44 protein-coding genes and 1 riboswitch (1 of these 45 cut by a window edge) are annotated in these 57,671 nt (G+C 70.4%); of the genes, 19 read left to right on the top strand and 25 right to left on the bottom strand.

Annotation, left to right across the window (positions count from 1 at the left end; translation table 11 throughout):
* Together ACZ7LS_RS09590 and ACZ7LS_RS09585 are read right to left on the bottom strand one after the other, a co-directional pair.
* A protein-coding gene (locus ACZ7LS_RS09590; protein WP_382526283.1) for a cell division protein SepF crosses the window boundary here: on the bottom strand, positions 1–348 show its 5' portion. Its footprint begins 57 nt before the window's first position; 348 of the gene's 405 nt are visible here — the first part of the coding sequence; its start codon is at positions 346–348; the stop codon falls past the left edge of the window.
* Positions 349–692: 344 nt separating this feature from the next.
* Positions 693–2,786, bottom strand: coding sequence for an amylo-alpha-1,6-glucosidase (locus tag ACZ7LS_RS09585; protein WP_385134355.1), 2,094 nt, complete (start codon positions 2,784–2,786; stop codon positions 693–695).
* A 155-nt stretch (positions 2,787–2,941) separates the two neighbouring features.
* Here ACZ7LS_RS09585 and ACZ7LS_RS09580 point away from each other — a divergent pair, with 155 nt between their 5' ends.
* The 7 genes from ACZ7LS_RS09580 (at position 2,942) to ACZ7LS_RS09550 (ending at position 10,030) form a co-directional block, all read left to right on the top strand.
* Positions 2,942–3,988, top strand: a complete 1,047-nt coding sequence (locus ACZ7LS_RS09580) for a LacI family DNA-binding transcriptional regulator (RefSeq protein WP_382526277.1) — start codon at positions 2,942–2,944, stop codon at positions 3,986–3,988.
* Positions 3,989–4,094: 106 nt separating this feature from the next.
* Positions 4,095–5,342, top strand: a complete 1,248-nt coding sequence (locus ACZ7LS_RS09575; protein ID WP_385134358.1) for a sugar ABC transporter substrate-binding protein — start codon at positions 4,095–4,097, stop codon at positions 5,340–5,342.
* Between the two features lie 80 nt (positions 5,343–5,422).
* Positions 5,423–6,511 carry a carbohydrate ABC transporter permease gene (locus tag ACZ7LS_RS09570; protein ID WP_382526271.1) on the top strand — a complete coding sequence of 363 codons (1,089 nt, stop codon included), beginning with the start codon at positions 5,423–5,425 and terminating at the stop codon, positions 6,509–6,511.
* Complete coding sequence (locus ACZ7LS_RS09565; RefSeq protein ID WP_382526268.1) at positions 6,508–7,449, top strand: carbohydrate ABC transporter permease; 942 nt, start codon at positions 6,508–6,510, stop codon at positions 7,447–7,449. The genes ACZ7LS_RS09570 and ACZ7LS_RS09565 overlap by 4 nt, the downstream gene beginning before the upstream one ends.
* Before the next feature lie 208 nt (positions 7,450–7,657).
* On the top strand, positions 7,658–8,269 hold the full coding sequence (locus ACZ7LS_RS09560; protein ID WP_382666001.1) for a ferritin-like domain-containing protein: 612 nt from the start codon (positions 7,658–7,660) through the stop codon (positions 8,267–8,269).
* On the top strand, positions 8,266–8,979 hold the full coding sequence (locus tag ACZ7LS_RS09555) for a ferritin-like domain-containing protein (protein ID WP_385134362.1): 714 nt from the start codon (positions 8,266–8,268) through the stop codon (positions 8,977–8,979). The genes ACZ7LS_RS09560 and ACZ7LS_RS09555 overlap by 4 nt, the downstream gene beginning before the upstream one ends.
* 169 nt (positions 8,980–9,148) lie before the next feature.
* Positions 9,149–10,030 (top strand): endo alpha-1,4 polygalactosaminidase, encoded by an 882-nt coding sequence (locus tag ACZ7LS_RS09550; protein WP_382871732.1) that lies wholly within the window; start codon positions 9,149–9,151, stop codon positions 10,028–10,030.
* A gap of 38 nt (positions 10,031–10,068) precedes the next feature.
* Here ACZ7LS_RS09550 and ACZ7LS_RS09545 read toward each other — a convergent pair whose 3' ends face one another.
* From ACZ7LS_RS09545 to ACZ7LS_RS09530, 4 genes are all read right to left on the bottom strand, one after another.
* Positions 10,069–11,205, bottom strand: a complete 1,137-nt coding sequence (locus ACZ7LS_RS09545; protein WP_382666005.1) for a DUF5954 family protein — start codon at positions 11,203–11,205, stop codon at positions 10,069–10,071.
* A gap of 135 nt (positions 11,206–11,340) precedes the next feature.
* Positions 11,341–11,781 carry a hypothetical protein gene (locus tag ACZ7LS_RS09540; protein ID WP_382526253.1) on the bottom strand — a complete coding sequence of 147 codons (441 nt, stop codon included), beginning with the start codon at positions 11,779–11,781 and terminating at the stop codon, positions 11,341–11,343.
* A 137-nt stretch (positions 11,782–11,918) separates the two neighbouring features.
* On the bottom strand, positions 11,919–12,611 hold the full coding sequence (locus ACZ7LS_RS09535) for an HAD family hydrolase (RefSeq protein WP_382526250.1): 693 nt from the start codon (positions 12,609–12,611) through the stop codon (positions 11,919–11,921).
* A gap of 227 nt (positions 12,612–12,838) precedes the next feature.
* Complete coding sequence (locus ACZ7LS_RS09530) at positions 12,839–13,759, bottom strand: ScbA/BarX family gamma-butyrolactone biosynthesis protein (protein ID WP_382526247.1); 921 nt, start codon at positions 13,757–13,759, stop codon at positions 12,839–12,841.
* A gap of 197 nt (positions 13,760–13,956) precedes the next feature.
* Between ACZ7LS_RS09530 and ACZ7LS_RS09525 the strand changes: the two genes are divergently transcribed.
* Positions 13,957–14,592, top strand: coding sequence for a ScbR family autoregulator-binding transcription factor (locus ACZ7LS_RS09525; protein WP_382526244.1), 636 nt, complete (start codon positions 13,957–13,959; stop codon positions 14,590–14,592).
* A 129-nt stretch (positions 14,593–14,721) separates the two neighbouring features.
* Here the strand turns inward: ACZ7LS_RS09525 and ACZ7LS_RS09520 are convergent, their stop codons facing one another.
* Positions 14,722–15,396, bottom strand: coding sequence for a hypothetical protein (locus tag ACZ7LS_RS09520; protein ID WP_385134368.1), 675 nt, complete (start codon positions 15,394–15,396; stop codon positions 14,722–14,724).
* A gap of 229 nt (positions 15,397–15,625) precedes the next feature.
* On the opposite strand from ACZ7LS_RS09520, the gene ACZ7LS_RS09515 reads away from it, so the two are divergent.
* Positions 15,626–16,426, top strand: a complete 801-nt coding sequence (locus ACZ7LS_RS09515; protein WP_382666012.1) for an SAM-dependent methyltransferase — start codon at positions 15,626–15,628, stop codon at positions 16,424–16,426.
* Between the two features lie 321 nt (positions 16,427–16,747).
* Complete coding sequence (locus ACZ7LS_RS09510; protein WP_385134381.1) at positions 16,748–18,127, top strand: amino acid permease; 1,380 nt, start codon at positions 16,748–16,750, stop codon at positions 18,125–18,127.
* A gap of 37 nt (positions 18,128–18,164) precedes the next feature.
* Here the strand turns inward: ACZ7LS_RS09510 and ACZ7LS_RS09505 are convergent, their stop codons facing one another.
* The 5 genes from ACZ7LS_RS09505 to ACZ7LS_RS09485 form a co-directional block, all read right to left on the bottom strand.
* Positions 18,165–18,965, bottom strand: a complete 801-nt coding sequence (locus tag ACZ7LS_RS09505) for a transglycosylase SLT domain-containing protein (protein ID WP_382871745.1) — start codon at positions 18,963–18,965, stop codon at positions 18,165–18,167.
* A 4-nt stretch (positions 18,966–18,969) separates the two neighbouring features.
* Positions 18,970–19,124, bottom strand: a riboswitch (cyclic di-AMP (ydaO/yuaA leader).
* Positions 19,125–19,860: 736 nt separating this feature from the next.
* Positions 19,861–20,478: a hypothetical protein gene (locus tag ACZ7LS_RS09500; protein ID WP_385136872.1), complete on the bottom strand. Its 618-nt coding sequence runs from the start codon at positions 20,476–20,478 to the stop codon at positions 19,861–19,863.
* 3 nt (positions 20,479–20,481) lie between these two features.
* On the bottom strand, positions 20,482–21,636 hold the full coding sequence (locus ACZ7LS_RS09495; RefSeq protein ID WP_385136870.1) for a hypothetical protein: 1,155 nt from the start codon (positions 21,634–21,636) through the stop codon (positions 20,482–20,484).
* 61 nt (positions 21,637–21,697) lie between these two features.
* On the bottom strand, positions 21,698–22,138 hold the full coding sequence (locus ACZ7LS_RS09490) for a hypothetical protein (protein ID WP_382666017.1): 441 nt from the start codon (positions 22,136–22,138) through the stop codon (positions 21,698–21,700).
* Complete coding sequence (locus ACZ7LS_RS09485; RefSeq protein ID WP_385136868.1) at positions 22,135–23,820, bottom strand: hypothetical protein; 1,686 nt, start codon at positions 23,818–23,820, stop codon at positions 22,135–22,137. Before ACZ7LS_RS09485 ends, ACZ7LS_RS09490 begins: the two co-directional genes overlap by 4 nt.
* 247 nt (positions 23,821–24,067) lie before the next feature.
* Between ACZ7LS_RS09485 and ACZ7LS_RS09480 the strand changes: the two genes are divergently transcribed.
* Positions 24,068–25,279, top strand: a complete 1,212-nt coding sequence (locus ACZ7LS_RS09480; RefSeq protein WP_385136866.1) for a sensor histidine kinase — start codon at positions 24,068–24,070, stop codon at positions 25,277–25,279.
* Positions 25,280–25,296: 17 nt separating this feature from the next.
* On the top strand, positions 25,297–25,956 hold the full coding sequence (locus tag ACZ7LS_RS09475; RefSeq protein ID WP_385341560.1) for a response regulator: 660 nt from the start codon (positions 25,297–25,299) through the stop codon (positions 25,954–25,956).
* Positions 25,957–26,043: 87 nt separating this feature from the next.
* On the opposite strand, the gene ACZ7LS_RS09470 is transcribed toward ACZ7LS_RS09475, so the two are convergent.
* Genes ACZ7LS_RS09470 through ACZ7LS_RS09455 form a run of 4 tightly spaced genes read right to left on the bottom strand, consistent with a single transcriptional unit; the run spans position 26,044 to position 30,255 of the window.
* The gene (locus tag ACZ7LS_RS09470) at positions 26,044–26,955 is read right to left on the bottom strand and encodes an NAD-dependent epimerase/dehydratase family protein (RefSeq protein WP_385136863.1); all 912 of its coding nucleotides are present in this window, start codon (positions 26,953–26,955) and stop codon (positions 26,044–26,046) included.
* Complete coding sequence (locus ACZ7LS_RS09465) at positions 26,952–27,860, bottom strand: carbohydrate ABC transporter permease (RefSeq protein ID WP_382874530.1); 909 nt, start codon at positions 27,858–27,860, stop codon at positions 26,952–26,954. Before ACZ7LS_RS09465 ends, ACZ7LS_RS09470 begins: the two co-directional genes overlap by 4 nt.
* Entirely contained in the window at positions 27,857–28,876 is a 1,020-nt protein-coding gene (locus ACZ7LS_RS09460) for a carbohydrate ABC transporter permease (protein ID WP_385136861.1), read from the bottom strand. The genes ACZ7LS_RS09465 and ACZ7LS_RS09460 overlap by 4 nt, the downstream gene beginning before the upstream one ends.
* Positions 28,873–30,255: an ABC transporter substrate-binding protein gene (locus ACZ7LS_RS09455; RefSeq protein WP_385136859.1), complete on the bottom strand. Its 1,383-nt coding sequence runs from the start codon at positions 30,253–30,255 to the stop codon at positions 28,873–28,875. Before ACZ7LS_RS09455 ends, ACZ7LS_RS09460 begins: the two co-directional genes overlap by 4 nt.
* 134 nt (positions 30,256–30,389) lie before the next feature.
* Here ACZ7LS_RS09455 and ACZ7LS_RS09450 point away from each other — a divergent pair, with 134 nt between their 5' ends.
* A complete protein-coding gene (locus ACZ7LS_RS09450) occupies positions 30,390–31,751 on the top strand; it encodes an enolase C-terminal domain-like protein (protein ID WP_382666029.1) in 1,362 nt (453 codons plus the stop codon).
* A 117-nt stretch (positions 31,752–31,868) separates the two neighbouring features.
* Here the strand turns inward: ACZ7LS_RS09450 and ACZ7LS_RS09445 are convergent, their stop codons facing one another.
* A complete protein-coding gene (locus tag ACZ7LS_RS09445; protein ID WP_382523689.1) occupies positions 31,869–33,080 on the bottom strand; it encodes an ROK family transcriptional regulator in 1,212 nt (403 codons plus the stop codon).
* Between the two features lie 124 nt (positions 33,081–33,204).
* Positions 33,205–34,794 (bottom strand): GH39 family glycosyl hydrolase, encoded by a 1,590-nt coding sequence (locus ACZ7LS_RS09440; RefSeq protein WP_382523688.1) that lies wholly within the window; start codon positions 34,792–34,794, stop codon positions 33,205–33,207.
* Positions 34,795–34,955: 161 nt separating this feature from the next.
* Between ACZ7LS_RS09440 and ACZ7LS_RS09435 the strand changes: the two genes are divergently transcribed.
* The 3 genes from ACZ7LS_RS09435 (at position 34,956) to ACZ7LS_RS09425 (ending at position 38,586) form a co-directional block, all read left to right on the top strand.
* Positions 34,956–35,462, top strand: coding sequence for an SRPBCC domain-containing protein (locus ACZ7LS_RS09435; RefSeq protein WP_382523685.1), 507 nt, complete (start codon positions 34,956–34,958; stop codon positions 35,460–35,462).
* A 322-nt stretch (positions 35,463–35,784) separates the two neighbouring features.
* Positions 35,785–37,245, top strand: coding sequence for a benzaldehyde dehydrogenase (locus ACZ7LS_RS09430; protein ID WP_385136856.1), 1,461 nt, complete (start codon positions 35,785–35,787; stop codon positions 37,243–37,245).
* 66 nt (positions 37,246–37,311) lie between these two features.
* On the top strand, positions 37,312–38,586 hold the full coding sequence (locus ACZ7LS_RS09425) for an MFS transporter (RefSeq protein ID WP_385136854.1): 1,275 nt from the start codon (positions 37,312–37,314) through the stop codon (positions 38,584–38,586).
* Between the two features lie 29 nt (positions 38,587–38,615).
* Here the strand turns inward: ACZ7LS_RS09425 and ACZ7LS_RS09420 are convergent, their stop codons facing one another.
* The 6 genes from ACZ7LS_RS09420 to ACZ7LS_RS09395 form a co-directional block, all read right to left on the bottom strand.
* A complete protein-coding gene (locus tag ACZ7LS_RS09420) occupies positions 38,616–40,259 on the bottom strand; it encodes an AMP-binding protein (protein WP_385136853.1) in 1,644 nt (547 codons plus the stop codon).
* Positions 40,256–42,217, bottom strand: a complete 1,962-nt coding sequence (locus ACZ7LS_RS09415; RefSeq protein WP_385136851.1) for a S9 family peptidase — start codon at positions 42,215–42,217, stop codon at positions 40,256–40,258. The genes ACZ7LS_RS09420 and ACZ7LS_RS09415 overlap by 4 nt, the downstream gene beginning before the upstream one ends.
* Before the next feature lie 838 nt (positions 42,218–43,055).
* Entirely contained in the window at positions 43,056–45,818 is a 2,763-nt protein-coding gene (locus tag ACZ7LS_RS09410; RefSeq protein WP_385136850.1) for a pPIWI_RE module domain-containing protein, read from the bottom strand.
* 32 nt (positions 45,819–45,850) lie between these two features.
* Positions 45,851–49,363, bottom strand: coding sequence for a pPIWI_RE_Z domain-containing protein (locus tag ACZ7LS_RS09405; RefSeq protein WP_382874626.1), 3,513 nt, complete (start codon positions 49,361–49,363; stop codon positions 45,851–45,853).
* Positions 49,356–50,441, bottom strand: a complete 1,086-nt coding sequence (locus tag ACZ7LS_RS09400; RefSeq protein WP_385136848.1) for a pPIWI_RE_Y domain-containing protein — start codon at positions 50,439–50,441, stop codon at positions 49,356–49,358. The genes ACZ7LS_RS09405 and ACZ7LS_RS09400 overlap by 8 nt, the downstream gene beginning before the upstream one ends.
* Before the next feature lie 56 nt (positions 50,442–50,497).
* Entirely contained in the window at positions 50,498–52,063 is a 1,566-nt protein-coding gene (locus ACZ7LS_RS09395; protein WP_385136847.1) for a PD-(D/E)XK nuclease family protein, read from the bottom strand.
* Between the two features lie 38 nt (positions 52,064–52,101).
* On the opposite strand from ACZ7LS_RS09395, the gene ACZ7LS_RS09390 reads away from it, so the two are divergent.
* A complete protein-coding gene (locus ACZ7LS_RS09390) occupies positions 52,102–53,004 on the top strand; it encodes a serine/threonine protein kinase (protein WP_382970587.1) in 903 nt (300 codons plus the stop codon).
* Positions 53,005–53,034: 30 nt separating this feature from the next.
* Here the strand turns inward: ACZ7LS_RS09390 and ACZ7LS_RS09385 are convergent, their stop codons facing one another.
* Positions 53,035–55,773, bottom strand: coding sequence for a tetratricopeptide repeat protein (locus tag ACZ7LS_RS09385; RefSeq protein ID WP_385136845.1), 2,739 nt, complete (start codon positions 55,771–55,773; stop codon positions 53,035–53,037).
* 736 nt (positions 55,774–56,509) lie between these two features.
* Here ACZ7LS_RS09385 and ACZ7LS_RS09380 point away from each other — a divergent pair.
* Positions 56,510–57,253, top strand: a complete 744-nt coding sequence (locus ACZ7LS_RS09380) for a hypothetical protein (RefSeq protein ID WP_385136843.1) — start codon at positions 56,510–56,512, stop codon at positions 57,251–57,253.
* 35 nt (positions 57,254–57,288) lie between these two features.
* On the top strand, positions 57,289–57,525 hold the full coding sequence (locus ACZ7LS_RS09375) for a helix-turn-helix domain-containing protein (protein WP_385136841.1): 237 nt from the start codon (positions 57,289–57,291) through the stop codon (positions 57,523–57,525).
* Positions 57,526–57,671: the final 146 nt, after the last annotated feature.

Below are 57,671 nucleotides of genomic sequence, written 5' to 3'. Positions count from 1 at the left end.
CAGCAGGAAGACGTTCTTGTCGACCCGGTGCATCCCGCTGCCGAGCCCGAAGACGACTCCGCTGCTGAAGTCCAGGATGCGTTTGGCCACATCGGGCTCCGCACCGGTCAGATCCAGCAGTACCGGAATCCGCGCGATCAGATGGTCGGCGACCTCCCGCGCGTCCCCGAACACCTGCACCCGCAGCACGATGAAACGCCGGTTCTCCGCCGTGACGTCCTCGGGGACGGTGCGGTGATCGACCCGTGAGGGCCATTCGTCGCGGCCACGCAGCGGAACGACCTGGGCCAGGCCCTCCCACTGCTCATCGGTGGCGTCGTATCCGCCGTACCTGCCGTAGCGGCTCATCGGACCACCCCGCCCGTGCACTGTGTCTGCATCCGGCCATCCTCCCGCGCCTCACCCGTTCGGCCCAACAGCGACACGGCCGGACAGCGACACGGTCCGACAGCGACACGGTCCGGAAGGACCGGCTTCGCCGCCCGTGACCGGAAACCGCCGCCGAAGTACCGCCGGAACGCCGCCGAGCACCCCCGAACCGCCGCCGGAGCGCCGCCGAGCACCCTCGAACCGTCGCCCACGTATCGCCGGAACACCGAAAGAGCGCCGCCGGAGCCGCCGACGGGACCCCGCCCCCACGACGGCGAGTCCGCCTCACCGGGGTCCCATCCTCACACCGCGCACCCAGTGCATCAACGGGGCGTCACGGACTCCCTCTTCACCTCCAGGCCCGCCGGCGCCTCGATGTGCGCCGTACCGTCGGCCGCCACCGAGATGTCCAGGCGCCCGCCCGCGACATCGAGACCCTCGACCTTCAGCGGCCGGTAGGCCTCGGCGAACGCGGGCGCGACGGTCAGGGTGCCGCCGGGGACATCGGCCGAGAGCCCCAGCGCGGACTGGAGGACCATGACGGACGAGGCGGCCGCCCACGCCTGCGGCCGGCAGGACGCCGGGTAGGGCGAGGGCACCGAGTCGGTCGCCGAGCCATGACCGGCGAACAGCTCGGGCAGCCGCGCGTCGAAGCCCGCGGAAGCGGTCAGCAGCCCCGCGGCGAGCCCCGCCGCGGCGTCCGGGAACCCGGCCCTGGTCAGCCCGTGCACCGCGATCGCGGTGTCGTGCGGCCAGATGGAACCGATGTGGTAGCCGTACGGGTTGAAGCCCACGGAGTCGCTGCTCAGGGTGCGCAGCCCATGGCCCGAGTCGAGGTCGGGCGCGCTGAGCCGGGCGGCCAGCAGGGCGCTCTCCTCGTGGTTGAGCAGGCCCGTGCCCAGCAGATGACCGAAGCCCGAGGTGACCGAGTCCACCGGCCGCTTGTCCCGGTCGAGGGCGACGGCCGGGTAGGCACCGCGCTCGTCCTCCACCCAGAAGTGGCTGCGGAACCGGTCGGACAGCCGCTCGGCCCACTCCTCCCACTGGTCGGCGCCGGGCCGGCCGAAGGCGCGCAGCAGCGCGGCGCCGCCGCGGGCCGCCTCGTAGGCGTACGCCTGGACCTCGCACAGCGCGATCGGAGAGGTGGCGAGGCGTCCGTCGCGGTGCCGGATGGAGTCGCCGGAGTCCTTCCAGCCCTGGTTGGCCAGACCGCGTCCGGTGTGGTCGATGTACTTCAGGAAGCCGTCGCCGTCGGCGTCGCCGTGGTCACGCATCCAGGCGAGGGCGGCCTCGGCGTGCGGCAGCAGCTGTTCGACCTGCTCGGGGGCGAGTCCCCAGCGCCAGGAGTCGTGCAGCAGCGTGATCCACAGCGGGGTGGCGTCCACTGTCCCGTAGTAGGACGGCGGCAGCGAGAAGCCCTCGTCGAACTCCTGGCTCCCGCGGCGCACTTCGTGCAGGATCTTGCCGGGCTGCTCCTCCGTGTCCTGGTCCGTCCTGACGCCCTGGCGGCGCGCGAGCGTACGCAGCGTACCGGCGGCGAGTCCGGTGCCCAGCGGCAGCAGCATCCGGGCCGCCCACAGGGAGTCGCGGCCGAAGAGCGTGAGGAACCAGGGGGCGCCGGCGGCCAGGAACTGGTCGGCAGGCGCCTCCGGGTCGGTGAGGCGCAGCCGGTCGAGGTCGGCGGCCGACTGGCTGAGCCAGTGGTCGAAGCGCCGGTCGGCGCTGCGCAGCACCGGGGTGCGCCAGGGGACGCTGTCCGCCGCGGGGGCGGGGAACTGGTCGCCGTCCTCGTGAGCAGCGTCACACCGCAGAACGGCCGTCCAGGCCGCGCCGGGCGCCAGCTCGATGTCGTACTCCAGCCGTCCGGACGCCGGGTCGACGGCGGTGGGCGCCGGGGTGGAGGCGAGGCGTACGGCGAACGCCTCCTTGGACCAGTCGAGTCCGTCGGCGCTGCCGGTCGCGGGAACCGGGTTCTGCGCGTGCCCGGTCTTGACGCGCTCCATCGCGGCGAGGTCGGTGGCGGCGGTGACGATCAGCCGGAGGCGGACGTTCTGCCCTCCCGCGTTGGAGACTTCGAGGGTCTCCTCCAGCCGCCCGGGGGTGACGCGCCGCCTGCGGTGCAGGGTGACCGCCGGGTCCGGGGTCTCCTCGCCGAGGCCGCGCAGTACTCCGCGGAAGGCCGCCCGGTCCGCACCGTCGAAGGCTCCGCGCACCGGCGCGATCGCGATCCCGTCGGCCTCGACCGTCAGCCGGGCCAGCGCTCTGCTGTCGCCGTGGTAGAAGCCTTCGGCGCCGCCGCCGATCTGCCCGTCCGCGTGGGAGATCACGAAGCTGGGCGCGTACAGCGTCACACAGGCGTCGTGCAGGAACGGCTGGAGGCCCTCGGCCGAGGGGACAGCCGCTGCGACGGAGTTCATAGTGTCGTGGGTCTTGACAGTGGTGGACAACAGAGCAGAACCTCTCAGTCATTGGAGCGTTCCAAGAACCCTAACGACGACTTCAGCTCGTTGACAATGGCATTTGAACGCTCCAATCAACTCGTCGTTTCGCACAAACCGTTCCGGAGACCGTCATGCCCCGCTCCCCCAACGCGCCCTCGCCCAAGGCCGGTCCAGTGACCCTGGCCATGGTCGCGCGGCGCGCCGGGGTCTCGCCGCAGACGGTGTCAAATGCCCTGAATTCGCCCGAACTCTTGCGCTCCGAGACGCTGGAGCGGGTCCAGCGCACCATCGACGAGATGGGGTACCGCCCGCACCGCGCGGCGCAGACGCTGCGTACCCGCTCCAGCAAGCTCATCGGCTACGGCATACGTCCCGCGCCGGGGAACTCGGCACCGGTGATGGACCGCTTCCTGCACGCGCTCTCCCAGGCCGCCGACGAGGCGGGCTACCGGATCCTGCTGTTCGCCTCGCCGCCCGGCAACGCCAGTCTGGACGGGCACGAGGAGCTGATCGATCTGCACAGCGTCGACGGGTTCGTGCTCAGCGGCACCGACCGCGGCGACCCCCGTCAGACCTGGCTGGCCAAGCGCGGCATACCGTTCGTGGGCTTCGGACGGATGTGGTCGGGCCGGCAGATAGGCGACTGGGCGGATGTCGACGGCGCCTCGGGCACGGACGCCGCGGTCGAACATCTGGTGGCCCTGGGGCATCGCAGGATCGCGTTCCTCGGCTGGCCACGCGGCTCCGGAGTCGGTGACGACCGGGCCGAGGGCTGGCAGCGCGCCATGCGCCGGCACGGTCTGCCGGTACGGGGCCGGCGCGCGCAGAGCCTCGACGACACCTCCTCGGCGCGGGCCGCCGTGGCACCGCTGCTCGACTCGGGTGCGACGGCCGTGATCGCCGCCAGTGACATGCTCGCGATGGGCTGCTACCAGGCGCTGCGCGAACGGAACGCCGCGCCGGGCAAGGACGTCGCCGTCATCGGCTTCGACGACTCCCCCACCGCGGCCCTGCTCTCCCCCGGTCTGTCCACCGTCGCCCAGCCGCTGGAAGCCGCGGGCCACGAGTGCGTACGTCTGCTGCTCGCCCGGATCGCGGAGCCCGGTGCCCCGCCCGAGCGTGTCCTGCTCGAACCGTCCCTTGTCGTCCGCGACAGCACGCCCGCCCCGGGAAGCTGACCGCGCCGCCACCGCCCGGGGCGAAGAACGCTCCCGGGCCCATCCCCGCACAGCACGCCCTTCCCGGGCTACTGAGCCGCACGTTCCATCTCTTCTGGAGGAATTCATGGTCACCCGCACGGCCGCCGCCGCCGCACTCGTCACCTGCGCGGCGCTCCTGGCCGCCACCGGCTGCTCGTCCAACTTCGACAGTGGCAAGGACCAGGCACAGGACAAGGCCGAGAAGCAGAAGCTGACCGTCCTGATCGCCACCTCGGGTGACGCCGAGACCCAGGCGGTGAAGGCCGCGGCCGCCTCGTACGCGAAGAAGTCCGGCAACACGGTGACCGTCGAGGTCGCCAAGGACATGAACCAGCAGCTGGCGCAGGCCTTCGCCGGGCACAAGCCGCCGGACGTCTTCTACGTCAACTCCGACCAGTTCGCGAACTACGCCAAGGGCGGCTCGCTCTACGCGTACGGCGACCAGATATCGGACGCCTCCGACTTCTCCCAGCAGCTGCTCTCGTCCTTCTCGTACGAGGGCAAGCAGGTCTGTCTGCCCAAGGACACCTCCACCCTCGGTCTCGCCATCAACTCCGACCTGTGGAAGAAGGCCGGGCTGACGGAGAAGGACTACCCGAAGACCTGGAAGGAGCTTCGGAGCGTCGCGGACAAGCTCACCGCCAATGGCGTCACCGGCCTGGTGACCAGCGACGAGTACCAGCGCCTCGGGGTCTTCATGAAGCAGGCCGGCGGCTGGCTCACCGACGCGGACCAGAAGAAGATGACGGCCGACGCCCCGGAGAACGCCGAGGGTCTCGCCTTCGTCCAGTCGATGCTGAAGTCGGGCTCGATGAAGTTCGCCAAGCAGGTGGACACCAGCTGGGGCGGCGAGGCGCTCGGCAAGGGCAAGGCCGCGATGACCATCGAGGGCAACTGGCTCGACGGCGGTATGAAGCTCGACTACCCGGACGTGAAGTACGCCGTCGCCCCGCTGCCCGCGGGTCCGAAGGGCGAGGGCACGCTCGCCTTCAGCACCTGCTGGGGCATCGCCGCCGACAGCACCCACCAGGCCGCGAGCGTCGACCTCGTCAAGCACCTGAGCTCGGCCGACCAGCAGCTCGCCTTCGCCGACGCGTTCGGTGTCATGCCGTCGCGGACGAGCGCGCTCACCACGTACGCCGAGAAGACGCCGCAGGCCAAGGCATGGGTGGACGGCAGCGCGTACGCGCAGGGCCCGGTCACGATCGCCGGCTTCGACAAGGTGCTGAGCCAGTTCAACACCGACCTCCAGTCGCTGCGCACCGCCGACCCGAAGAAGATCCTCGCCGACCTCCAGCGCAACGGCGAACAGGCGATCGCGAAGGGCAACTGAGCCCCATGCCCCTCCGTACTGTGCGCGCGGACCGCGCACACCGATCGACCGGCACGCCGGGCGAACCTGACACGCCCGGCGTGACCGGTACGACCGCGACGGCCCGTGCCCGCGCCCCGCGCGCGGGCCGTCGCGGGGACCAGCGCCGGGAAGGCACCTGGGGCTGGCTGTTCGTCAGCCCCATGGTGCTGGTCCTCGGGCTCTTCCTGGTCCTGCCCATCCTCATGGCGCTGTGGGTGAGCCTGCTGAACTGGGACGGGCAGTCCAACCCGTTCAGCGGTGAGGCCGACTTCGTGGGCCTGGACAACTACCGGACGCTGTTCACGCAGGACGGTCTCGACCGCACCCTCTTCGCGACCGCCCTGCGCAACAACGCCTATTACGTCCTGCTGACCGTGCCCCTGCAGACCGGGCTGGCGCTGGGCCTGGCCCTGATCGTCAACCAGAAGCTGCTGCGGGCGCGCGGCGCGCTGCGTACGACCTTCTTCTTCCCGTCGGTCACCAGCTCCATCGCCGTCTCCACGGTCTTCCTCTTCCTCTTCCAGGGCAGCGGGGCCGTCAACTCCCTGCTGTCGTGGATCGGGGTGAAGGGACCGAACTGGTTCGCGGACCCGCGCGGGGTGCTCTCCCTGATCCTGGGCGGCCTCGGGATCGTCGATCCCGAACGGCCCGCCGGGATGCTGGCGGACCACTCCTTCATGGGGCTCTCGTGGTTCGAGTGGCTGTCCGGCCCCTCGATCGCGATGTGCACGATCATCCTGCTGGCCGTCTGGACGACCTCGGGCACCTTCATGCTGATCTTCCTCGCGGCGCTCCAGGACATCCCCCGGGAGCTGGAGGAGTCGGCCGCCCTGGAAGGGGTCAACCGCCGTCAGCTGCTGCGGTACGTGACGCTTCCCGCGCTGCGTCCCGTGCTGTTCCTGGTGCTCACCCTGGGGCTGATCTCCACCTGGCAGGTCTTCGACCAGGTGTATGTGATGGGCCAGGGCGCCCCGGGCAACACGACGCTCACACCCGCGTTCCTGTCGTACTCCGCGGGCTTCGACAACGCGGACTTCGGGCAGGGCTCGGCGATCGCGTTCGTGCTGCTCGCCCTGATCCTCTGTCTGACCGCGTTCCAGCGCTGGGCCCTGCGGGAGCGCGGCGCACGTAAGGGGAGGAAGCGATGAGCGCCGGTGGTACGGCCGTACGCGACCGGGTCGAGCGGGCCCGGCTCCGGCGCGCCGCCCGCGACCCGGCCCGCCCGCCGGTGCTGGGACGGTTCCCGGTCCCGCTGCGGGTGCTGGGGTACGCCCTGGTGGTGGGGGTGGCGCTGCTCTATCTGCTGCCGTTCCTGCTCCAGTTGGTGACCGGTTTCAAGACGGACCCGGACGCGGCGGCGCATCCGCTCTCCCTGCTGCCGGCCACTCCGACGACGGCGGCCTATCAGCGGCTGTTCGGGCTGAGCGAGTCGGCGGACGGTGTGCCGTTCCTGCGCTGGCTCTCCAACTCGGCGCTGGTCGCGGTGATCGTGACCGCGGGCCGGGTGCTGTTCGACTCGATGGCCGGGTACGCGCTGGCGCGGCTGCGCTTCCGGGGCCGCTCGGTGCTGTTCGGCTTCGTGCTCGCCGTGATGGCGGTGCCCGGAGTGGCTCTGCTCATCCCGAAGTTCCTGGTGCTCAACACCTTCGGGATCTTCGACACGTACACCGGCATGATCCTGCCGCTGCTGGTGGACGCGGCGGGCATCTTCATCATGAAGCAGTTCTTCGAATCGGTGCCGCGCGAGGTCGAGGAGGCCGCGCGGGTCGACGGTGCGGGGGTGTTCCGGATCTTCTGGTCCGTCGTCCTGCCGATGGCCAGGCCCGCGCTGATCACGCTGACGATCCTGTCGTTCCAGGGATCGTGGAACGAGTTCACGCACTTCCTGGTCGCCACCCAGTCCGGCCAGTACGAGACGCTCACCACGGGTCTGGCCCGCTTCGTCTCGGGCGGTCTCGGCGGGGGCACGCAGTATCCGCTGAAGCTGGCGGCGGCGCTGCTCTCCACCCTGCCGGTGGCCGCGCTGTTCTTCTGCTTCCAGCGCTACTTCGTCAACGGCGCCAATTCGGGCGCGGTCAAGGAGTAGCGGTACGCGGGAACACGGCCGGAGCCGGGCTCCGGCACCGCCCCGTCGCCGGGTAGGGCGACGGGGCGGTCGCGTACTGCGCCGAAGAGGTGAAACAACCCCGGACTGTCGGCGATGTCCCACAATTCGGCGGCGCCCGCGTCGCGAATGTGTCGGTGACAGAGCGCGTACCCGCGGTGGTGCGGGCGCCGAGGAAAGAGGGGGCGTGATGGGCGCGGAGCACATCGACACCCGGCCGCTGGAACCCGCGGCGCGGGACGACATCATGGCGCTGCAGACGGCGGCGTCGCTGGAGAACCTCGCGGTGAGCGTCTACCGGACCGCCGCCGCGCTGCCGTTCGTCAAGGACGGCGACGCGACGCTCCAGGAGTTCATCGCCACCACCACCCAGCACCACGAGGAACACGCCAAGGCGTTCAACACGGCCGCCGTCCAGGCGGGCGGGCAGCCGCAGACCGGGACCGACCCGAAGTACGCGGCCGTCGTCGAGCGGGAGCTGCCGGCCGCCAGGACCCCCGAGGACGTGGTCGCGCTCGCCCTCACGCTGGAGGACGTGGCCGCGCAGACGTACACGAAGAACGTGAGCGGGGCCGGTACGGCGCGACTTCGCCGGCTCTTCGCCTCCGTCGCCCCGGTCGAGGCCCAGCACCGCGCCACGCTGCTGGTCTTTCAGTCACTGCTCGGCTCCGGCGACAGCGATCTGATCGGGATTCCGACGGACGCCGCCGCGCTGCCCGCCGCCGTCGGGACGGCCGGATTCCCGCACACCTTCTACCCGACCGGCAACGCCTCGCCTGACTCCGAAGGGGCCGTGCGGTGAACGCCGCGCCCGAAGGGGCCCGCCGGGAACCGCCCCCCGCCGGTCCCGCCGGTGAGACCGGGGCGCGCGGCCCCGGCCGCCGCGGGTTCCTGCTGGGCGCGGGAGGCGCGGGGGCCACACTCCTGCTGGCGGCCTGCTCCGGCGAGAAGGACGTGTCCTCGCGGTCGCCCGTCGACCAGGCCAGCGTGGTCGCGCACCGGGTCACCTACCCCGGCGACCTGCGGACGGCCGCGCTGGCGGTCGCGCTGGAGAACCAGGCCGTGGGCGTCTACACGTCGGCGCTCGACGCGGTCAGGGCGGGCAGGCTCGGGACCGTACCGCACGCGCTGACGAGCTTCCTCACCCGGGCGAAGGCGCAGCACACCGACCACGCCAGGGCGTGGAACGCCGTACTGACCCGCGCCGGCAAGCCCGCCCTCACGGATGTGCCGCTCTCCGACCAGAAGGAGATCACCGCCACGCTGGCCGGGGCCACCAGCGCGGCCGACGCGGCCACGCTCGCGTTGCAGCTGGAGGAACAGGCCGCGCAGACCTATCTGATGGCCACCTACAGCGTGCACCGCACCTCGGAGATCGACACCGCGGCCGCGATCGCGCCCGTCGAGGCGATGCACGCCTCGATCCTGCGCTTCATCCTGGGGCAGTACCCGGTGCCGGACGCGTTCCTGCCCGTCGACCGGGCGGCCAGAACGAGTCTGCTGACGGTGTGAGCCGGGCCGGGGCTCAGGTCCTGTCGGTGGGTGCGCGTGCCCCGGCGGCGGGCGTGCCCCTGCTCCGGTGCGAGACTCGCTGAGGGCTGTCCCGCCGTTCCCGGCGCCCGCCGGGGATGACGGGACAGCCCTCAGGCCCGTCGTACCGCTCCGGAATCGAGACACCGCCTTGCCGTTCGCCCCCGCCGCCCGTCTGTCCCTGGCTCCGCTGCTCGCGCCGGCACTGGCACTGGCACTGGCGCTCTCCGGATGCGCCGCCTCCGACTCGGCGGACGGCTCCGGCGCCGCTCCCCGGAAAACCGAGGCATCCGCCACCACCGGTCACCCGGTACGCCCGCCCCGGGCGCACGACCCCTTCGACTACCAGCTCGGCGGCGCGTACGACCCGCCCGAGGGGGTTCGTACGGTCATCAGGGACCGTACGGCGGCCCCGGATCCGGACCCCGGCGTCTACAACGTCTGCTACGTCAACGCGTACCAGACCCAGCCGGACGCCGTGGCGTGGTGGCGGAAGAACCATCCCGACCTGCTGCTACGCGACGCGGACGGCGCGATCGTCGTCGACGAGGACTGGCAGGAACCGCTGCTGGACATCTCCACCGACGACCGCCGCGACCGGCTGGCCGGCATCGTCGGCGGCTGGATCGACGGCTGCGCCGACCGGGGATTCGACGCCGTCGAGGCCGACAACCTGGACTCGTACCTGCGCTCGGACGGCCTGCTCGACCGGGCGCAGGCCGCCGCCTTCGCGCGGCTGCTGGCCGGGCGCGCCCACCGGGCGGGGCTGGCGATCGGCCAGAAGAACGCGGCGGAGATGACCGGGGTCCGGGACGGGATCGGCTTCGACTTCGCGGTCGCCGAGGAGTGCGCGCGGTACGAGGAGTGCGACGTGTACGCGGACGCCTACGACGACAGGGTGCTGGTGATCGAGTACCGGCGGGCGGACCTCACCGTCGCGTGCCGGGAGTGGGGCGACCGGCTGTCGGTCGTGCTGCGGGACCGGGACGTCGTACCGGCCGGAGAGCCCGGCCATGTCAACGCCCGCTGCTGACGGGCGCCTTGCCCGGGACACCACGCCCCCTTGCCCCGTCAGGCGTCGCGCCCCCGCTCCCGTCGCCGGGCCAGCAGTTCCTGGCGGCGCGCCTCCTCCTCGTTGAAGAGTGCCGCCAGCCGTCGCGTGTCCTCGTCGAGTTCGATGGGGGCGTCCTGGTCGTCGTCCTCGGAGATCAGCCCCTCCGCGAGGGCCCGCTGGTGCTGCACCATCACGGGAGGCTGCGGGTCGGGGTCGGAGGGGCGCGGGCCCTCGGGGCCGTCCGGCCCGATGCGGACCAGGCGTTCGATCCGTACCACCCTGAACCGCCGTCCCTCCACCTCCACTTCGTTGCCGCGCTCCGCGTCGAGCCGGTCGGCCGCGGCCACGTACGGTGCGCGACGGTCCGGTTCGAGGTCGAGCTGCCACGGGATCATGACGCGCAGCGCGACGGCGAGGGTGTCCCGCGCGCCCTGCGGTGTGGTGCACGTCCCGGTGGAGTCGGGCCGCCAGCGCCCGGACTCCTTCTCCGCCGTCATGAAGGTCGCCGGAAGGAGGACCCCTCCGGGGTGCGTCCGCGCCGCGATCCGGGAATCGTCGCGGATCTCGTCGGGTACGGTGCCCGACTTGCGTACCAGCGAGAGCAGTTCGACCTTGAGGATGCCCTCGGACATACCGGTGGCGATGACGGGGTCGAAGACGAACCCGGCGGTGGGATCCGGGGCCTTGTGCGACTCTCCGGACTCCATGGGGTCGGGATCGGTCGGGCGCGGCGGCTCCGGTCCGTCGGGTCCGGAGCGTACGTAGCACTCCGCGCGGGCGACCCGGTAACGGACACCGAGGACGGTCAGCTCGTCGAGCGTCTCCCACTCCATCCGCTCGGCGGCCCGCATGCACTCCTCGTAACCGGCACGGTCACCGGACTTCTCGCACTCCTCGGCGCGTCTGCGGAACTGCGAGCCCATGGTGTCGCGGCCGTCCTGCGGGGCCAGCCCCGAGAACGACGAGACCAGCTCCCAGCCGCCCGCCTCACGTTCGCGCACCACTCCGAAGAGCGGCCCGCCCGCCGAGAGGATGTCCGGATAGCTCTCCCGCGCCCGCCATGCCTCCACATCGGCCACCGCCTCGACCGGCCCCTCCGGTCCTGACACCCGGATCGTCCGGTACGCGGGCACGTTCTCACCAAGCTCAGCCATGCCCACGAGCATGCCCGCACGGCCGGGGCGCACGGGGCGATTCCATGGAAAGAACCACCGACCGCGTGACACGGTGCCGTACCCGTACATGCGTACGCCCATCCGGGCGGGTGGGGAGACGAACCCGCGTACGGGTCATCTCGGCCGGCGAAGGCGCCAGGGGAGTCTGAGTCCGCGGCGGGCGGCCCACCGCGGCAGCGCGGGGCCGGAGAACCGGCCGCCGTACGGTCGTGTGCCGCCGGTGTCCGCGCCGACGTCGCCGTCCGGTGCCGTGCCCGAGTCCACCGGAGGGCGCAGGCCCTCCTTGTCGTAGCGGGTCGCGGCGATCGTCGCCACGAGCTGCTCCTCGGTGAAGGTCTCGGAGCCCCGTACATGCGGGACGAAACCGACGAGGACACCGTCCTCCACCACCTCGGCCCGCAGCCCGAGCACCCCGTCGATGTCCCAGATCGCCTCGCCGCCCTCGGCGAGCACGATCTGCACCCCGCACTGGTAGACCCCCAGGTGCGCCAGATGGGCCATCACACCCCGGGCCCGCAGCGACGACACGAGACGGCCGGCACGATCCTCATCCATCCGATGGCCATCTCCCTGTGCGGCAGCTTCTGGACGGATATGTCCTCTGGCACTCATGGTAGGCCGATTTCCGGGGAGGGCGACTTCCTGTTCGGCCCTGCCCCGCCGGACCGCACGGCGACCGACGGGTCCGGCGGTCAGCGCGAGTACTGCGGCGGTACGCGCCCGGAGGCCCAGCCGGAGACCTCCGGCTCGTCCAGCGAGCGGACCCAGAGGTCCACCAGCGCGACGGTCCGCGCGTCGGGCCAGGGGCCCACGCCCATGATGCGCATCCCGGCCTGGTCCGCGGCCTGGATACCACAGTGGGAGTCCTCGATGGCCAGGGTGTCGGCCGGGTCGGCGCCGCAGAGCCTGGCCGCGGTGAGATAGACGTCCGGATGCGGCTTGGGCCGCATCTCGTCCTCGGGCACCACGATGTGCCCGAAGAGGTCGAGCAGGCCCGCGGTGTCGAGGCAGGACTCCACGACCTCCCGCGGGCAGTTGCTGGCGACGGCGAGCGGCGCGAACTGCGCCGCCATTTCCACGAGTTGGCGTGCGCCGGGCATGGTCATGGGGTTGTCGGCGACCCGGGCGCCGAAGTGCGCGAGCAGCCGGTGGGTCATCTCCTCGCCGAGGTCCGGGCGGCCTGCCTCGTCCGCCATCAGGCGCCCGCATTCGCTGTAGTGGAGCCCTTTGGCCCGCTCCGCGAAACCGGGAGCGGGGGTGAATCCGTACTCGCGCAACGCCAGAATGCGCGCGTCCTGCCAGTGGCATTCGGTGTCCATGAGAGTGCCGTCGCAGTCGAAGACGATGGCTGAGGGAGTCCAGGAAAGGATGCGTTGAGCTGTCATCCGCGTGCTTCCGTTCAGGAGTGCCCTAAAAGCGGCAGCGCTGGCCGCCGCAACGGTGCGAAACACCGCGGGCGTGTTGGTCACCCGTTGTCGGACGGGTGCGATCCCTGGCGGGCGCGGCCTTATGGAGAAGGCCAGTTCCGGCGACCGCCAGGAACATAACGATCGCTACGCTAGAGAGGACTACTCTCGGCAGTCAAGCGATTGCATTTAGTGTCTAAATCTGTTTATTGGTAGCGGAGGACGCCAAAGGCCTTCTGTTCGCCGTCCTGGAGAAAGCGGAAGACGCAGGTCGCGTGGTGCGGCACGCACAGAACGCGGGCGGCCGGGCTGTATTCGATGAAGCGCGCCGTTTTCAGCCGACCGGCGGTAGGCCGCAGCAGCCTTCCGCCGCTTTCGAAGGCCGCCGCCTGCCGGGCCGCCTCCAGCACGACCATGCCCGGAACATGATCCGACGCGTGGTCGAAGAAGAAGGGATGCCGCATATCCGCGGGGTCCACCAGCAGGGTGGCGCCCTCGGCCCCGATCACGACATCGTGCGCACCGGTCACCCCCAGCCGCCGGGCATCCGGGCGGGCCGGGGCGTCCACGCGCCCGGCGGACGGAGCGGCGGCCCCCGCGCGGCCCGCCCGCACGGTGTTGTACTGCTCGGGTTCGAGGAACCGCGCACCGCCGCCGGCCAGCGCGAAGAGCGCCCCGTCGGCCAGATAGGAGACCTGGAGACGCAGCCCGGTCGCGGACCCGTCCGGCGCGCGGCGCACATGGGCGACCCGCACCCGGCAGGTGACGCGGGTGGCGCCGGAGACCGCCCGCGGCTCGGACACGGGGTCGAGGTCGAAGAACAGATCGGTGATGATCAGACTCGCGGCGGGTGAGACCCCGAAATACCGCAGCGGAATGTAGATCCCGAGCTGACGCAGTGTCTCGACGATCATCAACGGGCTGTGCAGATCGGCGCCGTCGCGCGGAAACGTCGGATGGGAGCGGGGCCAGCAGGCGGCGGCTTCGAAATCGCCGCTTTCGGTCTGACGTACGTCGGTGAGGAGCACCTCCGCCACGGAGACGCGATGCACCATCTCGCGGTCGACGGTGCGCGACCAGGACAGCGGCCGGACTTCCCCGACGATGTCACCAACCGATGTATTCATGCGATAAGAACATCGCAATTCTCGGGTACGCGCACCCCAGCCCGCCCCCGCCACACGCCGTCACGCCCCGCACGAAAAGCCGCTACATTGCGTGCTGTCATTTATCGGAACGGGAATCCGGGGTACACGTGCAGGTTCGGGCGGAGCAGGTTCGGGCGAAAGCGACGCGCAGGTTTCTCCTGGAGGCCGCGGCACATTTGTTCGATGAGCGCGGCTATGCCGGTACCAGCATCAGCGATATCAGCGCGCGGTCAGGCCGCACCAGCGGGGCGATCTACTTCCACTACGCCAGCAAGGAGAATCTGGCCCTGGCCATTGTGGAGGAGCATTTCGCCACCTGGCCCGAGCTGATCGGCCGTTACAAGGCCGCCGACCGCCCCGCGCTGGAAAGGCTGGTCGCCCTGAGTTTCGATGTGGCCAGAGCTTTTCGCGACGATGTCGTCATCCGCGCCGGTTCCCGGCTGTGGGCGGAACGCGCCGCCATCGACGTCACGTTGCCCCGGCCGTTCGTCGGCTGGCTGGAGACGGTCACCGCGCTGCTCGAAGAGGCCCGCGCCGAGGGAGCGCTCGCCAAGGGCGTCTGTCCCGAAGTGGCCGCGCATGGACTGGTCTGCGCCTTCTTCGGGCTGCATACGGTCTCCGACGCCCTGGAGGGACGGCGGCAGATCGAGGAGGGGCTGTCGGATCTCTGGCGGCTGCTCCTGACCGCGCTTCAGACGGACCCCGACCCGGCGCTGCTGCTCGCACGGGTACGCGAGCGGGAGCGCGCGGAAGGAACGGCGGACGAGCGCCGGGCGCGGTTCGGGGACCGCGTACTCACCAAGAGCGGCTGAGCGCCCGGCCGCGCGTGTTCTCAACCAGGGCCCCTGCCCGTCGAGTTGGGACGCCGCCCGGCTCCCCTCGGGCGCGCGGTTCCCTTCGGACGCCCAGTTCTCCTCGGGGCGCCCAGTTCTCCCGGGCGCTCAGTTCTCCTCGAAGTAGGCGTCCAGGACGGCGTCGAGCTCTTCCGTCCACTGCTTGAGCCGGTTCCTGGTGTCGGCCTCGACCTCCGCGTCGAACCAGCGGCGCTCCGACACGTGCACCGTGACCGTGAACCGGCGCCCGAACCGCGGGGTCTTGATCTCGACCGCGCCGATCTCGTCCCACCAGAAGTCGGCCTCCTGGTCGTCCAGCCGGAACCGGACGCCCTCACGGTTCGCGGTGATCGAGCCGCGGCGGTCGGCGGCCTCGAAGACGGGGCCGTCCTCGGCGGGTGCGTCCTCGGCGGGTGCGTCCTTGGCGGGTGCGTCCTTGGCGGGTGCGTCCTTGGCGGGGCCGTCGCCGGAGGAAGCGCCGTCGGAGGCATCGCCGTCGGAGGAGGCGTCCTGTGAGGGGGCGTTCCCCTCCTCGGAGGCCTCCTTCGCCGCTTCGGCCGTGCCAGTGGCACCGTCCGCGTCGAGGGCGGGCTCATCGGGAACGGCCTCCGCGAGGGCGTCCGAGGGGGCGGCGCCTTCGGGCGCGCTCGCCTCGGTCTCCGCCTGCTCCGAGTCCGTCTCCGCTGTCCCGGCGGGGCGGGGGACCATGAGGCCGGGAACGTACGCCGGGTCTTTCCCCACGGCACGCTCGGGCCAGATATTCGAGTCTATGCGCTGCTCCACGTCCGGAAGTATGGACGAGAATCCTGTGCGAGCCCAGCCCGGCTCGCGTCCGGCCGCCCGTACGCGGCATCTGGCCGCTCGTACATACGCGCCTCGCTCGAACAGCAACTCCCCCCATCACATACTCTGTTACCGCTCGCGCCCACCTGGATCGCTCGAAACGGATACCCCGGCGCCGCGAGCCCCTTCACCGGTTCCTTTCCCCGCCTCCACGCCATGGGAGCGTTCAATGACGGCCCAGCTGCCCAAGCCGCAGATCGACACGAGCAAGCCCCATCCCGCCCGTGTCTACGACTTCCTCCTCGGTGGCAAGGACAACTACGCCACCGACCAGGCGGTGGGGGCACAGCTGCCCGCCGAGGCGAGGGCCGCCGCGCGGCAGAACCGTGCCTTCATGCGCCGCGCGACCGCCTGGCTGGCGCTCAGCGGGATCGACCAGTTCCTCGACATCGGCACCGGTATCCCGACCAAGCCGAACCTGCACCAGATCGTCCAGGAGATCAATCCGAAGGCGCGGGTCGTCTACACCGACAACGATCCCATCGTCCTGCGGCACGCCGAGGCCCTGCTGGTCAGTGCGCCGGAAGGCGCCACCGACTACATCCAGGCGGATGTCCGCGAGCCGCGGGCGATCCTGGAGCACGCCCAGGGGTTCCTGGATTTCAGCCGCCCGATCGCGCTCTCCCTCATCGCCCTCATGCACTTCATCCCGGAGGACGAGAAGCCGTACGACATCGTCGGCACGCTGGTGGAGGCCCTGCCCAGCGGCAGCTATCTGGTGCTCTCGCACGCCGCGTCCGATCTCTATCCGGAGCTGGTGGAACAGGTGGTCGCGCAGTACAAGCGGGGCGGCATCACGCTGGGCTTCCGTACCCGCGCGGGGGTGGCGCGGTTCTTCGAGGGCATGGACCTCGCGGAGCCGGGACTGGTCACGGCTCCTCACTGGTACAAGGGCACGGCCGCGCCGACGGAAGAGGAGAGCGGCGGGTACGACAGCGGCATCTACGCCGGAGTCGCCCGCGTACGCTGACCTGCCCGTCGGTCCATCGCTCCATCGGTCCATGGCTCCGTCGTCGCGTCGTCGCGTCGTCGCGTCGCTCCGTCGTCGCGTCGGGATCGGCTCGTTTTGCCCGGGAGGGCGTGGTCCGGGGACACTGCGTGGTGCCGCAGATCCCCCCACACCCCGAAGGCAGCCTGACCGCTCATGCACGACCAGACCCCGCCCGACACCTCGGCCCGTACCGACCCGGACCGGACGGCTACGGATTCGGATACGGGCACAGCCACGGCCACGGCCGCGGCGGCCGCTCGGACACCGCTCGCCGGCGGGCTCAAGCAGCGCCATCTGACCATGCTCGGCCTCGGCGGGGTCATCGGCGCCGGGCTCTTCGTCGGCTCGGGGGCCGGGATCGCGATGGCCGGGCCCGGGATCGTCGTCTCGTATCTGATCGCGGGCGCGCTCGCGATGTGTGTGATGCGGATGCTGGGCGAGATGTCGGCCGCGATGCCGTCGTCGGGCTCGTTCTCCGTGTACGCCGAGCGGGCGCTCGGCCGGTGGGCGGGGTTCAGCGCGGGCTGGCTGTACTGGTTCCTGCTGGTCGTCGTCCTCGCGGTGGAGGCGACGGGCGCGGCGCGGATCGCGAACGGCTGGCTGCCCTCGGTGCCGCAGTGGGCGTGGGTGCTGGTCTTCATGGTGTTCTTCACCGGCACGAACCTCGCCGCCGTGAAGAACTTCGGCGAGTTCGAGTTCTGGTTCGCCGCCCTGAAGGTGTTCGCGATCGTCGCGTTCCTGGTGCTCGGACTGCTGGCGGTCTTCGGCCTGCTGCCCGACACCGACCCCGTCGGCTTCACCCACCTCGCGGGACAGGACGGCTTCCTGCCCGGCGGCTGGCAGGGCGTCATCTCCGGTGTGCTCGCCGTCGTCTTCGCCTTCGGCGGCCTGGAGGTGGTCACGATCGCGGCGGCGGAGTCCGACGACCCGGTGCGCTCGGTGTCCCGGGCGGTGCGCAGCGCGGTGTTCCGGATCCTGTTCTTCTACGTCGGTTCGATGCTGGTCATCGTGACGGTGCTGCCCTGGACGGCGCAGCGGGCCGGGCTGAGTCCGTATGTCACCGTCCTCGACGCCATCGGCATCCCGTCCGCCGCGCAGATCATGAACATCGTGGTGTTCGTGGCCCTGCTGTCGGCGCTCAACGCCAACCTCTACGGATCGTCCCGGATGGTCTTCTCGCTGGCCGAACGGGGCGAGGCGCCGCGGTCCCTGCTGACGGTGAGCGGCGGCGGTGTGCCCCGGCGGGCGGTCCTCGCGTCCGTGGCGTTCGGCTTCGTGTCGGTGCTGCTCAATCTCCGCTGGCCCGACTCGGTCTTCCTGTACATGCTCAACGCGGTCGGCGCGGTGCTCCTCTTCGTCTGGGCCTTGATCGCCGTGTCGCAGCTGCGGCTGCGGCGCCGTATCGAGCGGGAGGCACCGGAGCGGCTGGTGCTGAGGATGTGGCTCTTCCCGGGGCTGACATGGGCCACGCTCGCCGCGATGGCGGTCGTCTTCGGTCTGATGCTGACGAATGACGCGGCGCGCCCGCAGCTGCTGTGGTCCCTGGGCGCGGCGGCGCTGGTGCTGGCGGCGGCTGGGGTACGGGAGCTGCGCGCGCGGCGCGCCTGGCCGGGGAGCGGCGGGGACACGGGACACGGGACGGGGACACGCGCGAACGCCGGCAGGCCGGACAGGCCCTGAGGGCTGTCCGGCCTGCCGCGACGGGCGTGAGGGCCTGTCAGTAGGGGCCGTTCACGTTGTCGATCGAGCCGTAGCGGTCGGCCGCGTAGTTGCTCGCGGCGGTGATGTTGGCGACCGGGTCGTAGCTGTCCGTCGACGTACCGGGCACGTGGTAGGCCTGGAACGTCGGGTCGATGACCTGCAGGAGGCCCTTGGACGGGGTGCCGGCGGCGGCGTTCGAGTCCCAGTTGTTGATGGCGGACGGGTTGCCCGAGGACTCGCGCATGATGTTGCGGTAGATGCCGTCGTAGGAGCCGGGGATGCCGTGCTGCGCCATGACGTCCAGCGACTCCCGGATCCAGCCGTCCAGGTCGTCGGTGTACGTCGTCGCGGCCGTCTGGGTGGCGGCGCCCGTATCGGCTGCGGCGCTCGCGTCGGTGGTGGCGCTCTCGTCGGCCGTTGAGTCGGCGGTGGAGTCGGCAGGGGCCTCCGACGCGGAGTCCGCCGCGAGCGTCAGCGTGAGACCGGGGTGGATCAGCGACGGGTTGCCGCCGATGACGTCACGGTTGTCCTCATAGAGCTTCTGCCAGCCGCCGCTGATCGAGTACGTGTCCGCGATCCTGGACAGCGAGTCCCCCCAGACCACGGAGTAGGTCGCCGGGACGTCCGTCTGAACGGCGGCGGCCGGAGCCATGGACACCTTGGCGTCGGCGGTGGCGGCGGTGTGCGCCGGGGCCGCTTCCGCGGTGGTCGCGGCCAGCAGGGGGAAGGCGAGTACGGCACCGCCCGTGCCCGCGGTGACGAGGCCTCTGGCGACGGGGTTGTTCTTGGGACGACGGTGCTTAGCCTTTGAGGCCATGACGAATTCCTCTCCTCCGCCTGCGAGGTGAGCTGTCGGGTTCGAGCTGGAGATGCCCGGCCGCACTGTGAATGCGGCTTCACCCCAAGCCGGCCCGTAGTACGGATCGGCGACTTACCTGGGTCCCCCGCTCCTGCCGTACGTGGGTGGGTGTGGGTTTCCGGACGGCGGCAGGATTCGGCGTTCCATCCGGAGTGACGAGAACGTAAGCGAGGACGCCCGGACGAAACAAGCCCTGAATTCACAACGGAATCCAATTCACGATTCCAACCCGGAAAGATCTCGTTACCCACCCGATACCGGGGCTCTCAACTCGCCTTCTCCGTGGACGAAATGAACGAGGAGGCGGCGCTCGCAACCCGGCACTTACGTGACACACATCACGCCCATGACGGAAATGTCCAGCTCACGGGGGTTCCAAGGGAGTGGAAAGTCACATGAACGCTACATAAATGGACTTCGGGGAGAACGGAGATAAATCGCCCATAAAGGAGCGATCCGGCCTGGTCGGTCCGGCCTCGACAGTCCCACCCATGACTGGAAATTCGGGCGTCCCACCGGGCGCCGAATCGCGCTTGATCACGTAATTCGGAAGCCGCCGGGGACGGCCCCTCGCGGACCCCGGCGGACCCCGGCGGATCCCGGGCGAGCCGCTTCTCACGGCAATTGCACCGCTCAACGCCATTGAATTGGCGGAGCCGTGCGCGTTTCTGACCTTCTGTCGTTTCCGAACACGGTCGTGCCACGCGTCAGTTCCGTGGCAGCCTTTCACCGAAGAGTGGATCGAAATCGGCGACCACCCTTCAGCAAAAGGCAGTTCGCGGCCGAAGGGGGAGCGTGGCCGGTCCCACGCTCCCCCTTCGGCCGCCTGCGCGCACCGCGCGCGCGTCCGGCGCTATATGCCCAACTCGGCGAGCCGGCGCGCCGGTTCGTTGCGCCGCCAGGCGATGACCAGGAAGGCGATCAGCCCGAGGACGGGCAGGGCGCAGACGCTCCAGCTCAGCGACAGGGGCGGGCCCGGCTGGTCGAGGACGGTCAGGTGCTTGAGGGTCCCCGTGCCATGACCCTCGGGGCCGTCGATGGCGAAGGTGAGCGCCACGTCGCCCGGGTCGGGGAAGGACTTGATGTCCAGACCCCAGACATCGAGTTTGCGGGGGTGGCGTGCCAGCGGCGTGACGCGGTCATCGGAGTCGAGGCCGGTGGCGTCACGGGTGAGCGTGCCGGATTTGCCCGCTATCCCCCCTTCGGGGGCGAAGGTGAAGTCCAGCGACTGCATGGCACGCAGCGGCCAGGTGGAGAACCCGACGGTCAGGCTGTACGGGCCCGCCTGTACGCGTTCCGTGTGCACGATCCCGACCGGCTCGTAGGCGGCGGCAGGCGCGGCCGACGCGAAGAGCAGGGCCGCCACCGCGGACAGCGCGAGGACCAGGGAGCGTACGCGGCGGGCCGGGGGCCGGCGAGCGGTGGTGCGTGAGGACGGCGCCGGGGCGGGGCCGGTGAGAGGGCTGTGCACGGATCAGTTGCCTTCCGGGCTGGAGGTCGGGGTATTGGCGCGCAGGATGACGGCGAAGCGCGCGCCGAGGAAGCCGGCGAGGGCGCCGAAGGCCAGGCCCACGACGGCGGCGGTCAGCAGACCGGCGGCGTCGGGAGTGCCGGAATCACCGAGCAGGGACTTCTGGAGGAGCACCGAGACGCTGATCACCAGTCCGCCGGACGCGCCCAGGAGCTGGGGCAGCCACCGATTCGACCAGCCACGCGTCGAGCCCAGCCACAGCAGTGTTTCGATGACCGCCGCCGCCAGGAGCATGAACATGGGGATGCTCGCGGGCAGTTCCGGGGCCTTGTCGCCGAGGTTGTCGCGCAGCGGCAGGCCCTGCGAGGCGGCGTAGACGTGGGAGGCCCACGGGGAGAACCACCACAGGAAGCCCTGGATGGCGGCGAGGGTGCCGCTGATGGCGAGGACGGCTCCCCTGCCGAGGGTGAGCCCTCCCATGATGACCAGGAGGACGGCGAAGAAGACGGTGCCCGCGACGACCGGTTCGAAGGGCAGGGGCAGGGCGGCGAAGGCGTTGGTGGTGATGGGGCTGAACGTCATCAGGACAGGGATGCTGACGATCAGTCCGACCCGGCCCCAGCGTTCCGCGCGGGCCGCGGCGAAGACGATGACGCTGCCGACCATCGTGAGCGAGACCGAGATGAACAGCCCGACGTGCGGTGGTGAGTCGAGTACGGCGTCGAATCCGTACAGCGAGTGCCACCACAGATCCAGCAGCCCGTAGAGCAGGAAGAGCGCACCGCCCGTCCCGGCGACCAGATAGCCCAGGGGCGCCGTGAAGGTCCCGCCGAACACCCGGACGGGGCTGCCGCCGACGGCTCGCTCGGCCGGCCGTCCCGCGCGCTGCGCGGCGGTGGCCCGCACCACCATGACCAGGCTGGTGAGACCGGCGACAGCGCTGCCGGAGTACAGCAGGAGATGGGAGAGGGTGAAGAAGGTGTCCGGGCCGATGTCGACGTGCCATTGGACGTCCCAGCTGATGCCGATCAGTGACACCAGCGTGCCGGCCAGTACGAGGTAGGCGCCGAGGACGCCCGGCTGCCCGTACGTCCGGACGAGGCCCGCGCGGCGTGGCCGGGCCAGGTCGTGGGGAACGGTTGCGGAGAGGGGGTTCATCGCGGCTTCTTTCCGGTGGGGGGGGTGGGTCGTCGGTCGCGTACGGGGGTAACGGGGCCGCTCAGCCGGTGACGGTGAGGGGGAAGACCAGGCGCTCCCGGCGTCCGTCGCCTTCGATGCCGATCAGGAGTTCCCAGCGGCCGGGCATCATCAGATGGACGCCGGAGACGCGGTAGCCGCCTCTCCCGTCCGGGGTCGCGGTGGCCGCGGGGGTCGCGTGTCCCGCGGTGGGCAGGACGGCCTGCGCCGTGACGACCGTCGCCGGGCCGGTGGCCGCGGTGTTCCGACGAGGCGTCAGGCGGACGTCGACGGTGGCTGTACCGGTACGGGGAGGGGAGACGGTGAGGGTCACCACCTCCCGGGCGGTGCCGCCGGTCAGGGTCGTATCGGTGGCGCGGCCCGGCAGGATCGACCCGATCGCCAGTACGGACGCCACGACGGCGGCCAGGGCGGCCGCGCCGAGCAGCCCCCGGCGGACCGGCGGCGCGAGAGGTCCGGTCATGGCGTGCCCCCTGAGGGTGAGGCGACCTGGAGCAGATAGGGGACGGTCAGGATGGTGTTGTCCCGCTCCGCCTGGATCCAGACGCGGTAGTGGCCGGGGGCCGGGAAGGTGTGGACGAACGTGGCGTCCGGGCCGTAGGCGGCGACGGTCTCGTCGGCCGGGCTGTCGCCGTTGAGAGGCATGAGGCCGCTCATCGATCGCGTATCCGAGGAACCTCCCGGCGTCCGGTCCGGGCGCGTGCCGCTCATGCCCGCCATGTCATGCCCGGAGTGTGCCGCATGTTCGGAATGCTCCGATTCAGGAGACATGCCGCCCATGGAGTGGGCATGGGCCCAGACCTCGGCGCCGTGGGCCGCTTCTCCCAGTCCGGTGGTGCGGGTCGCGTCCGCCCGGGACAGCGGTCCGACGACGATCATGTGCCCGACCATGCCGAGCCAGGGCTGCAAGGTCGCCGTGTCCCCGAAGCGGGCGGTCAGCACACTGGGCCTGCCCGCGGTCAGTGACGGCGCGGTGAGCCGTACCGGTACGCCCCCGACGGTCCGCGTGGTGCCGGGACCCGACGGCGGCTCCGGGGCGGGTGTGGCGCCGGGGGAGGTGGCCCGTACGGCGCCGCCCGGCGCGGGGCCCGGGGGCTTCTCCGCCTCGAACCCGGTGGCGGAGCGAATCTGCTGTACGCCCCCTCCCCGCCGGGCGAACTCGGCGGACACCGCGTAGTGACCTGCCATGGGCAGCCGCAGCCGTACCTCGAAGGCACCGGGTCCCGTCCTGATGGGGTGCAGATGCCGGAGCTCACCGGACGGCCCGATCACCAGCAGATGCACCAGCGCCCCGTCGTGGACGACGAGATCGTCCGCGGGCAGGCCGGTGGAGCCGTCGTACAGGGAGAAGCGCAGGTCCGCGGCGTCCCCGGCGCCGGCGGTCACGGGCCGCAGGACGAAGGAGGCCGGTGGACGTGAGTAGTCGCCCGTCAGCGGTCTGACGACGGAGTAGGGGCGGGCGACGCCGTCGATGGTGGGATCCACCTGCTGCCCCTGCTCGGGCGGCAGGGGCAGGGAGGCGGAGAGCAGCGCTCCGGTGACCGCCGTGGCGAGCGCGGCGACCGCCCCGCCCGCGGGCACCGTCACCCACCAGCCCCGGCGGGCACGGACCGCGACGACGAGCGTGATCAGGATGAGGACCCCCGCCGTGACGAAGCCCGCGTACACGGTGAGTTCGGGCGGGGAGGCGGTCTGCGCGGGGACGACGAAGGGGATCCTCGCCGTACGCCGGCCGTCGTCGACCGACAGCTCCCACGGCCCGGCTCCGTCGACACGCAGAACGGCGGAGTACGAGCCCGGGGTGGCGCCCAGGGTGACGGAGGCCGTGCTGGTGGCGGTGCCGGAGGTGGCCGCCGCCGAGGCGTTCGTGGAGACGCCTGTCGGGGCGGCCGCGAGCCGGAGCCGTCCTGCGGGCGTGCCCGTGTGGGTGAGCACATCCACATGGAGCGGTCCGGGGACACCGGTGACGCGGCGCAGCGTGACCGTCAGCTCGCGGTCGCCGAGCGTCTGGGCGACCTGAAGGTCCCCGCCGCCCGATCCGCCGTCCGCCCCGGCGGGGGGACTCGCCGCGAACAGCAGACCCACGGCGCACAGCAGCACGGCCACCAGCGCGCACGGGCGGCGTTTGAGTACGTTGTCGTTCATCCCGGCAGAGATTAGGAACCCCGCCGGACGCCGTCGTCACGGAGACAGGGGACCCCGGGTCCCCCGTGCGGGGGACCCGCCGGTACGCACGGCCCGGCATCATCGGGGCAGGCGGCACCACCACGCGGTACGGGCAGCCACGCGGTACGGACGGCACAGGCGGCAGGCTGCCCGGCGCGACACGGAATCGAGACGGCGTATGAGGAACCTTCGGCGCGATACGGCGCCGCGGCCCGCGCGGAGGAGGGTGCGCGGTCTGGGCGGCGCGCTGCTCGCGGGCGCCCGCGACATCAGCGGACCCCTGACCCGTCAGTCCCTGCTGGTCGCCGTGGTCTGCGTGGTGGTGGACTCCCTGTCGTTCCGGTTCGAGGGCTTCCACTCCTACCCCGGCCTCTGGAAGTGGCTCGTCCTGGCGGCGATCGTGCTCGTGGACGCGGCGCTGGCCACCTCGGCCCGGAGGTCGGGGGTGGTGGCGCTCGCCCAGGCGGCCCTGCTGGTGACCTGCGCGGCCTTCCTCCCCGACGGCCGGCCCCTGCCCGATCTCAACGACGCGGGCCTCCTCATCTCGGCGTACCGCGCGGGCGCCTGGCTGACACTGCGCCCGGCCGCCGTATCGCTGGCCGGTCTGGCAACCGGAATCGTCGCGTCGAATCTGATCGCCGGCGCGGGGCTCGCCCAGATCCATCTGCTCCTCATCCAGGCGATGCAGAACGCCCTGCTGCCCTGGCTGGTGGGCCGCTACACCACCACACGCCGGGCGTATATCGCCGAGCTGGAGCAGCGTTCGGAGCGCGAGCGGAACCACGCCAGGCAGGCGCTGACCGAGGCGATCGCGGAGGAGCGCAGCGCCATCGCCCGCGATCTGCACGATGTGATCGCCCACCATGTCAGCGCGATCGGTGTGCACGCGGGCGCCGCCCGCCTGGGGCTCACCGCCTCCCCCGACACCACGGCGCTCGCCGGCTCGCTGACCGCCGTCGAGAAGTCAAGCCGCGCCGCCATGCTCGATCTGCGGCGGCTCCTGGACTTCCTGCACGGCAACCACGCCCGGGGTGCGCGCCAGCCCGGTCTGGACAACATCGACGAGCTCCTGCGCGCCGTGGACGCCGCGGGGCTGACGGCGCGTCTCACCACGCGCGGCACCCCTCCCGTACTCCCGGAGTCCCTGGACATCGCCGTATACCGGATCGTGCAGGAGCTGCTCACCAATGCCCTGCGGCACGGGGACGGCAGCCGGGTGGAGATGGAGCTGGCCTACACGGACACCTCGCTCACCGTGACCGCCGCCAACCCCCTCCCCCGCCCCCTCCGGCCGCGCCGCCCGCCCGACTCCGCGCAGCGCGGACTGGCCGGGATACGCGGCCGGGCCGCTCTGTTCAACGGGTCGGCCACCTACGGCCCGACGCCCGACGGCACCGCCTGGACCACCGCGGTGGCCTTCCCCCTGGACCGCTCATGAGCCCCCGGGACCCGGCCATGAAGGTGCGCATCCTGCTCTCGGACGACCACGCCATGTTCCGTTCCGGGCTGCGCGCCGTCCTGGAGACGCAGCCCGATCTTGAGTGTGTCGCGGAGGTCGCCGACGGCGGCACGGCGGTGAGCGAGGTCATCAGGCTCCGCCCCGACGTGGCCATCCTCGACATCCGGATGCCGCGCCTGGACGGGCTGCGGGCCACCGAAAGCATCCTGGCCCGCCCGGACAACACCACCAAAGTGATCGTTCTGACCACCTACGACGACGACGCGTACGTCTACCAGGCCCTGCGGGCCGGAGCCAGCGGCTTCCTCCTCAAGAGCCTGCCGCCGGAAGAGCTCATCGCGGCGGTACGCGTCGCGGCCCGGGGGGACGCTCTCATCGACCCGTCGGTGACCCGGCGCCTGATCGGCCGTTTCACCGGCAGCATCGCGCCGCCCCCGGCCCCGCCAGAACTCGACCAGCTCACCGCCCGTGAGTACGAGGTGCTGCTCCAGCTGGCCGCCGCGCACAGCAACGCAGAGATCGCCGCCCGGCTGGGCATCGGCGATGAAACGGTCAAGACCCATGTCTCCCGGATCCTCACCAAGCTCGGTCTGCGCGACCGCGTCCACGCGGTGGTCTACGCCCATCTCCACGGCCTCGCCCGACGTCCGGGCTGACGGGCCGTCGGCCGGTGTCTTCGGCCGGCGGGCGGGGGCTTCGGCCCGGCGGGCGGGGGCTTCGGCCCGGCGGGCGGGGCGCGCGGCTCAGTCCGCTTCCGTGATGTCCTCGCGCCGCGCCGCCGTGAAGCCGAGGAGTTCGCGGCTGCGGGTGGTGTCGAACAGCGACGCGTGCCCGTCGAGGGCGCCCCGGATCTCGCTGGTGGGGTGGTACGTCTCCAGCAGCTCGCGGGTGGGCTCCAGGGCCGCGCTGTCGGGCGCGGCCACGTTGACGACATGGTGGCCCGTGAGGTCGGCCGTCAGGGCGGCCCGTACGGCTCGGGCGGCGTCAGGGGTGTGCAGCCAGCCCCACAGCTCACGGCGATTGGACGCGGGGTCGCCGTGCACCTCGGCCAGCCGTTCCCGCAGCCGGTCGCCCGCCCCGACGAACGGGAACCGCAGCATGACCGTGGCCGTGCCGTAGCGCCGGGTCGTGAACTCCGCCGCCTTCTCCGACATGACCTTGGACAGCCCGTAGGAGTCGACGGTGAGGTCCGGGTGGTCCTCGTCGACGGGGACGTACACCGGGTGCAGATCCCGGTCGGCCCACGCGATGCCGACGGCCGACGCGCTGGAGGCGCCGACCACGCGCGGCACCCCGAGCCGGCCCGCCTCCTGGAACACCAGGTAGGCGGCGAGCACGTTGGCGCGCAGTGTCTCCTCCTCCGACACGATGCCGGGCGCCGGGTACGCCGCGAGATGGACGACCCCGGCGAACGTCCCGTCCTCCCCCGCCGCCTCCCGGGCGGCGGCGAAGCTCGCCGTGACGGTCTTCGCCTCGCCGAGGTCGCCGGTGATGAACCGGACACAGCCGTCGTCGCCGTCGCCCCGCTCCAGGTCGGCGCCCACGACGCGGAAGCCCGCGCCGAGGAGGTCGGCCACGACGGCGCGGCCGATCCCGCCGGCCGCCCCGGTCACCAGTACCGTCCGGCCGCTCTTCCGTACCGTCCGCCCGCTCATCCCTTGACCGCTCCCATCAGTCCGTTGACGAAGTAACGCTGGGCGCACAGGAACAGGACGATCACCGGGACCACCATGATCAGAGCCGCCGCCATCAGTGAGTTGTACTGCACGACGCTCTGCGACTGCATCGCCTGGAGCGCGATCGGCAGTGTGTACGTGTGCGGGTCGTTCAGTGAGATCCGGGTGAGCTGATACTCGTTCCAGGTCGGGATCGCCGTGAGCAGCGCGATGGTGATGACGGCGGGCCTGGCCAGCGGCAGATAGATCCGGCTGAAGATCCGCAGCTCCCCCGCGCCGTCCATGCGCGCCGCCTCGCGCAGCTCCCCCGGCACCGATCTGAACGCGTTGGTCAGCATCAGGATCGCCAGCGGGGCGCTGCCGTTGACGAACGGCAGGATCAGGCCCCAGTGGGTGCCGAGGATGTCGAGCTTGCTCTCCAGCAGCACGATCGGCAGCAGCGTCACCACTCCGGGCACGAAGAGCAGCACCAGGAACAGCCGGTACAGCCACTTCTTGCCGGGGAACGCCAGCACGGAGAAGGCGTACGAGGCGGCCGAGTAGACCACCACGACCAGCACGGTCGTCAGGACGGTGACCTTGACGCTGTTGAGGAAGTAGTCGAAGAAGTCGAGCTTGTTCCAGGTGTCGGCGAAGGTGCGGAGGGTCGGGTCGTGCGGTATGAGATGACCGCCCTCCTGCACCTCCTTGTTGGTCTTGAAGGCCGCCGAGACCATCCACAGGAAGGGATAGACGCTGACCGCCGCGTAGGCGGCGAGCACGATCCCGACGACCGCGCGGACGGCGGTCCTGCCGACGGGCCTGCGTCCGCCGGTCCGCGGCACGGTCCGGTCCTGGACACGGATGCCCGCCCGCCGCGGTGGGGAAAGCGTTTCGCCGCTCATCCCATCCTCCTCATCACCCGCTGGTTGATGAAGGCGACGACGAGGGCCGCCAGGAACAGGAGCCAGCCCAGGGCGCTGGCGAGACCCAGCGTCGGGGACAGCTCGGAGAGGAAGGCGAGCCGGTAGGTCTCAAGACCCAGGACGCTCGTGGAGTCGCCCGGACCGCCGTTCGTCATGATCAGGAAGGACTGGAAGCCCTGGAGGGAGTCGCGCACGTTGAGCAGGAGCACGACGACGGTGATGGGCTTCATGAGCGGCCAGACGACGGTCGTGGTGGAGCGCAGCCAGCCGGCGCCGTCGATCTGCGCGGCCTCCAGCAGGGAGCTGTCCAGCGACTGGAGTCCGGTCAGATACAGCAGCATCGCGACCGGCACGGCCGACCAGACCATGACGACGATCATCGTGGCCAGCGCGGTGTCCGGGTTGCCGAGCCAGCCCTGCGGCTGCTGGAGCGAGCCGAGGCCGACGGTCTTGAGGAGCAGGTTGACGGCGCCGTTGGGCTCCAGGATGTAGTTCCAGGCGAAGTAGACGGCGATGCCGGTCGTCACGTACGGCACGAAGTAGACGGAGCGCAGGACGCCCTGGAAGCGCTTGACCTGGTTCAGCACGAGGGCCAGCGGGAAGGCGACGAGCACGGTGAGCAGGGGGACCGCGATGACGACCCACAGGGTGTTGACCGCGGCCTTCTTCACGATCGGCCAGTACGTCGGGCTGCCGCCGAGCAGATCCGTGTAGTTCCGGAAGCCGCGCCAGTTCCACTCGGGCCAGAAGCCGTTCCACTGGGCGAAGCTCAGCGAGAAGCCGTAGACGATGGTGTAGACGCCCATGACGGCGAACAGGAGGATCGCGGGAGCGACGAAGAGGTAGCCCCAGGCGGCCTGCTTGCGCTTCTCGCGCAGTGCGCCGAAGAGTCCGCGGCGGGGTGCGCCGCCGCCCCGCTCCCCGGCGGACGAGGGACCCGCGCCTTTCCCGGTGCCGGTGCCGGCGACCGTCGCCGTACCGGTTCCGGCCGTCATTTGTTCTGCTCCGCCCAGTAGGACTTCAGCATGGAACTCATCTGGGCACCCGTACTTTCCGCGCTGCGTGACTTCAGCGGGGTGAACTGGGCCAGTACGGCTCCGACCTTTCCGGGGTCGTACAGGCTGGGACGGTAGGCGGTATAGCCCGCGTTGTAGGAATTCTTGCCGGAGCCGAAGGCCGCTTCCATGGAATTCAGGACGGGACCGAGCGCCTCGCTCTGGCTCTTGTCGAGATCATTGGGCGGCACGTCGAGTGCCTGCTTTCCGAAGTCGGCGGCGACATCGTCCCTGGAGAGGAACTTCAGCCATTGCAGCGCCTCGTCCTTCTTGTCCGATTTCCGGGTGATGGAGAGGCCCGTGAGCGAGAAGGGCGAGAGCTGGAGGCCGGGGATGGCGGCGTCCTTCGGCGGCGGCACGGGAAATGTCATGAGGTTGTCCGCGTCGTAGCCGTTCTCGGCGAGAAACGCCAGCGTGTAGGTGCCGCCGATGTCGAAGGACGCCTTGCCCTGGGCGAAGGCGAGATCCGCCTCGTCGATCCCTTTGGACTGGGTGCCCGGCATCCAGTACGGGGTCACCTCGTTGTAGGTGTTCAGCACCTTCTGGCCGTTGGGCGACGACCAGCCCTGGGAGGCGTCGGGGCCGAAGAGCGCCTCGAACTTCTCCTTCCCGAGCAGGCCGAACGCCATCGGCTGCATCAGCCATTCCAGAGCCGTGGAGGGCTGCTTCACACCGACGGTCACCCCGCCGTTGTCCGGGTACGCCTTCTTCACCTTGTCGAGGGCGTCGATGAATTCCTCCCAGGTGGCCGGCGCCCGGGTGACCCCGGCCTTCGCCGCGCGGCTCTTGTTCATATAGACGACGCCCTGGGTGCCGACGGTCAGCGGCACACTGAATCGCTGCCCCAGTCGCACGCCCTGGGTCTTGGAACCCTCGGTGAGCGACGCCTTGTAGACGTCGGGGGTGACCGTGCCGTCCTTGAGGACCTGGGGGAGGTACTGGTCCAGCCATTTCCGGTCGACGTCCTTGGAGAGGTCTTCCAGCAGGCCCGCCCCGCCGAACGCGAGGTCATCGCCATTGGCGTGCACTTCGAGCACATCGGGCAGGTCGTTGGTACGGGCCGCGGCCTGAACCTTGGTCAGAAAGGCGTCATCCGGCGTCACCGCCTGAATATTCACCTTTGTTCCGGTCTCGGCGGTGAACTTTTCCGCGGCCGCCTGCAAAGCGGCCACATGGGACTGTTTGAAGGTCCACATGGTGAGTTCATCGCGTCCGGCACCGTTCCCGCCGTTCGAACCGCAACCCGCGATCAGCACGCCCATGGCGGCGACCGAAGCGAGTATCGAGGTACGACGCGCGGCTGGGAGAAGTCGTATCACGTTCCCAGCGCCTTTCTTCGGGGCTGTCCGTCCAGCTCCTCTATGACGCAGCGAATCTAAATCGACTTGATGTACGGTGTCAACAGTTGTAACACCGGGAAAACACGGACGTGCCATCACCTCGGAGGGGACCCATGACGGCAGCGACAACACGGGATACGACAGAGAGCGCGGAGCGGGCGGAGACGGCGGAGGTGCTGGCCCCGGCCCCCTGGACACGGTCCGGCTCCCCGCGGGGCTCCTCGGAGGGCTCCGGTGCCTCGCGGGGCTCCGATTCCCTGCGGGTGACGGCGGTCCGCACCTTCCTGTGCGCCCCGCAGGGCTGTCCCTATGTGATCGTGCGCGTGGAGACGAACCAGCCCGGCCTGTACGGACTCGGCTGCGCCAGCGACCCGCAGCGCACCCTGGCGATCCGTTCGGTCGTCGACGACTACTTCGGTCCGATGCTGCTGGGCCGCGACCCCCACGACATCGAGGACCTGCACCGGCTGCTGCTCAACAGCGGCTACTGGCGGGGCGGTTCGATCGCCCAGAACGCCCTGGCCGGCGTCGATGTGGCGCTCTGGGACATCAAGGGGAAGGCGGCGGGGCTGCCGCTGCACCAGTTGCTGGGCGGCCGGGCCCGGGAGGCCGCCGAGGCGTACACGCACGTGGACGGCGAGGAGGCGGGCGAGATCGCCGAGCGGGTGCTCGCCGCCGCCGAGCGCGGCTACCGCCATGTCCGCGTCCAGGTCGCGGTCCCCGGCACGGACACCTACGGCACGGCCCCGCGCGACGAGGCCGAGGCCCGCCGGCGCCGGCTGCGCGCGGGGAGCTGGGACTCCCTGAGCTATCTGCGCCATGTCCCGCCGGTGCTGCGCGACATCCGGGAGCGGGTCGGCACGGGCGTGGAGCTGCTGCACGACGCACACGAGCGGCTGACGCCCTCGCAGGCCCGTGAGCTGGTGCACGAGGTGGAGGACGCCCGGCTGTTCTTCCTGGAGGACGCCCTCGCCCCCGAGGACGCGGCCCACTTCGGTCAGCTCCGCCGGGCCGGCTCGGTCCCGCTCGCGGTGGGAGAGCTGTACCACGACATCACGATGTACCTGCCGCTGCTGGAACAGCGGGTCATCGACTTCGCCCGGATCCGTATCCCCACCCTGGGCGGCCTGACGCCCACCCGCAAACTCGTCGCGGCCTGCGAGCTGTTCGGGGTGCGGACGGCGCCGCACGGTCCCGGCGACGTCAGCCCCGTCGGCATGGCCGCCAACCTGGCCCTGGACATCAGCTCGCCCGCGTTCGGCGTCCAGGAGGCGGCCGCCTTCAAGGAAGCCACCCTGGAGGTCTTCCCCGGCGCGCCCGTGCCGCACGAGGGGCGTCTGTACCCCTCCGAACAGCCGGGCCTGGGAGTCGACTTCGACGAGTCGGCCGTACGCAGGTACCCGGTGACCGAGCCTCTGGAGCACGACCGCTGGGCGCTGCTGCGCAACACGGACGGAAGCGTGCAGCGGCCCTGACCATCGCCGTTCGCGGCCCTGACCGGCTCCGTACGCGCGTGAGGCCCCGCCGGCCGGCGGGGCCTCACGCGTACCCGTATCCGTACCCTCGTCCGCGGCTCGCTCCCGGCCCGCGGCTCACCCCAGCAGCAGGGATTTCGGCTGCGCGGAGAGCGTCCGGTCCAGGACCAGCGACGCCGCTCCCACGGCCGCGACGTTCTCGCCGACGGCGGTGGTGATGACCAGCGTGGGATGGATCGGCTTGACGAACGGCGACTGCGCGACCATCGGCTCGATGAGGGCGAGGAGCCGGTCGGCGAGGAGGTGCCATATCGGGCCGCCGAAGACGATGGTGTCCACGTCCAGGAGCGTGGCGGCCGCGCAGACCCCCCGGCCGATCCGGACCCCCCAGCGGTCGATGATGCTGCCGGCCCGCTCCTCCCCCCGCTCGGCGAGGACGGCCAGCTGCTCCAGGCCGCGCTGGGCGTCCCCGGGATCCATGGGCGTGAACTCCCCGCCGAGCACACCGAGCGCGATGGCCTCGTCGACCAGGACCCGGGTCGAGCAGGCCGCGCCGAGACCGCCGACCTCGCCGACGTTGCCGGAGACGCCGCGCAGCACGGTGTCGTCGACGACCAGCCCCATGCCGGAGCCTGTGCCGAGGTAGAAGAAGAGGAAGTTACGGCTTTCGGTCGCCGCCCCGGACCAGCGCTCGGCGACGACGGCCGCGATCACGTCCTTGTCCAGCAGGGCGGGGTAGCCGGTCGCCTCGCTGAGCTGGTCGCGCAGCGGAACGCTGCCCCAGCCGGGCAGCTCGGGCGGGTCCACGACCAGCCCGGCCGCCGCGTCGATCGGTCCCGGCGCGGCGATGCCCAGGCCCAGTACGCGTTCCCTGTCCACCCCCGACCCGTCCACGAGCGCGGTCACGGAGGCGGCGATGCCCGCCACGACCTGATCGGTGTCGCCGCCGCGCGGGGTCCGTTCGCTGCGCTGGGCGACGACCGTACCGAGCAGGTCGAGCAGTACGTACGTGATGACGGCCGGGTCGAGATGCACGCCCACGGCGTAGCGGGCCCCGGGGGCGATCTGGAGGAGCGTCCGGGGTTTGCCGCTGCCGGTGCTCTGCTTGCCGGACTCGCGGGCCACGCCCTGGTCGAGCAGTCTGCGGGTGATGTTGGAGACGGTCTGCGCCGACAGCCCGGTGGCCTGGGCGAGTTCGACCCTGCTCAGGCCCGCGGAGTGGCGCCGGATCGCGTCCAGGACGACGGATTCGTTGAAGTCGCCCATGCGCGGCAGGTTGGTGCCGCGTCTGATCGACGCCTTCCCGGCGCTCGCCTTCTTGCTCGTCAAAGTCCGTCTCCCGGCCCCGGAAAGGGACGGCGGCCAGATGCCGCCGTTCCCTGGGTGCGTCAAATCGATGGAATAGTACCGGCTGGGGCGTGGAGCGTGTCCGCAAAGCCCGCTTGTGCCGGTATCAGCCCAACTGCTCGATGAGGATGAGCGACCAGGGGCTGACGGCCGTGTCGAGCCGCAGCACCCCGTCCTCGCCGGCGGCGACGGTCCGTACCTCGGTGGCACGGGCCAGCCGGTCGAGGTGGGCGAGCTGCTCGCGGGTGGGCGCGGCCGGTGAGCCGAGGGCCCGCCAGGCCCCGATGGCGTCACCGTGCGCGGCGTCCAGCACCTCGACCCGGAAAGGGGCGCCGGCCGCGAGCGCGCCGATCTCCAGCGCCAGCCGCCTGGGCCGCCCCTTGGCCTGCGTGACCTCGGCCACGGACCGGTCGTCGAAGGACGCGGGCACGGACTTGGGCTCCTCCTCCGGATAGTGGTGGACGAGCGCGGTGATCCGGCCGGTGGCGGCCGAGCGGGTCACGACATGGTCCTCGCCGCGCTCGATCAGCTCGTCGCCGAGCGCGTGCAGCATGCGGTACGCGTGGAAGGTCGGCTTGGGGATACCGGGCAGTGTGATCATGCCGAAGCCGCCGTGGAACAGCTCGTCGCCCGCCCCGCCCTCCTCGAAGACGTCCGTGAACGTCCAGTACGCGAGCGAGTCGACCGTACCGATCGAGTGCAGGATCGAGCGCGTGACGTAGGTGGCGGCGGGCAGCGTGTCATGGGTGTGGTCGCGCGGCGAGGAGGACGAGGACCACTCGGTGAGATGGATCTCGGCGTCCGGGTACGGGCTCTTGGCGATCAGCTCGCGCAGCAGGGCCAGGTCGACCGGGGTGGCGTCCTTGCCGCGGGTGAGCTTCTCGCCCTGGCCGTGCTCGTCCAGCGCCCAGTCCGTGGGATACGGGTGGGTGGAGACGAAGTCGACGGGCAGCCCTTCCGCGACGCAGTAGTCCAGGAAGGCCGCCAGCCACACGGGACGCCATTCCAGCTCGTCGATGTCGTCGCGGCCCGCGACGATGCGCCGGGAGACATCCTCGGACTCACCGCCGAAGCGCTCGTCGGGTACGAAGTTGGAGGTGGCGGGGCCGCCGACGCGCAGCCGCTCGTCCACGTTCTTCACCGCGCCCGCGGTGACCTTGTACAGCTCGAAGTACTCGGAGCGGGTGCCGTGGAAGAAGCCCCGGAGGTTGGCCTCGTTCCACACCTCGAAGTACCAGCCGCGCACTTCCTCGATCCCGTACCGGGTGATCCAGTGGCGGGTGAGGGAGTCGATCAGCGCGGCCCATTTGTCGAGGTCGACGGGCGGGGCGCCGTGCGCTCCCCACCAGAAGACGGTGTTGGTCTCCCGGGCGAGGGCGCGCGGGCTGAAGCCGAACTCCACGAACGGCCTGACCCCGAGGTCGAGGAGGAAGTCGAAGAGCGCGTCGACGTACTGGAAGTTGTGGACCGCGGTGCCGTCCTCACGCTCCGTGTACACGAACATGTCGTCGTGGAAGAGCCCGTGGAAGCGGATGTACTCGAAGCCGCACGCCTCGTGGGCCTCGCGGAGCTGGCGCTGCCAGTCGGCGCGCAGCCCCTCGTTGGCGCGCCCGGCGCCGACGACGCGGCTCCAGAAGTGCGGCAGCGGGGTCGCGGGGGCGTTCGCGAGGGCACTGACCGTGATGTCGCCCGACATGGTGGTTCCTTCCGTCCCGGTACGGCAGGCAGTGGTGCTGATGCTGATGCTGTGCGATAGACCATAAATCAAAATGATTGATATATCTAATCCCGGGCGACGGACCGACCACCGCCCCTTCCCCTGCCGTCGTGGCCATCGCCGCCGATACGTTGGACTCCATGTACGCAACGCGAGTCTCCCGCCGCGTGAACGCACCGCGCGCGGCCGTCTACCGGGCACTTCTCGACGCGGACGCGATCGCGCGATGGCGCGTGCCCGACGGTATGACCAGCCAGGTGCACGCGTTCGATCCCCGCGAAGGCGGGACCTTCCGCGTCTCCCTCACCTACGACGACCCGAACGCCACCGGCAAGTCGGCCGCACACACCGACACGTACCACGGCCAGTTCGTACGGCTCGTGCCGGACGAGCAGGTGACCGAGGTGTTCGCGTTCGAGACGGCGGACCCCGGCATGAGCGGCACGATCACGATGACGACCACACTCACCGACGCGGACGGCGCGACGGATGTCCTGATCGTGCACGAGGGAATGCCCGACGACGTGCCCGCCGCCGACAACGAACTGGGCACCCGCATGGCCTTGGCGAACCTCGCCCGGCTGGTCGAGGCCGACGGTGGACCGGACGGCGGGAGCGAGAAGCCCGTACAGCCGCACGGGCGATGAGGCGCGCGGCACCGGGCCGGGCGAGGCCGGGCCGCCTCCGTGTCCCTCCTCCGGCACCCCCGCCACCGGCAGTCACGTCACTTCGACTATGAGTTGAACGATGTGACCTGCCTCACGATGCACCCCCGTGGGGTCAACGGTAGCTTGACCCCGCGGACTTCAGCGGAATTCCCGCCGCGAATCGACGAGAGGTCGACCTTGCTGCCGTCGATGGACGCCGGCCCCGGGCACACGGACTTAGGGCGTGTTGCGAAGGTCCCGCCTGGTCCGCGACGCCCCGCGGGCGGACGGCGCTACTTTCGCAACACGCCCTAGGAGAGACATGTCCCCACTGCTGACTCCCGAGTCACTGGACGGAGCACTGAGCACGGGCGGCTGGGTACGGCCGGGCGGCGGGGCGGCCCCCGTCGTCGAGCCGGCCACGGGCCGCCCGCTGGCCCGTGTCGGGCTCGCCGCCCCCGCCGACGTACGGCGCGCCGCGGCCCTGGCCGAGGCGGCGCAACCGCGCTGGGCGAAGACAGCACACCAGGAGCGGATCGCGGTGCTGCGCCGCGCCGCGGAACTGCTGCTCGCGCACCGGCAGGAGTTCGTGGAGTGGCTGATCCGTGAGAGCGGCTCGATACGGGCGAAGGCGGAGCACGAGATCGCTTCGGTGCACGACGAACTGCTGGTCGCCGCGGGCTTGCCGGGCCAGCCGTACGGTCATCTCATGCCACCGGTGCCGGGCCGGCGCAGTACGGCGATCCGGGTGCCGGTTGGCGTCGTGGGCGTGATCAGCCCGTGGAACGTACCGCTCGTCCTGTCCATGCGGGCCGTCGCACCCGCCCTCGCGCTCGGCAACGCGGTCGTGCTGAAGCCCGACGCACGGACCGCGGTCTGCGGCGGGCAGCTGGTGGCGCGGCTCTTCGAGGATGCCGGACTGCCGGAGGGCGTGCTCCACGTACTGCCGGGTGGTGCCGCTGCCGGGGAAGCCCTGGTCGACGCCCGGGAGGTATCGCTCATCGCGTTCACCGGCTCGACCCGTGTGGGCCGGGCCATCGGCGAGCGCGCCGGACGTGCGCTGAAACGGACCTCGCTGGAACTCGGCGGCAACAACGCCCTGATCGTCCTGGCGGACGCCGATATCGAGGCCGCCGCGGGGATCGGCGCGTTCAGCTCGTTCTTCCACCAGGGTCAGATATGCATGTCGGCCGGCCGCCACATCGTGGTCGATTCGGTCGCGGACGCCTATGTGGAACGGCTGACCGCGCTGGCGGACGAGCTTCCGGTGGGAGACCCCTGGCAGGAGGACGCCCGGATCGGTCCCCTCATCGACGCCGGGCAGCTCAAGCGCGTCGACGGGATCGTCGGGGAGTCGGTGGCGGCCGGTGCGCGCCTGCGGACCGGTGGAACGTACCGGGAGTTGTTCTATCGGCCTACGGTGCTCGACGGCGTCACCCCGGAGATGCCCGCGTTCCGCGAGGAGATATTCGGTCCGGTCGCACCGGTCGTCCGGGTCCGGGACGAGGGGGAAGCGCTCGCCGTCGCCAACCGCACCGAATACGGCTTGGTGGCGTCGGTGCTGACCGGCAGCCCGGAGCGGGGCGAGGCCCTGGCCGGTCAGCTGCGCGTCGGAATGGCCCATATCAACGATCCGACCATCGAGGACGACGCGTACGTTCCGTTCGGCGGACTGGGAGCCTCCGGCAATGGCAGCCGGCACGGCGCCCTCAACCACTGGGAGGAATTCACCGAATGGCGGTGGGTGACCATCCGTGACCGGGCCGCGGCGCCTCCGTTCTGAGGCGTCAGAGGGCCTCTGAAGCGTCAGCGGTCAGAGGGGAGAGAGGCTTCAGAGGGGAGAGAGGCGTTGACCGACAAGGCCGCGTTGCCGAAAGCGTTCCGGCGGGTCTGGGCCGCGTCGGGCGTATCCGCTTTCGGCGACGGCGTCTACATGTCCGCACTGCCGCTGCTGGCCGCGAGCGTGACCCGCGATCCCGTCGTGATCTCCGTGGTCGCCGCGGCGTCCCGGCTGCCGTGGCTGTTGTTCGGGCTGGTCGGCGGCGCGCTCGTGGACCGCTGGGACCGCCGGCGCACCATGTGGATATGCGACGCGGCCCGCGCCGCACTGCTCATCGCGGCGGTGGCCGCCGTCGCCGCCGGGTTCATCGGCATCCCGCTGTTGATCGCCATCGCGTTCGCGCTGTGCATCGGTCAGATTCTGTTCGACACCGCCGCCTCCGCCTATCTGCCCGAACTCCTCGCACGCGACCCCGCGCGGTTGCGGAAGGCCAACGCACGCCTGCTCGGCACCCAGACCAGTGCGAACGGCTTCCTCGGCCCGCCGGCCGGTGCCGCCCTGTTCTCCCTCGGCCGCGCCGTCCCGTTTCTCGCCGACGCGCTGTCGTTCGTGTTCAGCGCCCTGGTGATCCGTTCGCTGCCCGTGACCCCGAGGAAACCCCCCGCGCCCAGGGGTCCGCTGCTCGTCGACGCGCGGGCCGGCGCCGCCTATCTGTTCCGCCACCCCGTACTGCTCGGGCTGTCGCTGCGCCCTGCTCTCGGCAACCTCGCCTTCAGCGCGGGCACCGCTGTCTTCGTCCTGTTCGCTCAGGAGAAGCTGCGCCTCGGCCCCGGGGGATACGGGCTCCTGCTCGCCACCGAGGCAGTCGGAGGACTGGCGGGTGCCGCGATGGCCGGCTGGCTCCGCGACCGGCTCGGCACCGGAGGAGCGCTGACTCTGGGAGCCGGCCTCCTGGTCGGTGCGCAACTCGCGATCGGCTTTTCCAGCAGCCCCGCACCGGCGGGTGCCGCGATGATCGTTCGCGCCGCCGCGTTCGGCGTCTCGATGGTGCTGGGGCCGTCGGTCCGCCAGGCGATCGTCCCCGAGGAACTCATGGGCCGTGTCTCCGCCGCCGCTCGCCTGATGGCGGTGAGCGCCACCCCGCTGGGCGCACTGCTCGGCGGCTATCTGGCGACCGTGGCCGGCCTGCGCGCGCCGTATCTGATGGGTGCGATGTTCCTTGCCGTCGCCACGCTGGCCACCGTGCCCATGACCACGAACCGCAAGATCGAGGCGGCGTTGGCCGAGGCCGCGGCTTCCACGCGGCCGACCGGGAAGGAAGCCACGGCGTCACCCCCTGTGTGACGCCATGCCAACCTCTTCCGGCGGACGCGTCAGACGTTCCGGCCCCGAATGCGCTCACGCAGCACATACTTCTGCACTTTGCCCGCCGGATTGCGGGGCAGTGCGTCGACGATCTCCACCCGCTCCGGCCAGTACTGCTTCGTCACCCGCTCACCATCCAGATGGGCCCGGACCCCTTCGAGATCCAGCACCTCTCCGGGATACAGCACCGCGAACAGGCAGGCGCGTTCCCCGAGTCTCGGATCGGGCATTCCGACGATGACGGCTTCCCGGACGGACGGATGGGCGTTCACCAGCTGTTCGATGGCCCCGGCCGGTATCTTCTCCCCACCGCGGTTGATCACATCCTTGACGCGACCGGTGATACGCACATATCCGGAGGACTCCAGCACGGCGAGGTCACCCGTCCGGTACCAGCCGTCGCCGGTGAATACCTCGGCCGTCAGATCGTCCCGGCCCAGATATCCCTCGAAGACAGAGGGTCCCGTCATTTCGAGATTGCCCTCCCTTCCGGTTTCCAGCACGGCGCCCGAGTCGTCCGTCACCCTGAGCCGCACCCCGTCCAGCGGACGCCCGTCCGTGGCCGCGACCATCGCCGGATCGTCCTCGGGTGCGGACAGCGTGGCCATGCAGGTTTCCGTACTCCCCCAGGCCGCGCACACCCGCAGTTCCAGAGAGCCGCGGGCGCGCGCGGCCAGCGCGCGTGGCACCGACGCGCCCGTCACCACGAAAGTGCGCAGCGACCGCGGCGCCTCCGCGCCGGCGTCGACCGCGTCGACCATGTCGAGCAGGAAGGGCGTCGACCCCTGCATGAACGTGCCGCCCCAGTCCCGGAACGCCCGCAGCGCCCGCTGCGCCTCCCAGACCGGTTGGAGGATCTGCACGGTGCCGAGCAGCATGGACAGCCACATCCCGTAGAGGAATCCGCTGTGGTGCGCCATGGGCGCGGCGATGTGCACCCGGTCGAGAGCCGTCAGGCCGAGCCTGTCGCCGGTGAGCTCCGCGGCCCGGTTGAGCGTGTCCATCCGGTGGGGGACGCCCTTGGGCTCCCCCGTGGTGCCGGAGGTGAAGAGCAGGTGCGCGACATCGTGCGGAGAATGCCCGGCCGGACCTACCGGCTCACCCGCGGGCCCGGCCTCGGCCACACACGCGCCGAGCTCGTGGACCGCGAGGTGCGCCTCGTCCCGCTCGGCGTCGGTGAGCCGGTCCACGGGCGAGTGCCCCCGCGCCACCAGGAGGTGTTCCAGCGCCGCGACCGGCCCGCCCCTGGTCATGGCGGCCACTTCTCTCGCATGGGCGCGGTTGCGGAACATCTCCGGCACGACCAGGACGCGTGCCCCGGAACGCCGCAGGACGTGGGCGAGTTCGTTCTCACGGAGGCTGGGGAGCACAGGGCAGACCACCGCTCCGATGCGCAGGAGCGCCAGTGAGACCGTGACGAAGTCCGCGGAGTTCGGCAGTTGGACGACCACGGCCTCGCCCGGCCGTACGCCGAGTCCGGCCAGAACCGATGCCGTACGGTCGGCGCGGTCCACAAGCTCCCGCCAGGAGAGCGCCACGTCACCGCCGGCCTCGCGCAGTTCGACGAGGGCGGGCCCGTCGGGCCGGACGCTCGCCCTCTCCCACACGATGTCGGTGAGCAAGCGCTGGGCCACACCATCGTGACGGCTCACAGGCTGTCCCCCTGCCCCTGGGTCCCGGCCATTTCCCGGCGGGCCCGGGTCCCGGCTGCTTCCCCGCGGGCCTGTGTGGACCGGCCCTCCACATGCTCCGTGAGCCAGCGCACGATGCGTCGGCCGTAATCCTCTTGCTGGCTGATGGCGCCGTTGTGCATGAAGAGGTGCCGGCCCCCGGGGTAGCGCACGAATTCCACCGTACGGTCTGCACCGCGCAGAGCGGTGAACCACTCCTCGCTCTGGCCGATCGGATTCATGAGGTCGCTCTCACCGTGCATGAGGAGCGTGGGTGCCTCAACGCCTGAGGCGTACGTCAAGGGTGAGCTGGCGGCGTATCGTTCGGGCAGTTCCCGGGGTGTTCCGCCCAGGAGAGCGGGCGTGGTCGTCGCGCCCAGGGAGGACGTCCCGTACAGACTCGTCCAGTTGGACACTCCGGCGACGCTGATGCCCGCGGCGAACCGGTCGGTGCGGGAGGTCAGCCAGTTCGTCATGAAGCCACCATGGCTGTAGCCCATGACAGCCACTTTCCCCTCGTACGCGAGTCCGTCACGGACCATGGAGTCGAGGGCGAACAGGAAGTCCTCCTCCTCGCTGAATCCGAGGCGCCCCACCAGGCTGCGCATGAATTCTTCACCGTAGCCGTCACTGCCGCGCGGATTGAGCAGCAGAATATTCCACCCTCGGTCCACCAGTACCTGTTGATAGAGATAGCGGGGAGAGAAGTTGGGCCGCCAGGCGAAATCGGGCCCACTGTGAATGTCGAAGAGCGTGGGCCCTTCGGTCCCTTCGGCACGCCCTCGGAGCAGATAACCGTGCAATTCGGCACGGCCCGGCGGAGAGAACCGAATGTCCTCGGCCGGCGTGATCGCCGCCCGGTCCGCCCATCGATTGAGGTGGGTGATCCGGCGGAATTCGGTCGTGTCGCCCTTCATCACATAGACATCGCCCGCCGTTTCGGCATCGCTGATCACAAGCGCCAGCGAGGCGGCCTCCGCCGAGGCGCTCAATCCCTGAATGACGGTGGATTTTCCGGTGAACCATGGAGTTACGGGGCCACCCGCGAGAGAAACCGTGTACGCCCACGTACACCCTGCCTCCCGCGCACAGAAAAGGATTTCCCCGGTACCGAGGAATACGGCCGCGGGCGCGGCGCCGCGCGCGGAGGCCACCAGGCGCCGATCGAATCCGGCGAGGATATCGACCGGCTCTTTCGAGCGGCCGTCAAGATGGAACAAGCTGCCGCGCCGGCAGGGGCCCGCCCAGCGTTGCCCCGCGAAGACGACCTGGCCGTCCGGCGTCCAGCCCGTCCAGACGACGGTGCCGCCCCAGTCGCAGACCTGCCGGATATCCCCATCGGCGGTCCGCAGCAGATACACATCGGCGAGAGGCCATGGCACATGGCCGGCCGCCCGGCTGAGGCCGAGGCTGACCGTCCGCCCGTCCGGAGACCAGGCCGGGGCGTAGACATCGAAGTCCCCCCTGGTCAGCTGACGCACCTCACCGGTATCCGGCTTCACCACATGCAAGTGACGGCGCGCAGGAGGAACGAGGCCGACGCCGTCCATCTTGTACCCGAGGTCCTTGATAACCCGGGGACGACTCTTCGCCCGCACGTCGACGCCGGCCTCCCCGGCCTCAGCGTCCTCAGCGGCGGCGACAAAGGCCAGTTCGCCGCCGTCCGGCGACCACATCAGGTGACTGGCGGCCCTGAGGCCCCGGACCAGCGAACGGACCGTGCGCGTAGTGGCGGACCACACCAGCACCGAGGTCCCGGGCTCGCCGTCTTCCTTGCCCAGATGAGCGAGCCATTCCCCATCCGGCGACCAACACGGCGCGTCCGCCCCGCCCCGCGCGACTAATTCGCCCTCGCCCGCCTCGTCCGCGGTGCTCTTCACGATGAGGCTGGACGTCCAGCGGTCTTTCGACTCATCCGCCCCGCGGACCGTGATCGCCACGCTGTCACCACGGGGGCTCAGAGCGACCTGCTCCGCGATACGAAAGCGCGAGGAGTCGGCAATACCCAGCCTCAACCGTTCCTCCACCGACGGCGTTTCTCGCCCGCGCTCAGAGGTAACCGATATATCCATCTCGCTCCAAGAAGTCGTGTTCCGAACACGCACGGCACTTTCGGTCCCGTCCACCCTCAACCCCACCGAAACCACCCAGCCGCACGACTGCCCTCATTCGTCGACCGTTAATCCATCGGGACACCTGGCACACCATTGGCGAGCTCAAGTCCGGACAATTTATTTGTTTACATGTCCATCTTTCGAGCATCGAAGCATACGGGACCGGCCCCCGCAAGCAGTTTGATCACCCATATACGATTGCCGATGCTGTGGCGTGGGTCACGCGATCACGGTCTTGCCCTGGAGAGTGTTCGTGATACCGATCTATGCGCTTCTGAGCAGGGTCACCAGGCACGCAGAGCGTCAATTGGGCGTCACGGCGGAGAAGGTAATCGCGCTCAATGATCCCACCGAGGGTCACCCGCTCCAGTCGGTCCACGAAAGATCGAGAGGTGCCTCGCCACCTATCAGTTCACCGAGATGAGTGCGGGCTGACTTGGTGGGGAGGGCGCGACGGAAGCAGAGGTTGCGGAACATACAGGACGCCGCCCTTGCCCTGAAAGCGTGCGCTGTGAACGTCCTGCGCCAGCTCGCGGATCTGCCGGGCTTCCCGGGCTGGGTTGGCACACGTTCAGCAGCTGCGACACGTCGTAACCTCGCGACCAATGCCCAGTGACCCTAACAGCGTGGTTCGTCGGGATGTCCTATGCAGATGGCGCCTCGCTCATGGAGTGGATGACGTACTCCCCTCCTCCTTCGTTCTGGCCACCGGAAGCACGTACTGACCGGCGAGGCGCGCCAGATGCAACGGAAGGGGCCGGGCGAGCGGCGGGTAGTCGTCGTGGTAGCGCAGTTGGTGCGTGAGCGTCGCCCACTCCGCCGGCCGGTCGGGCAGGTCCCCTTCACGCCCCGAGTCCGCCAGCGCCTTCTCCGACAGGCAGCCGAGCACGGTGATCTGTAGCTGCCCGGGGTTCCAGGCGGTCTTCCCCGGTGCTGTCCGACCCTGTGCCGTGGGCGCCAACTTCATGAGTCCCTTCGGTAGTTTCGCCACCGTGTGCGGGGTCGAGGCCGTACTCGCGAAGACACGGTTCTCCGTCTCCGTCGTCCCCCACACTCCCTCGGCAAAGCCGACCCTGTCCTTGGCGTCGTGCGCGTACCACTCCGCCACTTCCTCACGCGCGTTGGCGTCCCGTACGAGCACCACCCGCAGGTCGTCGCCGTAGAGGGTGTGGCGCTGGGCAGGTTCGGTACCGAAGCCGAGCACGTCGCGGTCCAGTACGCCGTTCCGCAGGCCGGGCCAGCTCTGGCGCAGATTGCCGGCGTCCGCCAGCAGGAGCGTCGGGCGGTCGCGGAGCTGGAAGAGCAGCGCACGGATCTGCCGTTCGGTCTCCCGGTGCCTGTGCTGCTCCACGCCCGGCCGGGCAGCTGGCCGTAGCCCTCCCCGGGAGGCCTCGCCGTCGCCAAGGCCTCCCGTATCAACCTCCTCCCCCGCCACCGGCTCCACTGTCTGGGAGAGCAGAAGCAACAGCTTGGGGTACGGCACCCATTCGGCGCGCTCGGCATCCCACCCCTCGATGACGCCCGGTCCGTCCCCGGGGCGGACCCGCACCGCGACCAGCCTGCGGACGGGGCAGCGCGTGGGCCCCTTCCTGGTGTGGCGTACGAGCCAGAGCGCCGCGTACTGGAGGTCGCCGGGAATTCCTGCTCCTACCCGGTGGGCGGGCGGGCTGATCGCGCCGAGTTGCCGGAAGGCGTCCAGCCAGGTCCACCTGGCTCGGTGCTCCAGGCCCCCTTCGGCGTCGTCGGGCAGGTTGACGAACTGGCTCAGCCGGCCCTGCCGCGCCCAGGCGATGCGTAGCGCGTGCTTGGGGTCGGAGTCAGGGACGGCGGCGAAGCGCTCCTTGCTGGCGATCTCCGTGATCACGACTCCGGCCCCGTCAGGTCGCGGGACCACCCGGTCCGCTACGAGCCGGCAGCGTTCTTCGACGGCTTCGGCCAGCCGGACGACCCTGGGGCGCCTGCGCTCCCGGAGGACCGGCAGGGCGTCGGCCAAGGGTCCTGCGGGCCGGGCTCGTACGCGGATCTCGACCCCCTCGTCGCGCCACCGCCAGGTGTCGTCGTCGGCCGCCCCCACTCTCTCCCCAGGAGGGAAGCCGATGAGCTTCGGCAGTTCCGCGAGCAGTGCGGCACGGGTCTCCGGGGACTGCCAGAAGACGTCGATCTCCAGGGGATGGCCGTTCAGTGCGCGCGCCAGCGCCGCCCGCCGCTGCAAGGCCAGCTGCGCTTCCCGGACGCCCGGGCCACGTCCGGCACCCGAACGGGGCAGCAGCGAGGGGGTGTTACTCCGGGTGACCCGCGTGAGGTCGGGGACCCGGGTCAGCATGGGGCGCAAGCCTTCCTCGACCCAGGCGTCCAGATCCGCCCGCTCCCGTGGCATCAGCCCGGGTCCGACCTTGTGCGGGCCGATCGACGGGTGGTAGACGATGCCGGCGGCCACGTCCCCGGACCCGTTGATCCAACGTTCCGGATGAGTGAAGAGCGCTCCGGGCTGAGGATAGTTGCGTACGATGTCTAGTTCGGGCACGAGCGGCACAGGGCTGTGATGGCGCCAGGCCAGTTCCTTCAGCCGCCAATCGTAGCCAAGAGTGTTCACCATCAGCCGGTGGCCCCGGTCCGGCCCTCCCGGCCACGGCAGCGGAGCATCGAGCAGGACGGTAGTGCCGCCGAGCTGGTGGGGCCGTACGTCCAGCCGAGTGGCCCACCGGCGTACCTGGGTGGACACATGGACGCGGAACCGTGGGGCGAACGGAACGGTGTGGACGGTGATGTTGAGGCAGGCCGAGTAGTACCAGGTCCGCCCGCGGTGCCCGTACCGCTGGGGCGGCCAGGAGACCAGTCGCGCACCGTTGCCCGAGCTCTCGACGCGGAAGTCGAGTGTGGTGCCCCCGGTGTGGAACGTCCGGGCGGCCAGCCGGAAGGCAACCCACTCAGGCAGCAGGCTGTAGAGCCGCGCGGCGGGTTCGGCGGTTCCGCCCGCCGAGGTCACGGTCTCGGCGAGGTCGACCGATTCGGCCTCCCATTGCGGCAGTTGCACGACCTCGGTCGGGTCGTCGGAGCGGAGCCTCTCCTCCAGATCGGCGCCTTCGGCATCGTCCTCCTCCCGGCACATGCCCGCTGCCCAAGTGCCGATCACCGGAGCCAGTACCTCCGGCGGAACGGCTTCCCGCGCGTAGAACCACGGCAGGCGGCCGTCTGTTCCGGCGTTGCGACCGGTCGCGATGACACCGGGGGCCATCGCCTGGAGCAGGGAGTTGAGTCTGCGTACGGGGAGCCGGTCGGGGCGCACGGACCCCTTGTCGGCCGCGGCGTGCATCCTGGTGAGCTCGGTGTGCAACTCCTCACCGAGCCGCAGCACCCTCATCTCCTCCCGCCACGGTCCACGGAGCGGGTCGGGTTCGTAGGCCGCTACGCGAATGGTGTGATACACGAAATTGTCTCCTGGAAGCTGGAGTTCGACGCTTACGGGTAGGCCGGGGCGGGAACAGGGGCGAGCAGTCGAGTGAGCATGCGCCGGAGCGGTTCGTACAGGGCGCGGGCGATGAACTGCTCCTCCGCGCTCTTCGTGCCGCCGTCGAAGTACGGGTTCAGCACGTCGAGCACGCTGTGCAGCAGGCTGGACGCGGGGGTGTCGGTTCGCGGTGGAACGGCTTCGCGGTTCGGGGCGAAGGCGGCGTCGACGAAGACCACCCTGGCCGGTACGCCGCCGCGCACCAGCCGCCCGATCACCTGCCACATCAGGACCAGCATGTCCCAGGTGACTTGCTCCCGCGCCTCGTCGTCGAGGCGGCTCCACGCCATTGAACGGGCGAGTACCTGGTACCAGCGCGAACGGGCGAGGCGGCGGATCTCGTCGGCACCTTCCTCGACGGTGGCCTGTCCCCGTGCCCAGGTATCGAAGTCACCGCCGGTGACGGCGCGGACGATCCAGTCGTTGACGGCGTGGACGGCCAGGGACAGGTCCTCGGGGTGCGGATTGGGCCGTGCCAGAAAATAGACCGTGCCGATGGCCGCCTCGTCTTCGTCGTTGAGGATGTTGTGGCCCCGCTCCACGGCCAACAGGGGTGCCACGAGGATGTCCGCGTCAAGGTCCTTGAGGTGCTCGACGTCGCCCCGGCGCAGTGACCGGGCGCGATAGGCGGACGGCGCCTCATCCTCCGGGGCGATCTCCTCGTCGTCCGAGACCAGGCACAACACGCTGTCGCGCCAACGGGAGTTGAGATTGTGCAGGGTGTCGGCAACGATGCGCGCCTCGGCGTAGCTGCCGACCAGCAGGAGGATGCGGTCACGGCGCCCCGGGCGAAGGTAGAGCAACTCGCGCTCCAAAGGCCCTCCTTCGGGTGCGTCGTACTCCCCCGCGCCGAGGTGGGTGGCAATGCGGCGCAGCTTCTCGGGACGGTCGTCCGGGTGGGTTCCCGACAGGCGCAGCTTCTCGTCGCCGTCGTCGATGAACTCGAAGCGCATCAGGCTCTCGTTCGCGATGCGTTCGGTCACTTCGGCCGGCGGCTCGATGATCACACCGACCGGGACGCAGACGTGGTAGCGGCTGGACGCGCCCGCCCAGCTGCTACCGGACATGAGCAGCAGATGGGCTCCTGGCCTCCCGTCGACGGAAGCGAGGTGGGGCAGGGCGCGCAGCAGCTCACGTCCGACGCCACTGCACCGGAAGAAGGTCAGCTCACCGCTGCGGACTCCGCCCTCGTCCTCGCCCGGAACCCGGAACTGGAAGCCGAGTACGTTGCCCATCGGGGCCTCGGGCACCATCGGGCCGTAGTCGAGCGGCCGACGGTACATCGTGTTGTAGCCCAGGCTGAGGGCGGCCTCGACGCGGGACCACATGGCGTTGATCATCGCGAGCCGGGGTTCCAGGGCACTGAGCAGCAGCGTGAACTCGAAGCGTTCAGCGAGCTTCTGCCGCCACTGCTCGGGGGTCTGGGGCGGTGGCTTGGGCTTCCAACGGCGCCCACGCTTCTTCTGCCGTTCCTCCTCCTCGCGCTGCCACTCGTCGTACACCTCCTTGTACTTCTGCTTCCGGTCAGCCATGTACTGGGGGTCGATGTGGAAGACCTCGTCCATGACCTCGGTCACGTGGCGCCGGGTGTTCTCCGGGTTGCCGGTATGGAGCAGTTCGTTGAGAAGGGCGGTCAGTCGGCTGAAGTCCTCCTCCGTCCTGCGGCGGCGGTCGCCGAAGGGGTTGTCACGGAAGGCATCGAGAAGCTTGCCGAGGGCCTGTCTGGGGGCGTGGTTCCGATGTTCCGGCCCGCTGCCGTCGGGGAGTTCGTAGCGTTCGTCGAGCAGTCCGAGCTGGAGCGTCCAGGCGCTGAAGTAGCCCGTCCGCACCCAGTTGCGCAGCTCGTACCCGGCGACGAGCATCGCGTACAGCCGGTCCGTGGCCGATCCGGCGGTGTTGAGGGCGGCGGCGAAGGTCTCCACCTCCCGTTCGGAAAGCTGGGTGCGCCCGCTCGCCGCGAGTTCCCGGATCTTGTGCCGGCTCAGCTGGTCGATCAGGCCCTTGTCCTCGTCGCTGGCGAGGACGACGGCGGGTGCGAAGGTCTGGTCAAGCTGCATCTGGACGCGGTCGGCCTCGTCGATGATCACGAGATCGCTGCGGCGGCAGGCGAGTTCGAGGTAGCGGATGCGTTCGCCGTTCTGGGAGCGGGGCGGCGAGGCGTCGATCAGTCCGGCCGGCGTGGCCACCCAGATCAGGGCGCCGACCAGGGTGCGGGCTCCGTGGTGCCGGGGGCAGGCGGACCAGAACGGGCAGCTCGTCGTCCTCTTCTGCCATTCGGAAGCCCGTCCACCGCCCTTGTCGCGCCGCGGGTCCGACGGTGGCCGGAGCCGGGAACAGGGTGCCTCACCGAAGGCGAGCGGCTCGGTGGACGAAGTGGCGCCCTGCCGCCTGATGTTGAGCACGCAGGAGGTCCCGAGGTAGGCGAAGGCCGGGTCATCGTGTGCGAGCAGCCGGTGCTCGCCCCGGCCCGCCAGCCGACGGTGCAGCCGCTGGGCGTGCCGCTCCCGGCCGGAGGAGCCGAGCACGGGTGCGGCGGCGCTGTCGGTATAGAGGTTGTAGAGCCGGACGAGCTTCAGCACCTCCGCAACGTCGGTGACCACAATGGTGGTGCGCTTGCCGAGCTTGGCGAGATGGACGGCGATGATGTCGCGCAGCGTGCTCTTGCCCGCGCCGACGATACCGAGCAGGTGCTGAATCCCGTCGACCGTGAACGTGAAGTCCTCATCCTTGGCGGCCTTGTGGAACGTGCCGTTCTCCTTGGTGGACAAGTCGAAGGCCCGCAGCCGCTCCAGCCAGCGCGGCGGCCTTCCCAGGCCGGCGCGGGCGTGCGTGGCGTCCATCTCCGCCGCGGTGCGCTCCAGGCTCTTCCTAGTGAAAACCAGGGGCTCTCCGCCGCCGGCCGGTTCCAGGTCCATGTCGTGGGCGACGAGGGGAGTGTGAGGGACGGGCGGCAGGTCGACGATGGCCAAGGTGCGGCTGACCGGGAAGGCGTGCGGCCCCTGGCCCGCGACCGGCATGCGTCGGCCCGCCAGCGGCGGTGCGGCACGCAGCAGTTGCTCGTAGACGGGAAAGCGGTCTCCGGCGACAGAGAGTTCGCGGCGGGTCGCGGGCGACTCGGTGTCCGATACGTCGTAGCCGCGCACCCTGGGGTCGAACAGTTGGTAGCTCTCCAGCGCCTCGCGCCAGGTACGGCTCCTGCGCAGCGTCCACAGCGAGTACCGTGCGACACGCAGCGTCTGTGCGGTGCCCGGTGGCAGCGGCGCTCCGTACGCCTCGGCGAATCCGTACCCGCTGAACAACACCCAAGCGCTGCCCGCGGGGCTGCCCGGCATCAGCTTCTGCTGGAGGTACAGGCCGAGTTCCACCTGGCAGAGGGCTTCCAGGGCGGGCTTGGGGGCGGACGGCCCCAGGAACGCCTGGAGTGTGCGGAGTACTTCGGTCAGGGGCGGGGTGATGCTACGCATCGTCGTTCTCCTCTTTCCGGGCCCGTCCCAGGTCGGGCACGAGGTCCACGGGTGTGGTGAGCACCAGCCGGTCCCGCAGGAGCGCGGGAAGGGCGTCGGTGAATGCCTCCCGGTAGCCGTCCCGCCCAGCGAGCACGGCGGGAACCACGACGAGCGTGCGGTCCGCGAGGGGTGCGCTGTCGGTGAGATGTACGGCAAGGAGGGCCGGCTGCAGGCGGTCGTACACCTGGATGTCCACGATCTCGGGACCGGTGTCCCTCAGCCGGTAGGCGGACAGAGGCCCCGACAGTGCCTCGTGTTCGATCCCGGCGCGATCCAGTGCGTCCCGGGCGGCCTCTTCGATCCGGTGCGGCAGTGCGAGGAACGTCCGCAGCGAACGCCGCAGGATCCACGTCTGGTCCGGATCGCGAATCAGATCCGGAGGATCGTCGCGCGGGCATTCCTCCCCCTCGCACCAGATGTCCGCGTCGGTGGCGGACGGCCCGGATACCGGCACGGCCCCGTCCCGAGGCAGCGCTGGGAGCCCGCACGAGGGACAGCGCAGGAAGACGCTGTCGACGAGCAGGGATTCGGGCAGCGGCCCGTAGAATTCCTTGACCCGGCTCCAGACTGCCTTGCTCCAGTCGGACCCGAAGCGATCCCGCTGGCGGACCACCGGGTGGCGGGCCAGGAACCTCCGACACTGCCGGTAGCGCTCCCCCGTTCCGTACCGCACTTCCAGGTCACTTAGAAGTGTGCGGGCGTCCGCCGCCACGCCGCCGTCAGGCCCGTGCGAGGCGACTTCGAGGCACGACCGGGTCGGCATCCGGCCGACCGGGTGCACCAGCGTCGCGCCTGGGGTGACCAGGGAGGCGGGAACCGCGAAGAGCGGATCGTCGGCCGGCCTGGCCCGGCACCACTCCCACAGTTCCGGAAGGCTCCTCGGCGGTGTCTCCCCGACGTCGAGACAGTGCATCACCATGCGGTCCAGCGCACGCTGGGCGAGACCGGGATAGGGCAGGGCGAACGAGCGGAGTCCCTGGACCTCGGCGAGGGCCGCCACCATGCAGGCGAGCTCGCGAAAAAGTTCGCTGCCCACGCCCTCGGGCGCCTCCCTGGTATCCGGCCCGCCGGCCCGGCGGGCCGCCCCCGCCCTCATACCGCGGCCTCGGTGGCGGGCGACGCCGAGCACCAGCGGGCCACTTCGCATCGCTCGCAGGAGCGTCCGGGCACGGCCGCGTAGCGGTCGTCACCGTGCCAGTCGGCCACCATTGCCCGCAGGACTTCCTCGGCCGCGGTCCGGTTGGCGGAGGCGAAGGGGTCGATGATCTCCAGATCGGCGCCGCTGGGGCGCAGCACCTCCAGCTCGACCCGGGCACGGGACGGAGCGCCGCCCAGATCTCCGCGGGCGATCAGCACGACCGCCAGGGCCAGTTGGGGGTAGAGCTCCAGGAGGGGACGGTTGGACCGCCGGTCGGTGGCGGAGGTCTTGGTCTCGCGCCATACCCACGAGCCGGCGTCCCGGTAGAGAAGGTCGGGTGCGGCGATCACCACCACGTTGGCGGCGCTGTCGTGCCGCACCACCCGGGGTTCGGTCCGCACGTCCGTCCCGTTCCCGACGCACCGCAGCGGGCAGACCGCGGCATGCCGCCGCAACAGGATTGCGCCGAGCGTGCGTTCGTGGTCGGGCAGGTCGAATCCGTCCGGCACCCACTCCTCGGGGACCTCTACCGTGCACCGTCGAGGCGATCCGTGGCCGTGCCGGTCGGCGAGGTAGGCGTGCAGGGCCCGGCCGCGCTCGGCCGTCACCTCGCGCTCGACGGAGTCCGCCGTGGGCAGGTGCAGCCGGCGCATGTGGTCGCGGGCCGGGCAGGCTCGGTAGTTGCGTCCGTTGGTCACAGACCAGGTGCGGCGGGGCCGGTCCGGCGCCTCGATGCCCAGCAGTCCGGGCGCCACGCGCAGGGCCGGGCAGGCCGACAGGTAGGGGCATCCTCCGCAGGCGGACCCGGGGCGATATTCCCGTCCGTCCAGTACGCCGGCCAGGGCATCGGGGCCGTGCTCCCGGTACAGGGTGAGCGCCTGCGCCCGGCTGCCGGCGAAGAGCTCCCGCGTACGGCCGTCGAACAGCGCGAACTCCACAATCCGCACGTGCTCCGGCGGAGGCCCGGGGGTGCCCTCGGCCAGCACCAAGGCGACAGCGGCGGTGAACCCGTCGGGCGGCAGGTCCCGGTTCAGGCGGTGCACGGGCAGACGGAGTTCACGGTAGGCACCGTCGGCGGAGGCCAGGCAGCGGCCCCACACGGTGAAGCGGTACTCCTGAGCGTTCCGCGGGTCGGGGCCGGACGGCCGGTAGCGGTACGTCCACGGCTCGGGGACCTCGTTCAGGGGGCGTTCCGGGTTGGTGGGGAAGGCCGCTTCGTACCCCTTCACGCCATGGTCCGACCAGGTCCTCAGGCCGTCGTGCAGGGGCGCGGTACGTGTCCGGGGCGGGCTGCCGGAGGGCCGAGAGCGGGTGTCGCAGGCGGCCATGAAGGGGCCGAGAGCGAAGTGCTCCAGCCGCTCGCGGCGGCGCGGAACGGGGTCGGCGGTGTGGTAGCCGCGGGTCTTGAGGGCGTCGGCAGCGGGGCACCGGAATTCTCCTCCCTTGAACATTCCGGCGGATACCGTGATGACTTCGGAGGCGCGGGTCACCCCATCGGGGGGCAGCCATGGCTGTGACATTTCCTGCTCCATTTCTGTACGGAGGAAAAAGGTTGGCCATGAAGGAGATCGAGGAGATCGGCAATGTGGAGAAGCGCTACGAAGTGCTGGACATGGTCGGTGACGGCGGTCAGGGCGACCTTTTCCTCGGCCGTGACCGCGGGAGCGGGGAGAGGGTGGCGCTGAAGCTCCAGAAGGCCCGGGACCTCGGCCCCGAGAGCGATTTCCACTGGGCTGGCAGGAACCTTCTCGAAGAGGGCTCTCGCATGATGATGCTGACGGGAATTCAGGCGATTCCCGAGATCATCTTCACCGGGACGCACCGAGGGCGCCGATGCCTGATCATGGAATTCGTCGAGGGACGCCAACTGCAGAACGTCCTGTTGGCGGCCCGACCCGTCAGACATCCCGGTGCCGTCGCGTCCGTCATCGGCCAACTGTGCGAAATTCTGCGGGAGGTGCACGACCGGAATCTGGTGCACTGTGATCTGAAACCCGAGAACGTCATCGTGCAACCGGACGGCCGTCTTCGTCTCATCGACATGGGCCACGCGATCATGGCGGACGAGCCGACACTCCACGAGCGCGGCACGCGTGGCTGGGCCTCTCCCGAGCAGTCCGACGCGTGCCCCTCAGGTCTGACGCGGCGGGCGGACATTTTCGGGCTCGGCTGCATCTTGCTGGAGATGACCGTCATGCGGCTTCCCTACGGCGGACTGGAGGAGCGGGCGGAACCGGGCGGCCCGGTGCTGCCTGCCGACCTACTCGCCAAGCTCCCCCCGGAGTTCACCTCACTCGCGCTGTGGATGGTCCGGTGGGAGGCGGAGGAGCGCCCGGCGGATGTCAGTGAGGTGTTCGACCGGCTCCGCCCGTACCTGCCCCGGCTGGGCTCGCGGCGGCCGTCGAAGCGGCTGCGCCCCGACCCGACCGAGTACTACCGCACCCATCCGCCCCGGCTATGACGGCGACCCAGCGGTCGCAGGTCGAACGGGTCACCTCAGACCTTCCAGCAGCTCCCGGACCTCGCGTACGCCTTCGCCGCCCATCAGCTCGCGCAGTACGATGACTCTCTCCAACTCCCTTACCGCTTCTTCGGACTTACCGGCGGACAGCAGGACGTCCGCGAAGAGCAGCCGTGCCTTGTCCTCGTTGGGCCAGTTCTCCTGTTCGCGGTAGATGTCGCAGGCCCGCTGGTACAGGGAGACGGCCTCGTCCCGCTCGGAGCGGGCCAGGTTCACCTTGGCGAGGGTGAACAGCACGTCGGCCAGGCCGCTGCGCTCCACCGTGCGCTCCACCACAGCCAGGGCGTCGGCGCACCGGCGAAGCGCCTGCTCGTGATCGCCCCGGTCGTGGTGGAGCGCGCCGAGGGCGTTCAGTGTGGCCGCCTCCCCGACCGCGTCGAAGACCTCCCGGCACAACTCCAGTGCCTGGAACAGCGCTTCCTCGGCCCCTATCCAGTCGCCCTGCTTGCGCAGGGTGATCCCGAGCCGGTGCAACGACCGGGCCAGACTCAGCCGGCCTTCCTCGCTGTGGTCCTCCTTGCTGAGTCGGACGGCCCGGCGCAGGTGGCCAACGGCCGAGTCGTACTTGCCGAGCCGCCACTGTGTCCCTGCCAACATCCGATGGACCATGGCGCAATCGACCGGGGCGGCGGCGGATTCCGCCGCGTCGGCGGCGTATCGGAGGTTCTTCAACGCATCGTCGAGGAGGTGACGGCGCCACTGATAGGTGACCAGAGCCATCGAAAGCAGCCATTTGTAACGTTCGATGCCCTGGCCGATGGCTAATCGGATGCCTCGCTGGACGGCGGGGTACTCCCCGTCCAGGAACGCCATCGCCTGCCCCGGTTCTGCGGGGTCGGTGACCGTGACCCTTTCGGGCTCGCCGATGGGCAGGGTGCGCTCGTGGTCGAGCACCCGGTCACAGGCGCGGACGTTGTGCAACTGATGTTCCAAAACCTGCCGTACGGTCGCCCGCTCGATGTCCGCCGTCTCTCCGTCCGAACCCGGCTGAACGTGCTGGCGGGCGAAGGCCCGCACGAGGTCGTGCAGCCCATAGCGGTCGCCCTGGAGCTCCACAAGATTCGCTGCCACGAGTTCCATCAGCGCCCGGTCGGTGCGCGCTCCTTCGCCCGCCGTCCTCCCGAGATCCATCACCGCCTCCCAGGAGGCGCTCGGCCCGGGGTGGACTGCGAGCTGCCACAGCAGCAGCCTGGCCTCCTCACCCAGCACGCGCACGGAGCAGTTCAGCGCGGCACGGACCGACAGTTCGTGCTCCGGCAGATGCAAGGTGTCCAGCTTCGCCCGCTCCTCCTTCATCTCCTGTACCAGGGCGGGGATGGTGTGCAGCGGACGCGCACCGCCTTCCAGGAGCCGGGCCACCACGGTAAGGGCCAGCGGCAACCGGCCGCAGAGGCGGACCAGATCGCTGAAGGCCTGGGCGTAGTTCGCCCGGTCCTTGGCCGACACCTTCTCCTGGAGCACCTCCAGGGCGTCCGCCTCTTGCAGCGGCTCCATCTTGTGAAACAGCACCCTTCTCTCGGACTGCAGGCGCAAGAGGTCGTTGCGGCTGGTGATGATCACGGCGCAGGTGCCGTCTCCGGGGAGCAGCGGCAGCACCTGCCGAGCGTTGAGCGCGTCGTCGAGGACGATGAGTACCGAGCGGTGGGCGAGTGCCGACCGCAGCGCATTGCTCTTGCTCTCGGGTCCGGTCACTGTGGTGTAGGGCGGCAGCGCGGCCAGGAACCCGTTCAGGATTTCCTCCGGTTCGGCGGGCCGCACGTCTCCGTCGGCAAACCCGTTCAGTCCGCCGTAGAGCACCCCGTCGGGGAACCGCTCCCGCAGTCGAAGGGCGAGGTGGTGGGCCACCGTGCTCTTTCCGACACCCGCCATGCCGCTGATGAGGACCAACGCCAGGTTGCCGTCGTCCTGTTCCGCGCACACGGCCTCGACGAGGCTGCGGATCAGTTGGTCCTGCCCGATCGGCCTGCGTCTGCTGCCGGGCAACTGGTCGGGTACGGGCGGCAGGAGCGTCCCGCCCGGCTGGTGGACGACTCTCCGGACCTGGTCGATGGCGCTCCGCAAGTCGGCGTCCGGCTTTCTGTTGCGCTTCGTCCACGCCTTGATGAGCCGTTCACGTCGGCGCTCCGGCAGGTCGTCGTGGGCGAGCAGGTAGAACCGGAAGACCTCGGGCAGTTCCGGTGCGCGCTCGAACCATTTCTCCGTTTCCTCACGGAGCCATTTCTCCTCCCTGCACCTCCAGGCAGCGTCCAGCCGGGCATACACAGCGGCCATCAACTCGGCTCGCAGCTCATCCCGGAGCCGCCGGAAACCGCTCCCCGTCAACCCGCGTAGCGGTTCTTCGTCCTCCCACTCCTCCAGGGCCGCTCCGAGTTGCTCGAACCGCGCCCGATGGCTCAGCCCCTCGGCTCTCGCCACCCCGTCGCGGAAACGGAGAAGGTCGACGGAGCCATCTGGTACGCGGAGCGTGCAGTAGCCCGACCTGCCGCCATGGGGCACGACCTCCGGGCCCAGTTGCTTCCGCAGGTCGGAGACGGCACGGTCCACCCGGCCGCCGGCGTTCTCGACGCCCTCCCAGAGGACTTCGGCGATTTCCTGCCTGGTGCTTCGGCAGCCCGGTGATGTCACCAGAAGTGCGAACAGCGCGGCCGGCTTCGAGCTTCCGAAGACCCTTCCGCCGCCGTCCCCTTCGGCTTCGACCGGTCCCAGCACGTGCCCCTCCATCGGCCTTCCCTTCTCCGCACCGGAAGCAGTGGCTCGGCCCCTCGACGGCGCCTCCTTCATCTGTGCGCTGCGGTGTGCCGCTTCACACGCACTTGCTTCTTCACGCCCCCAGGTCTCAGTTTTCCCTCAGTTTCCGCTCCGCGGCCTCCTCTCGTCCCCGGGCACGATGGCACCAGCCGCTCGCAGAAGCGCGAGATGGCGGCGTAGTGATCCATTGACCCATCAGGAAGGAACCGCAGGCCCTATGAACAACCGTCAGCGAAACCGTCGGGCGAGCCGTCTGCGCCAGTCCCCGGACTGGCCGCCGAGCCGCCGTCGTCGGGTAGTCGGCCGGACCGAGGGCACCACGCCGGCGACCCCGCGCACCGAGGCGCCGGACGCCTCACGCTCCGAGACCGACTGAGCTCCATAGCTCGTGGGTGCCCGTCCCGGGCGGGCACCCACCCCCACCTCGGCCCCACCCTCCGAACTCCTCCGACCGGCGAGCTCGCGGCCTTTCCGCACCTGTCACCCGCTCGTGGTCGAAGGCGGCGATTCCCGGTCGACAAGACCAACACCGCATACGTACGCATCAAAGTGGGGCCCTTGGGGCTTCTTCCCGTTCTTTCCGCATCTGGGGTGATGTGACCACCCCGCAGCACTTCAGCCCGTCCAGCACCGTGCCACCTTTGGCACTCTCAGCCCAGAGAGAGGATATTTCCTGATGTACCTACCATCCAGCAGTATGTTCGCCTCGGTGAGGCAGCACTTCGACAAACCCCGGGTCGGCGACGCGGTCCTCGTGACCATTCCTACGGACACCGAGGGGGCAGAGCCGGTCCGGCTGACCGCCGCCGAGACGCACGGAGCCTTGTACGGGCCTGACTCCGAACCGCAGTTCGCCGCCGCGGTCTGGAAGGAGGTGCTCCGCACTGCGCTGAGTGACCTCGCTCCACACGGCACGGGGAAACTCCTGGTGATCTGGCTGGCCCTGCCCCGGTTAACCGGGACGGTCCACCGCGTCTGCACACGCCTTCGTGCCGATCGGTCGGACGTGGAGGCCGAGATGGTCCTGGCCCTCCTGGAGGAACTGGCGGCCCCGGACTCCGCGAGCCAGCTCTCCGACTCCTCCCTGATCCACGCGGCGCGCACCAGGGCATGGCGCTTCGCCCGCCACGGCCTGCGGGAGCTCCCCTCCACCGTGGTCGAGCGCATCGCCCAGGACCACGCGCTCACCGCGTCCGACGGGGAGGCGGACGCTCCGGCCAAGGAGGGCCTGGACGTGCGGGTCGACCGTCCGGACGGCCCGGACGGGCTGCGCGCCTCGCTGCGCTTCCGGGTGCGCCCGGAGCATCTGTGCAAGGGCGCCTTCGCCGACACCGACGGCACGCCGGAGGACCGTTCGACGCATCACGGCCCCCGGAAGAAGCGACGGTCCAGGCGCCGGGTGGGCACCCGGCCGGTCCGCCCTGCGGGGAGGCGAGCATGAACCACCCGGCAGAGGGCCCACTCAGTTTCACCGAAATGTTCGAACTGCCCGTCGCAGTGGATCTGCGCACGGCGGCCCGAGCGCTCGGGATCGGCTCGACGACCGCGTACCGGCTGATCCGCAAGGACGAGTTCCCCTGTCCCGTCCTCCGCGTCGGAGGCAGGTACAGGATTCCGACCAACGAACTGATGCGCACCCTGGGGATCGAGGACGGTCCGCTGTACAGCGTGGACCTGAAACCGGACACGGACAACCCGGGGGCAGGTTTCTGACCAGGTAGGAGAGGAGTGCCTCGTGCCCCCACCGTGCGGCCCCGTGGCTGATGCCACGGGGCCGCACAACCCCCCTCCCCCCCCCCCCCCCCCGTTCCCCGGGGTGCGCTACCCGTGCATCTCTCCCACCACCGAGAGTGACATGC

The sequence above is a fragment of the Streptomyces sp. NPDC039430 genome, assembly GCF_055639435.1.
The sequence above is the reverse complement of the archived record's forward strand: the minus strand, read 5'-3'. Positions and strand labels throughout refer to the sequence as shown.

What these genes read in the sequence shown, in the direction of transcription:
- ACZ7LS_RS09375 (WP_385136841.1), top strand. Translation starts at nt 57,289, where the DNA reads ATGTTCGAACTGCCCGTCGCAGTGGATCTGCGCACGGCGGCCCGAGCG.
- ACZ7LS_RS09490 (WP_382666017.1), bottom strand. Translation starts at nt 22,138, where the DNA reads ATGACCGGACCTCTCGCGCCGCCGGTCCGCCGGGGGCTGCTCGGCGCG.
- ACZ7LS_RS09580 (WP_382526277.1), top strand. Translation starts at nt 2,942, where the DNA reads ATGCCCCGCTCCCCCAACGCGCCCTCGCCCAAGGCCGGTCCAGTGACC.
- ACZ7LS_RS09390 (WP_382970587.1), top strand. Translation starts at nt 52,102, where the DNA reads ATGAAGGAGATCGAGGAGATCGGCAATGTGGAGAAGCGCTACGAAGTG.
- ACZ7LS_RS09505 (WP_382871745.1), bottom strand. Translation starts at nt 18,965, where the DNA reads ATGGCCTCAAAGGCTAAGCACCGTCGTCCCAAGAACAACCCCGTCGCC.
- ACZ7LS_RS09460 (WP_385136861.1), bottom strand. Translation starts at nt 28,876, where the DNA reads ATGACGGCCGGAACCGGTACGGCGACGGTCGCCGGCACCGGCACCGGG.
- ACZ7LS_RS09565 (WP_382526268.1), top strand. Translation starts at nt 6,508, where the DNA reads ATGAGCGCCGGTGGTACGGCCGTACGCGACCGGGTCGAGCGGGCCCGG.
- ACZ7LS_RS09475 (WP_385341560.1), top strand. Translation starts at nt 25,297, where the DNA reads ATGAAGGTGCGCATCCTGCTCTCGGACGACCACGCCATGTTCCGTTCC.
- ACZ7LS_RS09545 (WP_382666005.1), bottom strand. Translation starts at nt 11,205, where the DNA reads ATGGCTGAGCTTGGTGAGAACGTGCCCGCGTACCGGACGATCCGGGTG.
- ACZ7LS_RS09465 (WP_382874530.1), bottom strand. Translation starts at nt 27,860, where the DNA reads ATGAGCGGCGAAACGCTTTCCCCACCGCGGCGGGCGGGCATCCGTGTC.
- ACZ7LS_RS09430 (WP_385136856.1), top strand. Translation starts at nt 35,785, where the DNA reads ATGTCCCCACTGCTGACTCCCGAGTCACTGGACGGAGCACTGAGCACG.
- ACZ7LS_RS09495 (WP_385136870.1), bottom strand. Translation starts at nt 21,636, where the DNA reads ATGAACCCCCTCTCCGCAACCGTTCCCCACGACCTGGCCCGGCCACGC.
- ACZ7LS_RS09515 (WP_382666012.1), top strand. Translation starts at nt 15,626, where the DNA reads ATGACGGCCCAGCTGCCCAAGCCGCAGATCGACACGAGCAAGCCCCAT.
- ACZ7LS_RS09585 (WP_385134355.1), bottom strand. Translation starts at nt 2,786, where the DNA reads ATGAACTCCGTCGCAGCGGCTGTCCCCTCGGCCGAGGGCCTCCAGCCG.
- ACZ7LS_RS09440 (WP_382523688.1), bottom strand. Translation starts at nt 34,794, where the DNA reads ATGTCGGGCGACATCACGGTCAGTGCCCTCGCGAACGCCCCCGCGACC.
- ACZ7LS_RS09535 (WP_382526250.1), bottom strand. Translation starts at nt 12,611, where the DNA reads ATGACAGCTCAACGCATCCTTTCCTGGACTCCCTCAGCCATCGTCTTC.
- ACZ7LS_RS09470 (WP_385136863.1), bottom strand. Translation starts at nt 26,955, where the DNA reads ATGAGCGGGCGGACGGTACGGAAGAGCGGCCGGACGGTACTGGTGACC.
- ACZ7LS_RS09540 (WP_382526253.1), bottom strand. Translation starts at nt 11,781, where the DNA reads ATGGATGAGGATCGTGCCGGCCGTCTCGTGTCGTCGCTGCGGGCCCGG.
- ACZ7LS_RS09560 (WP_382666001.1), top strand. Translation starts at nt 7,658, where the DNA reads ATGGGCGCGGAGCACATCGACACCCGGCCGCTGGAACCCGCGGCGCGG.
- ACZ7LS_RS09435 (WP_382523685.1), top strand. Translation starts at nt 34,956, where the DNA reads ATGTACGCAACGCGAGTCTCCCGCCGCGTGAACGCACCGCGCGCGGCC.
- ACZ7LS_RS09575 (WP_385134358.1), top strand. Translation starts at nt 4,095, where the DNA reads ATGGTCACCCGCACGGCCGCCGCCGCCGCACTCGTCACCTGCGCGGCG.
- ACZ7LS_RS09510 (WP_385134381.1), top strand. Translation starts at nt 16,748, where the DNA reads ATGCTCGGCCTCGGCGGGGTCATCGGCGCCGGGCTCTTCGTCGGCTCG.
- ACZ7LS_RS09380 (WP_385136843.1), top strand. Translation starts at nt 56,510, where the DNA reads ATGTTCGCCTCGGTGAGGCAGCACTTCGACAAACCCCGGGTCGGCGAC.
- ACZ7LS_RS09530 (WP_382526247.1), bottom strand. Translation starts at nt 13,759, where the DNA reads ATGAATACATCGGTTGGTGACATCGTCGGGGAAGTCCGGCCGCTGTCC.
- ACZ7LS_RS09395 (WP_385136847.1), bottom strand. Translation starts at nt 52,063, where the DNA reads ATGTCACAGCCATGGCTGCCCCCCGATGGGGTGACCCGCGCCTCCGAA.
- ACZ7LS_RS09485 (WP_385136868.1), bottom strand. Translation starts at nt 23,820, where the DNA reads ATGAACGACAACGTACTCAAACGCCGCCCGTGCGCGCTGGTGGCCGTG.
- ACZ7LS_RS09405 (WP_382874626.1), bottom strand. Translation starts at nt 49,363, where the DNA reads ATGCGTAGCATCACCCCGCCCCTGACCGAAGTACTCCGCACACTCCAG.
- ACZ7LS_RS09450 (WP_382666029.1), top strand. Translation starts at nt 30,390, where the DNA reads ATGACGGCAGCGACAACACGGGATACGACAGAGAGCGCGGAGCGGGCG.